The organism is Microbulbifer harenosus, assembly GCF_005771435.1.
In the GTDB taxonomy this organism is placed as follows: Bacteria; Pseudomonadota; Gammaproteobacteria; order Pseudomonadales; family Cellvibrionaceae; genus Microbulbifer; species Microbulbifer harenosus.
On sequence record NZ_VANI01000012.1, the window covers coordinates 1 to 57,671 of the forward strand.

Annotated in this window: 51 protein-coding genes and 1 riboswitch (1 of these 52 running past the window's edge); of the genes, 25 read left to right on the forward strand and 26 right to left on the reverse strand. The window is 59.4% G+C overall.

Going from position 1 to position 57,671, the window contains the following annotated elements; all coding sequences use genetic code 11:
* Positions 1–590: 590 nt before the first annotated feature.
* From FDY93_RS12020 to FDY93_RS12065, 10 genes are all read right to left on the reverse strand, one after another.
* A complete protein-coding gene (locus FDY93_RS12020) occupies positions 591–968 on the reverse strand; it encodes a nuclear transport factor 2 family protein (protein ID WP_138236007.1) in 378 nt (125 codons plus the stop codon).
* A gap of 123 nt (positions 969–1,091) precedes the next feature.
* Positions 1,092–1,460, reverse strand: coding sequence for a hypothetical protein (locus tag FDY93_RS12025; protein ID WP_138236008.1), 369 nt, complete (start codon positions 1,458–1,460; stop codon positions 1,092–1,094).
* 597 nt (positions 1,461–2,057) lie between these two features.
* Positions 2,058–2,567: a DUF2199 domain-containing protein gene (locus FDY93_RS12030; RefSeq protein ID WP_138236009.1), complete on the reverse strand. Its 510-nt coding sequence runs from the start codon at positions 2,565–2,567 to the stop codon at positions 2,058–2,060.
* Positions 2,568–2,717: 150 nt separating this feature from the next.
* A complete protein-coding gene (locus FDY93_RS12035; protein ID WP_138236010.1) occupies positions 2,718–3,023 on the reverse strand; it encodes a hypothetical protein in 306 nt (101 codons plus the stop codon).
* 1,100 nt (positions 3,024–4,123) lie between these two features.
* Positions 4,124–4,669, reverse strand: coding sequence for a hypothetical protein (locus FDY93_RS12040; protein WP_138236011.1), 546 nt, complete (start codon positions 4,667–4,669; stop codon positions 4,124–4,126).
* 182 nt (positions 4,670–4,851) lie between these two features.
* A complete protein-coding gene (locus tag FDY93_RS12045; RefSeq protein WP_138236012.1) occupies positions 4,852–5,199 on the reverse strand; it encodes a hypothetical protein in 348 nt (115 codons plus the stop codon).
* 283 nt (positions 5,200–5,482) lie between these two features.
* A complete protein-coding gene (locus FDY93_RS12050; protein ID WP_138236013.1) occupies positions 5,483–6,460 on the reverse strand; it encodes a hypothetical protein in 978 nt (325 codons plus the stop codon).
* Between the two features lie 64 nt (positions 6,461–6,524).
* A complete protein-coding gene (locus tag FDY93_RS12055; protein WP_220446183.1) occupies positions 6,525–6,719 on the reverse strand; it encodes a GNAT family N-acetyltransferase in 195 nt (64 codons plus the stop codon).
* A gap of 41 nt (positions 6,720–6,760) precedes the next feature.
* Positions 6,761–7,768, reverse strand: a complete 1,008-nt coding sequence (locus FDY93_RS12060; protein ID WP_138236014.1) for an LLM class flavin-dependent oxidoreductase — start codon at positions 7,766–7,768, stop codon at positions 6,761–6,763.
* A 182-nt stretch (positions 7,769–7,950) separates the two neighbouring features.
* Positions 7,951–8,589, reverse strand: coding sequence for an RpiB/LacA/LacB family sugar-phosphate isomerase (locus FDY93_RS12065; protein WP_138236015.1), 639 nt, complete (start codon positions 8,587–8,589; stop codon positions 7,951–7,953).
* Positions 8,590–8,756: 167 nt separating this feature from the next.
* Positions 8,757–8,873: riboswitch (TPP riboswitch) on the forward strand.
* Between the two features lie 65 nt (positions 8,874–8,938).
* Here FDY93_RS12065 and FDY93_RS12070 point away from each other — a divergent pair.
* Genes FDY93_RS12070 through FDY93_RS12085 form a run of 4 tightly spaced genes read left to right on the forward strand, consistent with a single transcriptional unit; the run spans position 8,939 to position 12,878 of the window.
* Positions 8,939–11,080 carry a TonB-dependent receptor gene (locus FDY93_RS12070; protein ID WP_138236016.1) on the forward strand — a complete coding sequence of 714 codons (2,142 nt, stop codon included), beginning with the start codon at positions 8,939–8,941 and terminating at the stop codon, positions 11,078–11,080.
* A gap of 14 nt (positions 11,081–11,094) precedes the next feature.
* Positions 11,095–11,355, forward strand: coding sequence for a YkoF family thiamine/hydroxymethylpyrimidine-binding protein (locus FDY93_RS12075; protein WP_138236017.1), 261 nt, complete (start codon positions 11,095–11,097; stop codon positions 11,353–11,355).
* Positions 11,356–11,359: 4 nt separating this feature from the next.
* Positions 11,360–12,028 (forward strand): nicotinamide riboside transporter PnuC, encoded by a 669-nt coding sequence (gene pnuC / locus FDY93_RS12080; protein WP_138236018.1) that lies wholly within the window; start codon positions 11,360–11,362, stop codon positions 12,026–12,028.
* Positions 12,012–12,878: a choline/ethanolamine kinase family protein gene (locus tag FDY93_RS12085; protein ID WP_171018974.1), complete on the forward strand. Its 867-nt coding sequence runs from the start codon at positions 12,012–12,014 to the stop codon at positions 12,876–12,878. Before pnuC ends, FDY93_RS12085 begins: the two co-directional genes overlap by 17 nt.
* Before the next feature lie 30 nt (positions 12,879–12,908).
* Here FDY93_RS12085 and FDY93_RS12090 read toward each other — a convergent pair whose 3' ends face one another.
* Positions 12,909–14,015 (reverse strand): acyltransferase family protein, encoded by a 1,107-nt coding sequence (locus FDY93_RS12090; RefSeq protein WP_138236020.1) that lies wholly within the window; start codon positions 14,013–14,015, stop codon positions 12,909–12,911.
* Between the two features lie 193 nt (positions 14,016–14,208).
* Between FDY93_RS12090 and FDY93_RS12095 the strand changes: the two genes are divergently transcribed.
* The 3 genes from FDY93_RS12095 (at position 14,209) to FDY93_RS12105 (ending at position 19,450) form a co-directional block, all read left to right on the forward strand.
* Complete coding sequence (locus FDY93_RS12095; protein ID WP_171018975.1) at positions 14,209–15,411, forward strand: helix-turn-helix domain-containing protein; 1,203 nt, start codon at positions 14,209–14,211, stop codon at positions 15,409–15,411.
* A gap of 200 nt (positions 15,412–15,611) precedes the next feature.
* Entirely contained in the window at positions 15,612–17,852 is a 2,241-nt protein-coding gene (locus FDY93_RS12100; RefSeq protein ID WP_138236022.1) for a TonB-dependent receptor, read from the forward strand.
* 89 nt (positions 17,853–17,941) lie between these two features.
* The gene (locus tag FDY93_RS12105; protein ID WP_220446184.1) at positions 17,942–19,450 is read left to right on the forward strand and encodes a M20 family peptidase; all 1,509 of its coding nucleotides are present in this window, start codon (positions 17,942–17,944) and stop codon (positions 19,448–19,450) included.
* A gap of 48 nt (positions 19,451–19,498) precedes the next feature.
* Here the strand turns inward: FDY93_RS12105 and FDY93_RS12110 are convergent, their stop codons facing one another.
* The 3 genes from FDY93_RS12110 to FDY93_RS12120 are packed head-to-tail and all read right to left on the reverse strand — an operon-like array spanning position 19,499 to position 23,563.
* Positions 19,499–20,677 (reverse strand): iron-containing alcohol dehydrogenase, encoded by a 1,179-nt coding sequence (locus FDY93_RS12110; protein ID WP_138236023.1) that lies wholly within the window; start codon positions 20,675–20,677, stop codon positions 19,499–19,501.
* An 8-nt stretch (positions 20,678–20,685) separates the two neighbouring features.
* Complete coding sequence (locus FDY93_RS12115; RefSeq protein ID WP_138236024.1) at positions 20,686–22,083, reverse strand: aldehyde dehydrogenase family protein; 1,398 nt, start codon at positions 22,081–22,083, stop codon at positions 20,686–20,688.
* 28 nt (positions 22,084–22,111) lie between these two features.
* Positions 22,112–23,563, reverse strand: coding sequence for a glutamine synthetase family protein (locus tag FDY93_RS12120; RefSeq protein ID WP_138236025.1), 1,452 nt, complete (start codon positions 23,561–23,563; stop codon positions 22,112–22,114).
* A 264-nt stretch (positions 23,564–23,827) separates the two neighbouring features.
* Between FDY93_RS12120 and ppa the strand changes: the two genes are divergently transcribed.
* From ppa to FDY93_RS12135, 3 genes are all read left to right on the forward strand, one after another.
* Positions 23,828–24,364 (forward strand): inorganic diphosphatase, encoded by a 537-nt coding sequence (ppa, locus tag FDY93_RS12125; RefSeq protein ID WP_138236026.1) that lies wholly within the window; start codon positions 23,828–23,830, stop codon positions 24,362–24,364.
* A gap of 254 nt (positions 24,365–24,618) precedes the next feature.
* On the forward strand, positions 24,619–27,246 hold the full coding sequence (locus FDY93_RS12130; RefSeq protein ID WP_138236027.1) for a TonB-dependent receptor: 2,628 nt from the start codon (positions 24,619–24,621) through the stop codon (positions 27,244–27,246).
* Between the two features lie 216 nt (positions 27,247–27,462).
* The gene (locus FDY93_RS12135; protein WP_138236028.1) at positions 27,463–28,008 is read left to right on the forward strand and encodes a hypothetical protein; all 546 of its coding nucleotides are present in this window, start codon (positions 27,463–27,465) and stop codon (positions 28,006–28,008) included.
* Positions 28,009–28,184: 176 nt separating this feature from the next.
* Here the strand turns inward: FDY93_RS12135 and FDY93_RS12140 are convergent, their stop codons facing one another.
* On the reverse strand, positions 28,185–29,198 hold the full coding sequence (locus tag FDY93_RS12140) for a FecR family protein (RefSeq protein WP_138236029.1): 1,014 nt from the start codon (positions 29,196–29,198) through the stop codon (positions 28,185–28,187).
* Positions 29,195–29,788, reverse strand: a complete 594-nt coding sequence (locus tag FDY93_RS12145; RefSeq protein ID WP_138236030.1) for an RNA polymerase sigma factor — start codon at positions 29,786–29,788, stop codon at positions 29,195–29,197. Before FDY93_RS12145 ends, FDY93_RS12140 begins: the two co-directional genes overlap by 4 nt.
* A 270-nt stretch (positions 29,789–30,058) precedes the next feature.
* Between FDY93_RS12145 and FDY93_RS12150 the strand changes: the two genes are divergently transcribed.
* Entirely contained in the window at positions 30,059–33,001 is a 2,943-nt protein-coding gene (locus tag FDY93_RS12150) for a TonB-dependent receptor (RefSeq protein WP_138236031.1), read from the forward strand.
* A gap of 72 nt (positions 33,002–33,073) precedes the next feature.
* On the opposite strand, the gene FDY93_RS12155 is transcribed toward FDY93_RS12150, so the two are convergent.
* From FDY93_RS12155 to FDY93_RS12165, 3 genes are all read right to left on the reverse strand, one after another.
* Positions 33,074–33,625 carry a hypothetical protein gene (locus tag FDY93_RS12155; RefSeq protein ID WP_138236032.1) on the reverse strand — a complete coding sequence of 184 codons (552 nt, stop codon included), beginning with the start codon at positions 33,623–33,625 and terminating at the stop codon, positions 33,074–33,076.
* Between the two features lie 73 nt (positions 33,626–33,698).
* On the reverse strand, positions 33,699–34,520 hold the full coding sequence (gene cysE, locus FDY93_RS12160) for a serine O-acetyltransferase (RefSeq protein WP_240914113.1): 822 nt from the start codon (positions 34,518–34,520) through the stop codon (positions 33,699–33,701).
* A gap of 26 nt (positions 34,521–34,546) precedes the next feature.
* Positions 34,547–35,284, reverse strand: a complete 738-nt coding sequence (locus FDY93_RS12165; protein WP_138236033.1) for a M15 family metallopeptidase — start codon at positions 35,282–35,284, stop codon at positions 34,547–34,549.
* Between the two features lie 411 nt (positions 35,285–35,695).
* Between FDY93_RS12165 and FDY93_RS12170 the strand changes: the two genes are divergently transcribed.
* From FDY93_RS12170 to FDY93_RS12185, 4 genes are all read left to right on the forward strand, one after another.
* The gene (locus FDY93_RS12170) at positions 35,696–35,980 is read left to right on the forward strand and encodes a TfoX/Sxy family protein (RefSeq protein WP_138236034.1); all 285 of its coding nucleotides are present in this window, start codon (positions 35,696–35,698) and stop codon (positions 35,978–35,980) included.
* A gap of 328 nt (positions 35,981–36,308) precedes the next feature.
* Positions 36,309–37,196: a protease HtpX gene (gene htpX / locus FDY93_RS12175; RefSeq protein WP_138236035.1), complete on the forward strand. Its 888-nt coding sequence runs from the start codon at positions 36,309–36,311 to the stop codon at positions 37,194–37,196.
* A gap of 71 nt (positions 37,197–37,267) precedes the next feature.
* Positions 37,268–38,344 (forward strand): S1C family serine protease, encoded by a 1,077-nt coding sequence (locus FDY93_RS12180; protein WP_138236036.1) that lies wholly within the window; start codon positions 37,268–37,270, stop codon positions 38,342–38,344.
* A 49-nt stretch (positions 38,345–38,393) separates the two neighbouring features.
* Complete coding sequence (locus FDY93_RS12185; RefSeq protein WP_138236037.1) at positions 38,394–38,738, forward strand: Rieske (2Fe-2S) protein; 345 nt, start codon at positions 38,394–38,396, stop codon at positions 38,736–38,738.
* Between the two features lie 47 nt (positions 38,739–38,785).
* Here FDY93_RS12185 and sfsA read toward each other — a convergent pair whose 3' ends face one another.
* Positions 38,786–39,487 carry a DNA/RNA nuclease SfsA gene (gene sfsA, locus FDY93_RS12190; protein WP_138236038.1) on the reverse strand — a complete coding sequence of 234 codons (702 nt, stop codon included), beginning with the start codon at positions 39,485–39,487 and terminating at the stop codon, positions 38,786–38,788.
* 330 nt (positions 39,488–39,817) lie between these two features.
* Here sfsA and dksA point away from each other — a divergent pair, with 330 nt between their 5' ends.
* The 10 genes from dksA (at position 39,818) to FDY93_RS12235 (ending at position 51,660) form a co-directional block, all read left to right on the forward strand.
* On the forward strand, positions 39,818–40,255 hold the full coding sequence (gene dksA / locus FDY93_RS12195; protein WP_138236082.1) for an RNA polymerase-binding protein DksA: 438 nt from the start codon (positions 39,818–39,820) through the stop codon (positions 40,253–40,255).
* Between the two features lie 136 nt (positions 40,256–40,391).
* Positions 40,392–41,303, forward strand: coding sequence for a tRNA glutamyl-Q(34) synthetase GluQRS (gene gluQRS / locus FDY93_RS12200; protein WP_246068568.1), 912 nt, complete (start codon positions 40,392–40,394; stop codon positions 41,301–41,303).
* Positions 41,304–41,415: 112 nt separating this feature from the next.
* Positions 41,416–41,592, forward strand: a complete 177-nt coding sequence (locus tag FDY93_RS19485) for a hypothetical protein (protein ID WP_166220175.1) — start codon at positions 41,416–41,418, stop codon at positions 41,590–41,592.
* Positions 41,582–44,569, forward strand: a complete 2,988-nt coding sequence (locus tag FDY93_RS12205) for an ATP-binding protein (RefSeq protein WP_138236039.1) — start codon at positions 41,582–41,584, stop codon at positions 44,567–44,569. The genes FDY93_RS19485 and FDY93_RS12205 overlap by 11 nt, the downstream gene beginning before the upstream one ends.
* 129 nt (positions 44,570–44,698) lie before the next feature.
* Positions 44,699–46,099 (forward strand): sigma-54-dependent transcriptional regulator, encoded by a 1,401-nt coding sequence (locus FDY93_RS12210; protein ID WP_138236040.1) that lies wholly within the window; start codon positions 44,699–44,701, stop codon positions 46,097–46,099.
* Positions 46,100–47,159: 1,060 nt separating this feature from the next.
* Complete coding sequence (gene pcnB, locus FDY93_RS12215) at positions 47,160–48,665, forward strand: polynucleotide adenylyltransferase PcnB (protein ID WP_138236041.1); 1,506 nt, start codon at positions 47,160–47,162, stop codon at positions 48,663–48,665.
* 13 nt (positions 48,666–48,678) lie between these two features.
* Positions 48,679–49,158 carry a 2-amino-4-hydroxy-6-hydroxymethyldihydropteridine diphosphokinase gene (gene folK, locus FDY93_RS12220; RefSeq protein ID WP_171018976.1) on the forward strand — a complete coding sequence of 160 codons (480 nt, stop codon included), beginning with the start codon at positions 48,679–48,681 and terminating at the stop codon, positions 49,156–49,158.
* Between the two features lie 99 nt (positions 49,159–49,257).
* Positions 49,258–49,920, forward strand: coding sequence for a deoxynucleoside kinase (locus FDY93_RS12225; protein ID WP_240914391.1), 663 nt, complete (start codon positions 49,258–49,260; stop codon positions 49,918–49,920).
* Positions 49,921–50,006: 86 nt separating this feature from the next.
* Positions 50,007–50,822, forward strand: a complete 816-nt coding sequence (panB, locus tag FDY93_RS12230) for a 3-methyl-2-oxobutanoate hydroxymethyltransferase (protein ID WP_138236044.1) — start codon at positions 50,007–50,009, stop codon at positions 50,820–50,822.
* Between the two features lie 25 nt (positions 50,823–50,847).
* A complete protein-coding gene (locus FDY93_RS12235) occupies positions 50,848–51,660 on the forward strand; it encodes an acyl-CoA thioesterase (RefSeq protein WP_138236045.1) in 813 nt (270 codons plus the stop codon).
* Between the two features lie 25 nt (positions 51,661–51,685).
* Here the strand turns inward: FDY93_RS12235 and zntB are convergent, their stop codons facing one another.
* The 6 genes from zntB to lpxL all read right to left on the reverse strand — a co-directional run.
* The gene (gene zntB / locus FDY93_RS12240; protein WP_138236046.1) at positions 51,686–52,654 is read right to left on the reverse strand and encodes a zinc transporter ZntB; all 969 of its coding nucleotides are present in this window, start codon (positions 52,652–52,654) and stop codon (positions 51,686–51,688) included.
* A 37-nt stretch (positions 52,655–52,691) separates the two neighbouring features.
* The gene (locus FDY93_RS12245) at positions 52,692–53,627 is read right to left on the reverse strand and encodes a D-hexose-6-phosphate mutarotase (RefSeq protein ID WP_138236047.1); all 936 of its coding nucleotides are present in this window, start codon (positions 53,625–53,627) and stop codon (positions 52,692–52,694) included.
* A gap of 32 nt (positions 53,628–53,659) precedes the next feature.
* On the reverse strand, positions 53,660–54,433 hold the full coding sequence (locus FDY93_RS12250; protein ID WP_138236048.1) for an MBL fold metallo-hydrolase: 774 nt from the start codon (positions 54,431–54,433) through the stop codon (positions 53,660–53,662).
* 20 nt (positions 54,434–54,453) lie between these two features.
* Positions 54,454–55,629, reverse strand: coding sequence for an outer membrane protein assembly factor BamC (bamC, locus tag FDY93_RS12255; protein ID WP_138236049.1), 1,176 nt, complete (start codon positions 55,627–55,629; stop codon positions 54,454–54,456).
* 127 nt (positions 55,630–55,756) lie between these two features.
* A complete protein-coding gene (gene dapA / locus FDY93_RS12260; protein WP_138236050.1) occupies positions 55,757–56,632 on the reverse strand; it encodes a 4-hydroxy-tetrahydrodipicolinate synthase in 876 nt (291 codons plus the stop codon).
* 136 nt (positions 56,633–56,768) lie between these two features.
* A protein-coding gene (gene lpxL, locus FDY93_RS12265; RefSeq protein ID WP_240914109.1) for an LpxL/LpxP family Kdo(2)-lipid IV(A) lauroyl/palmitoleoyl acyltransferase crosses the window boundary here: on the reverse strand, positions 56,769–57,671 show its 3' portion. Its footprint extends 123 nt past the window's final position; only the last 903 of its 1,026 coding nucleotides appear in the window; the start codon falls outside the window, past its right edge; it ends in the stop codon at positions 56,769–56,771.

Sequence of the window (57,671 nt, forward strand, 5' to 3'; positions counted from 1 at the left end):
GATGGCAGAACATCGGGTTACATCGTTCTGAGAAATAACCTCCTGTGATTTATCAGAGTGTGTAACAGAAATTTATACGACTTCACGTCGCAAATAACGCCGCGCTCAGCCGCAGCTTACTTTGGGCGCTTTGTTGCGCGAAAATAGGAGCGTAGCGACTGCGCAACAAAGTGCTCAAAGTAAGATGTCGGCTGCAGCGCCTGGTTATGGCTGACGCGCTCCGAAGTACCTACGGGCACCGAATGCGCCGAGGCTCCTTAAAAACGAGGAAAGAACTTCAAGCTTCCCCCAACCAATTATTTTCTTATTCGCACTCCGCATTGCTGCAGCGGAGTTGTCGCGATTCCTACGGACTCAAACGAAAGCACTAGGAACGAAACTGCGTGATTTTATCATGGTAAATAGCCAAATACTGCGGACCAGAACAGTGCTTTCAATTACACGCTGGCACACGCCATAAATTTTACGGCCCGGCACCATAACGCCCAGCGCAGGCGCAGCCAGCGCGGAGCGCATTTTGTGTTAATGTTTGAGCGACAGCGAGTAACACAAAATGTGCGTAGCGTTGGCTGTCGCTCTGCCGCTGTTTGTTAAGGTTTGGACTCGAGAAGGCCCACCATGGTGCCTTGATGGTAAACCAGTTTCCACGTATCTACTTCTTTGCGCCAAATTGAAGATCTCTGAGAATGCGCCACTTCTCCGGCTTCACCCCGAACAATTTTCACTCTATACATAAGTTGCGCAACATCATCCGATAGTTGGCGGAACTCCCAGAGATCAGGGATTGCAACCCAATCCGTTTGGCTAGAAATTGACTGTATAACTTCTTTCAAGCCGAAGCATGTTCCACTCGCCCCCACTTCTCTAAAATCCGCCGAAAGAAACTGCCGTACTTTTTTGGCGGACCTGCGGACTTCAGGATCAAGTAACGCCTTTTCCATCTTTATAATTTCTTCTCGGATGTTCACGCTACTGAAACCTTAACGCCCGCAACAGGGGCGACCAATGCTATGCATATTTTGTGCTAAAAAGGGAGCGCAGCGACCAGCACAAAATATGCATAGCGTTGGGCGTCCCTCTGCTTGCGATTGTTATGGTTTTCCCCAGCAGCCTGGGTATTTAGGCAGCACAAAGTTTTTCAATGAACGGCGACCCGGGATCTCTTTTTCTATATTTACTAGCTCGCCATTCTCGTCGATTTTTGCACAAACATAAAGAACGCCAAGTTCATTTGTAGCTTTATATGAAAAAATGGCGCTTACAAACATATGGCCTTTTTTATCGAATACTGGCTGTAATGGCTTTGAAGTAAGCTCAATATCAACGAACTCTGAATACTTGCGATGGATATGTTGTAGCGCTCTTTCTCTTACTTTAGCCTCATCGAAAGAGTAAAGAGTTCCCGCAAACACAGAGCACGAAAAGGCATTTAGAAAAATTAGTATGTATAAATTTTTCACTGTACTCTGACTCCTCAACCATAACGCCGCCAGCAGGGGCAGCTTACCTTGTGCGCGTTTTGCGCAAAAATGGGAGCGAAGCGACCCGCGCAAAATGTGCACAAGGTAAGCTGTCCCGCGGAGGGCCGAAGGCCCGTAGCAAACTGCCTGGCTTTGTTAAGCATGCGATGGTCGAATATATAGCTGCATAATCTTTTTCTGCAGAGTAAGTACGATAAAGACAGCCACAAGTGGCCACCATGAATCAGTGAAGAAACTAAAACCAATAAACATGAATACCAGCGAAAGTACTATGCCAGCGGCCGCCCGTTCTCCTTGAACCCTGTAATCCACTTGGCACCTTGGGCAAACCGTGTAGACCAATTTTACCGCTTTATTCCAGGTACTTTCTTCTGGCACAGGAATTTCAGTCCTAGATTCTTCTAGAGAAATACACTGCTTGCAACTTGGGCAATTTAGTTTTGTCTTGAACATGCTTAACGCCCGGCTCACCAGCGCCCAAGCCGGAGAGTTTTTTGTGGTAAAGTGTAGCGTAGCGAAACCCACAAAAAGCGCGTAGGTTTGGGCGTCTGCGTGGAGCCGTTTGTTACATGCTTACTACTTTCCATGCATGGTCGTTTCGTATATTTCAATTAACCTTTCTTTGGATATGCCTCTATTTTGCTCTACAGCTAAAAGATGTTCTGTTGGCTCTAACTCAATAAAGGGGCGTATACCATTATCACGAAGGTGGACGCGGGTTTTAAGGTTTAGACACTGCTCAGGATATACAATGTAATCACTGCAAAGCCAACCGAAGAACGGACCAACGTGAGAGCGCTTTTCTTTGCCAAAATACTCGACGTACTTTAAGAAACTCTCTTCACTTAAGGAGACCCACGCCCCCCAGACAAAAGGTTCTTCATATCCCTGAACGGGTATTTCTATACAGCCGCGAATATAAAAATCTTTTTCATCGATTACACAGTCGTCACTACCTAAATCAACTCTTTCTTCTCGTTCGCTTTCTGGTATCTGTAAAACCGTGATGGGGTAATCTGCCCCAAACGAAGGGATACCTTCATGGATTTCTCCACAGCAATTACATTTAAACTTGAAATCGCTCATTGCGCTCCTTGCATGTAACGCCCGCAGCAAGGGCGGCTTACCTTATGCACATTTTGCGCGAAAATGGGAGCAAAGCGACCCGCGCAAAATGTGCATAAGGTAAGCCGTCCCGCGGAGGCCCACAGGGCCGGAGCAAATTGCCTGCGATTGTTAGAGGTGTGCCGGATCATAAGCGCCCGTTAAATACACCTCGTAATCAACATTCTCTATTATTGCTTCATCATTAAACTGATAGACACTATGTTTTGCTTTGTCAAGCATATTTAAATCGGGTGGGATCATTTCAAATTGCTCATCCGATCCACCTTCCACCTCAACTAAAAACCCACCTTCATGTACTGAATGTATTACACCCCAATAACCTGAATATTGATCGTCTTGACCAGGAGAAACAAGTTTGAGTGATACGATTACTCTTTTTCCTATCTCTCTCGAAGCTATATCTATGGAGTACATTTTTACCTCTAACGCCCGCAGCAGGGGCGACCAATGCTGTGCACATATTGTGCTAAAAAGGGAGCGCAGCGACCAGCACAAGATGTGCACAGCGTTGGGCGTCCCGTGGAGGCGCGGAGCGCCGGAACAAACTGCCTGCGTTTGTTAAAGCGACTCCTCGCGCGAGAGTTTCAGTAAGCTATTTATCGCTATTGGAATTCCGATAAATCCACTCAAAACGGCCAACAAAAGATACTGCAGATACGCTACTGGCTCTTCACCTAGATACATAAGATCAAAATTTTTCACAAATTCCGCTAGGGATATCACACACATTAGGCTTAGAAAAATACCAATAGTAGGCGGCAATAGTTTTTTATAATTTTGTATCATTTTCATCCACATCTTCGAATTCTATAATCAGGTCGCATACAAATTGTTCATCCACTAAGTATGAAGCCCAAACTCCAGTGAAGATCATTACAAAATAGAAACCAAATAAAGTCTTCTTACTAGCCATATGCTTTAACGCCGCCGGCAGGGGCAGCTTACCTTGTGCGCGTTTTGCGCAAAAATGGGAGCGAAGCGACCGCGTAAAACGTGCATAAGGTAAGCTGTCCCGCGGAGGGCCGAAGGCCCGGAGCCTGGCTGCCCGGCTTTGTTAAGTGATTCAGACTCCATGGTACTTTAGAACCTCAAAGAGCTTTATCTGCTTACATTCATAGGCATTCTTTGGGTTGTATTTTTCACAGTAATTTGACTCATAACCAGATACCCGTACTGCGTTCACCAGCTTGCTACATACTACTGATGCATCCCCTTTTGAAAAATACGTTTGCCCACTCCCGTATTCACCTGTACTAAAGACAACGCCCAATTCTCCTCTAGCCAATGGTCCGCATTCGTATACTTTCAACTGTACGATTTCATTTGCCGAGCAAGAGATAGTCATTAAAAAGAGGTTGAGTGCAACGCAGATTCTCTTCACTTGCATACTCACTTAACGCCGAGCTCTGGGGCAGACTACTTTATGCGGTTTTTATGCAAAAATGTGAGCGAAGCGAGCTGCATAAAAAGTGCATAAAGTAGGCTGTCCCTCAGCAGCGAATTGTTAGATTTTTTTAGTTTGCCGTGGCTTCAGCCATGATAAACCCCGGCTCAACACCCCTGATAACTTGGAACTGAAGTTTTGTATTAAGTTTTCTACGACCTCTCCACAGCCAACTAGGAAACTCGTATTTAACTTTAAGTTCGATTTCAAGTGTGGTCTGACCGCTTAAAATTTCAGCCATGGTTACAGGGCCACCGACTTCGGTGTATTGCCCTATCAACTCCGTTGTTTCTCCCGGCATAAGCAGGCTACTAAATTTTTCAACAGATCCCAGTATTGGTAATTGAGTTGACTGTGAATTTGACTTTAGTTTTGCAACGTTTTTCTCGATTGTAAAAAAGCCAGGGATAGGGCCAACATTTTTTAGGATAACTTTCCATCTCATAGCTCTTGGAGGATTTTCTATGTACTCGAAAGGCACAGCAGATATACCAATGTATGGCCGATGAGAAACGCTATAACTTCGCATAGCGATAATCAGGCTAAAAAAGCTGACTACGAACGCCAAAGATGCAATTACAACGCCGGCAATTTTTATTATTTGTTCAAAATCCATGCTATTTGCTTACCACTTAATGGCGACTCCAGAAATCTAACGCCCGCAGCAGGGGCGGCCAATGCTATGCACATTTTGTGCGAAACTAGGAGCGCAGCGACCGCACAAAATGTGCATAGCGTTGGACGTCCCGCGGAGGCCCGAAGGGCCGGAGCAAACTGCCTGCGATTGTTAGTTGCTTCTTACTTGAACTGTGCTTCATAGGCCGCAACATGATGGGGAAACAGCTGATTGTAAACTTCCCCCTCAATCCCGAGAGCATTGACTTGAGCTGAAAACTCTCCCATTTCTTTTGAGTAATCTTCTATTCCTACCCCGCCTATTGGGTTGAGATTTAGCCCAGATTCTGAGACTACGTTCAATTCCAGATCTGAAATTTTCTCAAAATCATGTTTGCAGAAGTACTCTTGATACTTGAAGTAGTTTTCATTGGGGATTAGCGCGCCAAAAGCCACACCCATTGGAGGATCTCCATTCTCCAACAGTGTTTCTCCAATTACTTCATTTCTTGCGTAGATCTTAAATTTCATGGGCAACTAACATTTTATTCAAAGGCGTGGTCATATATAGACACTCGCGCAGATACACACATAAGTGTCCACATATACACACGGGTGGCTACATATATGCACACGAGCGGCTATATATGCACACCGATGTCCATATATAGCCACAGAACTTTGCCGCGGTCACGCAAATATTTACGCCTTCCATTACACGCAATTACAAACACAGAAAATTCACTGAACACGTAACCATCAGCCGCTCCGTCTTACGACCCGGCCAGCTGTATCCACCACTTGCCGGGGCGCCTCAACCGCTTTCCTCTCGAAATCGCTCCACTCCACCTTCTGTCACCAGCGCTGTGGCAAGCACGCCATTGGGTGTATCGGGGTCAATGGTGCCGGCGAAGGTCGCCTCCCGCTGGATAGCGAATACGTTGCGGGCTTCTCCGGCCTCATTGGAGTCGCGGTGGTAGTTCAGGATGGCGTCACAGTAGTAGGCGTTGCAGGTGTCCGAGCGCAGTTTGCGCGGGAGGCTGCAGCCGGTTGCGGTCTGGTTGATGCACGAGCCTTCGATCGTTTCGGCTGTGACGCTGGAGGTATACCAGGCAACGATGTCGTCGCCGCTCAGTTTCGGGTTGCTGTCCAGGATTCTGCGCAGGATCAGCGGTGACAGGTAGGCGTGATCACCACCGGACGAGCAGCAGGCGCCGCGGCACATGGTGCACAACCGGTCGCTCACGGACTGTAATGCGGAGGAGCGTTGAAAGCAGTTGTTATTGCGATGGGAGTCCGCCGCGTAGTGGAGGTTCTGATCTTCGACAATCTCGGCGGCGGAGACGAAATTCTCCGCTGCCGCCACGATTTTCTGCAGGTGTGCGCGATAGTTCTCCATTCTCTGCGGAGTCACCGGTGCGATACGCTTGCGCCCTGAGGGAATGACTGTCCGATGGATGTCTTGCTCGGCGAGCCCGGGGCGTGTTTTCAGCAGTGCATTGAGCAGTTGCTGATTTTCCTGTTCTTCGGCTTCCACGCGCGCGCGGATTTTTTCTTCCCGCTCCAGCTGCGCGGCTTTCCGTTCGCGATACTGCGCGCTTACGGATTCCAGCTGAGCACGAAACAGGTTTACCGGCAGGTTGCGGCGCTGCTCGATAAAGCGGGAGCAATCAAACGATTGACAATGAGGGAACTCGGACGCCGCCTGCTGCCGTTGCCACAAGGCGGAAATGGGTTCACTGCAAATACAACAGCGCAGCTTCGCGCTGTGCGGCGCTTGGGGATGTGACATCCGTAAATCTCCCTTTTACGGCCTCTCTGCATATACGGGGCGCTTGTATCGGTATCGCTATGTTCTAGTCAGCGAGCCATTTGTACGTCACCAGCGCATCCACATAACCCAGAGATGGATGGTTGAATGCGCGCGGCAGTCGCCCGACGATATCGAATCCTTGTCGCTGCCACAACCGCACCGCGCCGGCGTTGGAGGAGGCCACAACATTGAACTGCATGGCCCGGTAGCTCAGCGCCTTGGCCAGCTGCGGCGACATCTGCGGCCTCGGCTTCGCGAATATGCCGTTCTTCCCGTATATCATTCACGACACGCTTTCACGCGCGTATTTAGCACCTCGGCGGTGATATCAAAGGATTTGAGACGCGCGGCGTGATCGTAAATGGGGCCGGTGACAATCAGTTCATCGACCCGTGTACGCGCGAGGAAGTGGTCGATCCAGCCGGCGACGGAATCCCGGTTCCCCACGGCGGATTCCGCCAATGCCTGCGCCACCTGCATTCGCTCGGAGGCAGAGGCAATGGAAGCAGGATCGTCCACCGGCGGTTTGAGGCGGCCGGGCGTGCCGCGGCGCAGGGCGACGAACTGCTGCTCGATAGAGGTCATCAGCTTGCGCCCCTCCTCATCGGAATCCGCCGCGAATACGTTGATCGCCGCCGCGGCATACGGCGCGTCGAGAAACTGCGAGGGCTGGAACTTGCTGCGGTACAGGTGCAGCGCCTGGTCCAGCATGGCCGGCGCGAAGTGTGAGGCAAAGGCAAATGGCAACCCCAGCGCCGCGGCCAGTTGTGCGGAGTACAGGCTGGAACCCAGCAACCACACCGGTACCTGTAAACCGACCCCGGGTACGGCGCGCACCCGCTGCCCCGGTTTCTCCGGCGCGAAATAGTGCAGCAGTTCCTGAACGTCTTCGGCGAAGTGATCCGCCGCGTGCAGTGGATCGCGGCGCAGTGCGGTCATGGTGGCGCCGTCAGTGCCCGGTGCGCGCCCAAGGCCCAGGTCTACACGGTCCGGGTACAGCGCGGCCAGGGTACCGAACTGTTCCGCCACCACCAGCGGCGCATGATTGGGCAGCATCACGCCGCCAGCGGCGATGCGGATCTTTTGTGTACCGGCGGCGATATGCCCCAGCGCCACCGCCGTCGCGGCGCTGGCCACACCGGTCATGTTGTGGTGCTCCGCCATCCAGAATCGCTTGTAGCCAAGCTTTTCCGCATGCTGCGCGACGTCCAGTGATTGCATCAGCGCCTGGCGCGCATCGCCAACATCGGTGATTAACGAGAGATCCAGCAGGGAAAATGCGCGCACGGTGACTCCTTGACGAATTTCAGGCGGTAAAACTGTGCCAATCCTAGCGCAGAGGGAATGGAATACCTAAGGATGGGCGTTTGTCGAGAAGGCCGCGGAAACGGTAATGACAGAGACGGGCGCTGGAGGAAAGCAGAATCGCTCCGGGGAGCCCCGGAGCGATTGGCGCGGTCAGGGGCGGATCAGGAATCCAGTGCCGCGCGCACGAAATCGGTCAGCGCCTGGTCCTGACTGTTCTCGAAGAAACAGGCCTGGAAGCGCTCGCCACCCACGGCGGTTTTCACCAGTTCCGGGTCGATGGCTTGGAGGCCATCCAGGTAAGACTTGGAGGTCGCTTCCTTGATGTGGTTCAGGATACCGGCATTGGCCACTTGGGACTCCTTGCGCTCCGGCGGGTACCCCTGGCCTTTCACCCCGGTGAAGGCTTTTTCAAACATGTAGCGGATGTTCAGTTCCGCACCCCAGCCGAAACCCTTGGCGAAGGGGATGGACAGCGCGTTGCCGTTATTGATCTGGGCGAACAGGTAGGCGTCGGCGGGGTCGATGCAATAGCCGCAGTTCACACCCGGGTAGGCGTTCAAAGACATCAGAGCGCCCTGGCCGGTGCCGCAGCCGCTCACCACAAAATCCACCGCCTTTGCGTTAAGCAGCAGGCTGCCCATGATGCCCAGGTGGATGTAGGTGAGACGGTGGTCGTTGTCGTCACTCATGCCGGTGTTGTACACGGTGTGGCCCAATGCGCCGGCCACGTCCTGCAGCTCTTTCAGCACCACAGCGTTCTTGGACGCCTGGCTGAATTCGTTCATCAGTGCGATCTTCATGAAAATATCCCCCGTTGGCCCGGCAAGGGCTGACTCTTTGTCGCGGTTAGAAATCGGTCCGGGGATTATAGGTGTTTGGCCAATTAATTAAAGTGGTCAGGCAAAAGCGATTTCTTTCTCACGTCGCGCCGTTTCCGGCCCAGCGCCTATCTGCTACCATCGCGGCCGCAAAACCTAAGGGGTGGCGAAAGCCTGAGATGCCGCCGGGTCCAACCGATCCGGCGCCGCAAACCCTTGAACCTGATCCGGTTAATACCGGCGTAGGAATAGGTCCCCAGTGCGGCTCCCGCACTCCCCTCTCTTCACGTCGCGCACCGGGTCTCTTTCATTCTGACGACGAGAGAGAGCCATGAATTCCAGTACCCGTGTTAATTCCTCTACCAAGCCCCTCGCCTGCGCTATCGGCCTTGCGGCCGCGCTTGCCAGCTCGCTGGCCGCCGCGGAGACCGGACTGGAGGAAGTGGTCGTTACCAGTCAGCTGCGCGAAACCACCCAGCTCGACACCCCCACCAGCGTGAGCGTGCTTGGCGCCGATGCCATCGAGGCCCGCGGAGCCACCAATCTCGAGCAGCTGCTGAATCTGGCACCCAACGTGAATTTCTCCAGTGGCGCCTCCCGCGGGCGCTTTGTGCAGATCCGCGGTATCGGCGAGCGCAGCCAGTTTATCGATCCGGTGAACCCCTCCGTCGGATTGCTTGTGGACGGCATCGACTTTACCGGCCTCGGACTCGCCGCCAGCACCCTGGATATGCAGCAGGTGGAAATCCTGCGCGGCCCGCAGGGCACCCTTTACGGTGCCAACGCGCTGGCGGGACTGATCAACATGACCAGCAATGCGCCCAGCACGGAGAATTTTGCCAAGGTTTCCGCGGAAGCGGCCCAGTACGGTTCCCGCACCCTGTCCGCCGTTACCAGCGGCCCGCTGTCGGAGCAGCTGGCCTACCGTTTCGCGGTGCAGAACCAGCAGTCCGACGGCTATGTGCACAACCGCTTTCTCGGCCGCAAAGACACCAACAATATTGATGAGACCGCGGCGCGCGGCAAGCTGAGCTACCGGGCGAACGACGAACTGCAGCTGGACTTCACCCTGTTCTACCTGAATGCGGACAACGGCTACGACGCCTTCACCCTCGACAACTCCCGCAACACCCTGTCTGACCAGCCCGGCTGGGACCGCCAGGAAACCCTTGCCGGCGCGGTAAGCGGCCTGTGGAGCGGCAGCGACCTGTTCACCGTCAAGTCGGTGCTGAGCGCCGCCAGCTCCGATACCGAGTACGGCTACGACGAAGACTGGGTCCACGTGGGCTTCCACCCGGACGAATACGTCTCCACCGACAACTACCTGCGCGACCGCGACAACCTGAGCGCCGATGTGCGACTGGTCTCCACCGACGCGAGCCGCCTGTTCGGCGGCAGCACCGGCTGGGTGGCGGGGATCTACCTGCGCACCGAGGAAGAGGCACTTGAGCGCAACGCGAGCTTTTCCAGCCACTTCGATACCGACAATGCCGCGCTCTACGGCCAGCTCGATACCGCACTCACCGAGCGCCTGGCGCTGATCACCGGCCTGCGTCTGGAACAGCGTCGCGCGGATTACCGTGATTCATTGCTGGTCGCCGATCGCACCGATGAAAACCTGTGGGGCGGCAACATCACGCTTCAATTTGCGCTGGATGAAAATGCGCTGATTTACGGCACCGTATCCCGCGGCTACAAGGCCGGTGGCGTGAACGGCCGCATCATCTCCGCCTCCGCCAGCAACCCGGCAATCGGCAGCGACACCTTCCTGTTCGATACCGAACACATGCTGAATTACGAGCTGGGGATTAAAGGCGACTGGCTGGAGAACCGCCTGCAGGCACAGCTCGCCGCGTTCTATCAGGACCGCAGCGATGTGCAGGCGAAGCAATCCATTTTTGATTCGGAAGATTTCTCTTTCGACGACTACCTGGCGAACGCCGCCGGTGGCCGCACTACCGGGTTGGAAGCAGAAGTGAACTTCCAGGCCAGCGATGACCTGCGCCTGTTTGCTACCCTTGGCTGGCTGAACGCGGAATTCGAGGACTTCATCAGCAGCGTCCATGTAGACGCGCGCGACGATTACACCGGCGAAGTCACCCCCATCAGTCTGAACGGCCGCGACCTGGCCCACGCCCCCAACTACCAGTACTTCACCGGTGCCGAGTACGCGCTGACCAGCAACCTGACTGCGCGACTGGAACTGGAGGGCAAGGACGATTTCTACTTCTCCAACAGTCACAACGAGAAGTCCACCGCCTACGAGCTGGTCAATGCGCGTCTCACCTACCGCGGCGACAGCTGGGATGTGTCCCTGTGGGGCCGCAACCTGACCGACGAAGTCGTCTACACCCGCGGTTTCTACTTCAGCAACCAGTTCGGCAACAACCCGGCCAACGGCTACGCGCCGGAGGGTTACTACCAGCTGGGTGAGCCGAGAGTGGCCGGCATTTCCGGCAGTTACACCTTCTGAACAGGAATACGTCTATGAAGCTCTCCGTGGAAATCAGCATGTACCCGTTGAAGGACGAGTACATTCCGGCGATCAAGGATTTTATCGAGCGCCTGAACCAGCAGCCTCAATTGCGTGTCATCACCAACACCATGAGCACCCAGGTGTTCGGTGACTACGACCAGCTGATGGATATTCTAAAAACGGAAATGCACAGCTCCTGGGAGCGGTTCGGGCGCGCGATTTTCGTGTGCAAGTTTATCGATGGCGATCTGAGCCCAGTGGAAAATCCCTGATCCCATGTTCAGCCCTGAAATCCGCGAAGCCCTCGTATCTGCCTATTCGTCCATGGCCGCCATGTCCCTGTGGGAAGTGGCGGCGGTGGCGCTGGCGCTCGCCTACCTGCTGCTCGCCATGCGGGAGAATATCCTGTGCTGGTACGCGGCCTTCGCCAGCACCGCGATCTACCTGTTCCTGTTCTGGGACGTGAGCCTGGTGATGGAGTCTGCACTGCAGATTTTTTACCTGCTGATTGCGGTGTACGGCTGGTGGCAGTGGCGCAAAGGCAAAACGGACAGCGAGAAAATGCACATTCACCGCTGGTCCGTAACGACACACCTATACACCTTTGCCGCCGTCGGCCTGCTCACGCTGGTGTTCGGCTATGTACTGGACAACTACACCAGCGCGGCGCTGCCCTATCTCGACTCGTTCACCACCTGGGGTGCGGTGGTGACCACCTACATGGTGACGCGCAAGGTGTTGGAAAACTGGCTCTACTGGATCGTCATCGACGGCGCCGCGATCTATCTGTACATCGACCGCGAGCTGTACCTCACCGCATTGCTGTTCGTGCTCTATGTGATCCTGGTGATCATCGGGTTTTTCCAGTGGTACGCGCTGTACCGGCAGCAAAACCTCACCGCGGATCCGCGCTCGATGGCAAATGCCCATGCGCACGCCGGCTGAGGTCATCCCATCCGACTGGGCGCACTGGAGCCACAGCGCGCCCACCGTGGTCAAACCCCTGAGCGGTGGATTGACCAATCGCAGCTATCTGATCCACGCTGATGGCGAGCTATTGGTATTGCGCCGGAACTCGCCGGCCAGCAGCCAGCTGGATTTGAACCGCATGGCGGAGGCCCAGGCCCTGCGCCTGGCCGACCGCGCAGGGCTCTGCGCCCCTGTCGTTTATTGCGATCCACAACAGCGTTACCTGGTGACCCGGTTTATACAGGGTACGCCGATAGATGCGAACCAATCACCGGATCGGGAGAAACTCGCGGCTCTGGTGCGAGAAATCCACCGGCAACCGACCATCGCGGCCGCACTGGAAATCGAAGAAAAAATTTCCCGTTATCGCCGCGCCATAGCCTCACATGCGACCTTCGCAGGTGCCTTAGACACCCTGCACCGCAAGATCGAGCCACACATGGCGGCGGCGGCGCACTTATCCGACGGAATGGTGCTCTGCCACAACGATCTACAGGAAAACAACCTGATCGCCGGTCTCGACGGGCGCCTGTATGCCATCGACTGGGAGTACGCTGCCAGCGGCGATGCCTATTTCGACCTGGCTGTCATTACTGAAGATTTTGACTGGGACACCTCGGCACGGGAAAACTTTCTCGCGAACTACCTGCAACGTATCCCCGGCGAACGCGAACTGCAGCGGCTCCAGCACTGGCAGCACATCTATCGCTACCTCGCGCTGCTTTGGTACGCGGTGCAAGACTGCCACCGCGACCTGACCGGCGCACCGGATCGAAGCGACAGTATCCACCGCGAAGCCGAGACACTGTTACGGCGGTTGTATTGAAAGGCCAGTCGACGGGCGCACCAGACATATTCAGCCGGCGGTTCTTGCCGCCGCGCGCCGCGCCGCCGCGGGCTGCAGCCGCCCATTGAACAGCAGGGAAGCCACGCGAAACCTCTCCACCACTGCGAAGTGAAACAGCATGCCGGTGGCACAGGCGATAATGCCCGACAGGATCATCCTCGCATCCATGGGCAGCCCCGCGCGCTGCAGAATAAACAGCAGGAAGGCGACAAGAATGAAGTGCACAACGTATACCGTATACGCCGACTGCGCCATGATTCTTACGATATAGAAGTCCTTGTCCAGGTAGCGCGCCGAGAGCGAAAACAGCGCGAAGGAGATGACCATTGCCAGAACGTACTCGTAGGTCATGGCCAGATACTTCAGCCCTCTCCCGACGTTTTCCAGATGGCCGCTGCCCAGTTCAAACCCCAGAGCAGCGCCGATACAGGCCAGCGTCAACCCGACCCACAATGCGGGGTGATTGTTGAACGCCCGATAGAGGTCTTTCCACAGGTACATAAACACCCCCAGCAGGAAGTACGGAAAATGCTGGACGGTAATCAGTACAAAAAGCCCCACAAGATGTATCCAGGGAATATCCCACATGTACTTCGGGAGCAGGAACTGGTGCAGAAAAACACATCCGGCAACCACGCCCACAAACAGCAGCAGTCTCGCCACCCCCAGAGGCATATACGCCGTTAACCCGCGTACGCAGTCTCTTGAATAGCGCAGGATATAGCCAAGTGGAAGCGTGAAGACGAGAAGGGAAAGCAGGAACCAGGCGTGCTGCATCCAGAACATCTTGAAGGATTTCCCGGTGCCCGCCTCGGTGTAATAGGCAAGCATCCACTCCGTAGTGAACGGCGCCAGCAGCAGGACACAGACCAAAGCGGGCACCGCGAGCATGGTCATGCGCCCTTTGAGGAAGGAGAGATCCCCCCGGCGCTCAAGTACCATGGCGGAAAAATAGCCAGAGATGATAAAGAAACAGGCCATCCGGAAGGCGCCGGAAATCCCTCGGACAAAATCGTATTCCCCGGTCCCGGCATCCGCGTGCGCAGAACGGTAAAAAACCCCAATAAACAGCATGACCGCCCGGAGAAAATCCAGGTGGTAAAGTCGACGTTCCATGTCTCCCCCCGTTTCTGTTCAATCGACAGAACGATTCGCGATAAAATGCGCCAATTCCGGCGCGTCGAACAGTTTATACACAACGCACGCCTGAAACAGTGGTGACCGGGCATTTTTTATACCGACGCTAAAAAATTGGCACCGATATTCACGCAACCTGGAAAGTCTGCGCTACCAGAGACTGATGGTCCCTATGCTCGTTTCTCACACCGTAACCCTCCACCTCATCAGCCTCGTGATCCTGTTCGGTATCGCCACCGGCTCTACTCTGGCGCTGCTTCTGTGCATGGCCCCCTGGGGCAACCGCCGGGCCAACCGCTGCCTGGGCATGCTGCTGACTATCTGCAACCTGGTGGCGCTGGCGTATATCGCGCACATCGAGGTGGAGAGGCTGCCGGCGGCGTTCCATGCGGTGTTTGCGTTGCAGCTGCTGTTCGGCCCGTTTCTCTATTTCTATTGCCGGTTGCTGACGGAGCCGGGGTTCCACTGGCGTGCCCGCCATCTGTGGCATATGTTGCCGGCGCTGGCGTCGGCATTGCTGTGGCTGTGGCAATTGCCGGTGGCAGGCGGCGACCTGCTGAGCGCCCCCTGTATCGGTGATGCGACCTGCACGGCCAGTGATATGACCCGCGCGCGCTTTGTGCACCGGGCGGCGGCCATGGTTTCCCCCATCGTATATTCCCTCTGGGTGCTGCGCCTGCTGCGTCCCTACCAGCGCCGGATCAAGGAGAGCTATTCCAATATCGAGTCGGTGAACCTGCGCTGGCTGCGGGTACTGAGCTATGTGTTTCTCGCTACCACCGCGGTGGCGATTCTGGTGGAAATCGCCAATTGGCTAGCGCTGGGCCGCAATTTGACACCGGGCCTGCTACAGGCACTGGTGCCGCTGATGTTGAGCGTGCTGTTGGGTTGGTTTGGCCTGCAACAGCGCAGTATCCGGCTGTCGGTGGCGAGTCCGGGCGACGAACCGACACCGGATGAAACCGAGACGCAGGTGGCCGCAAATTCGTCGCCGACGAGCCGGAAGCCCGCCGTGCGCAATCTCAGCGAGAGCACCGCAGAGGCCCTGTGGCAACGACTGCAGCTCACCATGGAGCAGCAAAAGCCGTATCTTGAGCCGGGTCTGAAAATTGCCCAGCTGGCACGGCAACTGGACGTCCCCCCGCACCACCTGTCGGAAACCATCAACGGCATTGCCGGCCAATCGTTTTACGACTTTATCAATCAGTACCGGGTGGAAGAGGCCGCGCGGCTTCTTACCGCCCCCTCGAATGCGCATCTGTCGGTGACGGATATCGGCCTGCAGGCCGGATTCAACTCCAACTCGACGTTTTTCTCCCAGTTCAAGAGGCGCCTTGGCGTGTCTCCCAGCCGCTACCGCAGCCGCGAAGCCTGACCGCCAAGCAATTGATTTAAAAGGGAAAATAATTCCGGATTTGCAAGTTCGGACTTTCCTCGGCAGGGTCCCGGCAACAAAGTTGTCCGAATTCGCGAGACCGGACGCCACGCCCGCACGGAACCGATATAACCCTGATGAGCCCCGGCCGATGCCAGAGTTGGGGCGCAACAAAATAAGAACCCAGTCAGGAGAACACCATGCACGCCCGCCCTTTCCCCGGCGCCAATAGGCCCAATGTACTGGCCGCCGCCGTCGCCACCGCGATCGCCGTCCAGCTGTCGCCCACCGCACTGGCCGCGGAACTCGAAGAAATCACAGTGACCGCGCAGAAGCGCACCGAGCGCATTACCGAGGTGCCCATCGCCATTACCAACGTGGGTGCGGAAGCGATCAAGCAGACCGGCGTGCGCCAGGTCAGGGAGGTCGCCCAGTTCGTGCCCAACCTGAACATCAGTTCGGGTACCGATTTCACCACCACGGTGACCATGCGCGGAGTTGGTTCCGACAGCCGCAACATCGGCTTCGACACCCGCGTCGGGGTCTACTTGGACGGCGTTTACCTGGGGCAGTCCCCGGCGATCAACCAGGATCTGGTGGATCTCGAGCGCATCGAGGTATTGCGTGGCCCCCAGGGCACCCTGTTCGGCAAGAACACCGTGGCCGGCGCTATCAACCTGATCTCCCAGAAGCCAAGCGATGAATTCTCCGGCAGCGTCGGCGTCGAGTACGGCAGCATGAATTCCCGCCAGCTGTCGGCGACCCTCAATGCACCGTTATCCAAGAGCCTGTTCAGCAAGATCTCGGTGAACCGCCAGCAGCGCGACGGCTATATAAGGAACCTGACCACCGGCAATCTGTTGAACGAGCAGGACGGCAGCGCCTACCGCGCCCAGTTGATGTACGACGCCGGCGGCGCGTTCAATGCGATCCTGGCGGTGGATGGCATGGAGAGTGATCGTCTCTCCACCACTGGCGAGGCCGTCACCAATCCATTCGGCACCGGCCCCGACACGGCGGCACCGGAAATGCACCAAGTGGCCATGAATGTGGACCCGCGCGAGGAGCGGGAAATCCGCGGCGCGGCGCTGACCATGGAGTGGAGCCTGCCCAGCGACTTCACCCTGCGCTCCATCACCTCCTCCCGCGACACGGAGATGACCTACAACAACGACACCGATTACTCCCCCTACCCGCTGGTGGAAATTACCTACACGGACAGCTACGCACAGCAGACCCAGGAATTCCAGCTGGTGTCGCCCGGCGCGGACGATTTCAACTATGTCGCGGGTCTCTATCTGTACCAGCAGGAGGGCGACAGTTACCGCGAGGTGACCTCGTCGAAGTTCTTTGAAGACCTGTTGCAGGCCCAGTACGGCGCGCCCGGGCTGGTCAATCCGGACAGCCCGGTCGTCTCTGCCGGAATCGTGGATACCAGCAGTATCGCCGCCTATATCAACGGCTCCTACCAGCTGACCGACGCCTGGAAACTCGGCTTCGGCCTGCGCTACTCCGAGGAACAGAAGGAAGTGGACTGGGCCATCGACGGCAGCGGTGCCCCGCTGTTCGGTACCGCCACCGGCACGGTGCGGGACGACCGCACCGATTCGCACCTGTCGCCCACCGTCAGTATCAACTACGCCCTGAGCGAGGAGGCAAACGTCTACGGTAAATACAGCGGCGGCTTCAAGAGCGGTGGCTATAACCTCGACTTCGTCGCCGCCGGCGACCTGGTCGCGGGTACCGACTTCGACAAGGAAACGGTGGACGCGTTTGAAATAGGCCTCAAAGGCACTGCCTTCAGCCGTCAGTTCAGCTACAGCCTGGCGCTGTTCCAGTCCAACTACGAGGACTACCAGGTCAACCAGTTCGTGGATCTGGGCCAGGGCGCCACGTCTATTTCCATTCGCAACGCGGCGGAAGTGGAAACCCGTGGCCTGGAAGCAGAGATCACCTGGCTCGCCAGTGACAACCTCACCATCAACGCCTCGATGGGCCTGTTGGATGCGGAATTTGCCAGCTATCCCAACGCGGATGCCAACGGCTCGGATCTCTCCGGCAACCAGCTGCCCAACGCGCCGGAAACGTCGTTCAACCTGGGTGGCCAGTACTACCTGCCCATCAACAGCATCGGCGCCGATCTGCTGCTGCGCCTCGACTATATTTTCCGCGACAGCTTCTACAATACCGCGGAGAACGAAAGCAAGCGCACTCTCGCCAATGGCGACACCGTCCAATTCGGCCAGGTGGACGCCTACCATCTGGTGAATGCGCGTATAGGTCTGGAAAGCCACGCGGACTCATGGAATGCGGCACTGTTTGTGCACAACCTCACCGATGAGGAGTACATGGTGAACACCAGTCGCGACTTCCTCGGCACCCTGCGCCATTTCTACGGCCTGGAGCGCACCGCCGGGATTGAACTGGAATACCGTTTCTGATTCGCAATCCGGGTAACATCCACTGACCATCGCGGCCCGGGAGCCATCGCCACCGGGCCGCCACTTAATCAACAAAACTACCGTCGACCATGAAAAACAACTTGATCAACCGCTGCCTGATCGGCGTTGGCATCGCGACCCTGACCCTCGCGTCGGTGATTGTGATCCGCACCCTCGGTTTCACGGCGCCACCGCTGGCCAATGTCACCCCCGAATCGCCGGATCTCGACGGCCGCGCCATCGCCGCGCACCTGTCTGAGGCAATACGCTTCCGCACTGTGTCGGCGCAGCTGAACCAGCACGAAACCCAACAGGAATTCCGCAATTTCATCACTTGGCTGGCGGCAACCTATCCGGAAGTGCACGCGGCTATACCGCCGCAAAAACTGGGCACAAAGGACGGCCAGGAATTCTCCCTGCTATTCACCTGGCCCGGCAGGAACAGCGCGCTCCCCCCCATTCTGCTCTCCGCCCACTACGACGTGGTGCCGGTCATCCCCGGTACCGAGGATGAATGGCAACATCCGCCTTACGCCGGTGCGGTGGACGACACACATATCTGGGGCCGCGGCACACTGGACGACAAGGGCGCCGCCATCGCCCTGATGGAGGCGGCCACCGGATTGCTGAAACAGGGCTATCAGCCCGAGCGCACGGTGTACATCAGCCTCACCAGCGACGAAGAAACAGGCGGTGAAAGCGGCACGGCTGCGGTGGTGAAAAAACTGAAAAGTGACGGTGTTCAGCTGGACTGGAGCCTGGATGAAGGCTCATTCCTGTTGCACGGATTCATTCCCGGAGTGGAGTCCCCGATCGCCAGCATCAATGTGGCGGAAAAGGGTTACCTCACGGTGGATCTGGTGGCATCGGGCCAGGGCGGCCATTCTTCCATGCCGCCGCCGGAAACCGCAGTGGATGTTCTCGCGCGCGCCCTGGTGCGACTGAATCAGCATCCAATGCCCGGGGGGCTGGAGGGTCTCAGCCAGAAACTGTTCGACGCCGCCGCGCGCCACATGCCCTTTGAAAAACGCCTGATGTTCGCCAACCAATGGTTGTTTGGACGCGGCATTGAAGCGGCGCTGGAAAAGCAGAACAGCACCGCAGCCATGCTGCGCACCACCACGGCACCCACTATGCTTTCCGCCAGCGTGAAGGAAAATGTGCTACCCATCGAGGCCATCGCGACGGTGAACTTCCGCCTGCACCCGCGGGACAGTATCGACGATGTACTGCAGCACCTGGAACAGGTCATTGACGACGAGCGCGTAAAAATCGAAGTCCGCCGGGGCGATGCCGCTTCCCGGGTATCCAGCGATGAAGCGCACGGATTTCATTTGGTGGCGGATACCACCCGCGCGCTGTTCGGCCCGGTGATTACCGCTCCCGGCCTGACCATTGCGGGCACCGACAGCCAGCGCTACCAGGAAATTGCCGACAACAATTACCGCTTCAACCCCATGCTGGTGACCCGCGAGGACGTGCACGGTTTCCACGGCACCAACGAGCGTATCAGTATCGACAACATGGTGAAGGCCACAGGTTTTTATCAGCGGCTGATACAGAACGCGAACACACCGTCGCAGATATCGGACAAGTAATTCCTGCGCGCCGGCGATGACGACCTGAACACAAAACCGGGGGTTACTCTATGCCTCGCAGAGGACCCCTCGGCAGGCGTTCAGGAATATTTCCCGATAGGCATCCGCGCTGAAAGGCAGCGGATTGCCCGGCGCGGATGGATCGGCGGCGGCCATCTGCGCAACCAGATCCGCGTCCCCGTCGCCGATGCCGATGTCCGCCAACCCGTGTGGAATGCCGAAGTCCCGTCGCAGAAACAACACCCAGTCCAACACGCCGGAAAAACCCGCCGAGGGCAGCGACAGGTAGCGCGACAGCCGGCTCATGGGCTCTTCAATGGCTGTGCGGTTGGCGCACAATACATAGGGCATCAAAATCGCATTCAGCAGACCGTGGTGCTTGTCGTAAAGGGCTCCGAGGGGATGCGCCAGCGCGTGCATGGCGCCGAGCCCACGCTGGAATGCGGTGGCCCCCATACTGGACGCCGCCAGCATCTGCATCCTCGCTTCCAGGTCATTGCCATCGGCCACGGCGCGGGGCAGGTACACACTGATCAGACGCATGGCCTCAAGTGCGATCCCCTCCGCCATGGGGTGGAAGTTTGGCGCACAGTAGGCTTCCAGATTGTGTGACAGTGCATCCATGCCCGTGGCGGCGGTAATCGGTGCCGGCAAGCCGAGAGTAAGTTCCGGATCCAGCAGTACGATGTCCGGCAGCATGCGCGGGTGGAAAATAATTTTTTTCAGCTTGGCACTTTCATCGGTGATCACCGACGAGCGCCCTACTTCCGAGCCGGTGCCGGCAGTGGTGGGCACGGCAATCACCGGCACCATGCCGTGGGTGTTCACCTTGAGGTAATTGTCCCCCACATCTTCGAAATCCCAGAGAGAATGGGTCTGCCCCACCATCAGCGCAATGGCCTTGCCCGCATCCAGCGCCGAGCCACCGCCCATGGCAATCACCCCGTCGCAACCGTGCGCCTTCAACACCGCGACACCATCGCTCACGTTCTTGCCGGTGGGGTTGCCTTTTATCTCGCTGAACACCGTCAGTGGCACACCCGCTACCAGGCATCGCTCCACCACCGCCTGTACCATCGGCAGCGCCACCAGCCCCGGGTCGGTGACCAGCATGGGCGTGGCCATGCCCATTTCCCGGCACAGCTGCGGCAGTTCGGCAATGCGCCCGGGCCCCACGCGCATGGCGGTGGGATAATTCCAGTTGGTGAAAAAAGGGCTTTTCGACATGGTGACCTTCAGGGTCTGAGCTTGAAGTGGAAGGATTTCGGGCGCGTGAGATGCTCGAAGCCGACACCGGACAAGGTGCAGCCACGCCCGGAATTTTTCACTCCGGTCCACGCGAGCGCCGGGTCGAGATAGTCACAGCGATTCAAAAACACCGTGCCGGTTTGCAACTGATCGCCCATGGCCAGTGCGGCTTGCTCGTCGGCGGAATAGATCGCTGCGGTGAGGCCGTATTCCGAGTCGTTCATCAGTGCCAGCGCTTCCGCGTCGTCCGCCACCGGCATCACGCCCAGCACTGGGCCGAAGGATTCCTCACTCATCACCCGCATGGAGTGATTGACGTTAGTGAGCAGCTGGGGCGCCATGTACGCACTGCCGCGCCGGTCCAATGCGAATTCACTGCCGTCGATATGGGCCTGCGCGCCCTGAGCTAGCGCTTCGTCGATCTGGTCGCGCACAAAGTCCGCGGCACTGGCCCGCACCAGCGGGCCGAGGGTCGTCTCCGTTTCGTCCGGGCGGCCGAGGCGGTATTTGTAGATCAGCGCCACCGCCCTTTGCACAAATTCGCTGTACAGATCCCGATGCACATACAGCCGCTCGATACCGCAGCAGGACTGGCCAGAGTTGAAAAAAGCTCCGTCCACCACCGACGCAACGGCGTATTCCAGATCCGCGTCGGCGCGCACATAGGCCGGATCCTTGCCGCCAAGTTCGAGCCCCACGGAGAGAAAGCGCCCGGCAGCCGCTGTTTCCACCGCCGCGCCACCGGCCACTGAACCGGTAAAGGCCACATGCTGCACACCGCCATTGATCACCATCTGCTCGGCGTCGCGATGATCCAGATGCAGGTATTGGAATACCCCCGGTGACACTCCCGCCTCTGCGAAGGCTTCCACCAGCCGCTCGGCACACAGCGGCGTCTGCGCTGAGTGTTTGAGAATGACGCTGTTGCCGGCCAGCAGTGCCGGCACCACCGCGTTGATGGCGGTGAGGTAGGGGTAATTCCACGGCGCGATGACGAAAGCCGTGCCCAGTGGTTCGCGGCGGATAAACCGCCTGAAGTCGGGTTTTTCCGGCAATTGGATGTCGCTCAGTGGACCTTCAAGGGATTCCGCAAGCACTGCCATATAGAGCGCGCGCTCCGCCAGGCCGTCTATCTCACCACCGGCGTAGGCGATGGGCCGGCCCATCTGCCAGCAGATTTCCCTGGCAAGCTCGGCTTTTTTCCGCTGCAGAATATTCACCGCCGCACGCACCAGCGCCGCGCGCTCGGCCACCGGTACCTGTTTCCAGCCCAGCTGTGCGCGCTGCGCATTGTTCAGGGCGTTTTGGATTTCATAGTCCGTGGCCAGCGGGCGCTCGACATAAACGCTGTTGTCGATGGGGGAAATACATTGGAGTTTTTGCATGGAATTATTGGGTTGTTGGAAATTCGCTTTAAATGATCTCGAAGTAGCGTTGCAACTCCCAGTCGCCGATATGTTTGCGGAATTCGCGCTCCTCCCACTCGCGGCTCGCGGCGAAGTGATCCACAAAGGCATCCCCGAACAGTTCCCGCGCGGCTTGAGACTGCTTCAGGCGTTGCGCGGCATCCCACAGGGTGCGCGGCAGTGCGAGCTCTTCCGGCTGCTCTACCGCGTAGGCATTCCCCTCCACCGGTTCTCCCGGCTCCCAACCCTGCTCCACCCCGTAGAGACCGGAGCCGAGTGCCACGGCGAGTGCGAGGTAGGGATTGGCATCGGCCGCGCCCAGGCGGTATTCCTGGCGCTGGGATTTATCCCCGCCGGGAATTACCCGCAGTGCGGCCGTACGGTTTTCCACCCCCCAGGTGGCGTGGGTGGGCGCCCAGAAACCGGGAATCATGCGCCGGTAACTGTTGATCGTGGGGGCAACCATGCACAGCAGTTCCGGCATCAGCCGCTGCTGGCCGGCGAGAAAATGTCGCTGGGTATCGCTCATGGAATGCGGCTGGCCCTCGGCAAAAAACGCCGACGTGTTGTCACTCTTATTGCGCAGGGAGAGATGGATGTGCCCGCTCTGGCCGGGGTAGTCGTTGGACCACTTGGCCATAAACGTCGCCATCAGCCCGCGCCGCTCCGCCAGCACCTTGATAAACGTCTTGAACAGCGCCGCCTTGTCCGCCGCCGCTGCCGCTTCGTCCACGGCGATGGCCGCTTCCAGTACCCCGGGGCCGGTTTCCGTATGCAGCCCCTCGATGGGGAAGTCCATGCGCTCTGCCAGCGCGAGAATTTCGTGGTACAGATCCGCGTGCACCGAATTGCGGATCATCGAGTAACCGAACCAGCCGGGGGTAAAGGGTTTGAGGTTGCGGTAACCCTTGGCGCGGGCCGTGTCCGGGGTTTCGTCGAACACAAAAAATTCGTACTCGAGCGCCGCGTAGGGGGCAAAGCCCGCCTGCTCGCAGCGCGCGATCACCCGCCGCAACAATGCGCGCGGACACACCGACTCCGCCGCGCCCTCGAACTCCGCCAGAAACAGCAGCATGCCGTCTTCAAACGGCACCTCGCGACAGGTGTGGGGCAGAATGCGCACCGGCGCATCCGGGTATCCCGTATGCCAGCCGGTGTAGCGGGTATTGTCGTACTGCTGGTCCTGAACATCCCAGCCCAACACCACATCGCAGAACGCAAAGCCCTTGTCGAGGGCGGAGAAGAACTTCTCGCGGCTCATGTACTTGCCGCGCATCACGCCGTCGTTATCGAACAACCCCACCTTCACGTGGCTGAGGCCGCGGGCCTCAACAATGCGTCGCGCATCGGCAACGGACTGCACCTGGCGCGGGCTGAGGGTAGAACCGGCCTGAGACACCGGGGAACTGGAGGCAAAAGCGGCCGGCGGCGACGACGGCAGTTCGGTGGACTCGTCCATGAGGGGCTCCATTATTGTGACCGGACCGTCGCCTGCGTGCGGCGGGCGGAATCCTGCCTTGAGCTTAGTCGACACACGCAAAAGTTGTGGGTGAAGGCGCCGATATCGGGGTCGGTCCTGGGATTGACACCGCCACAAAATTTCCCAAATGGCGCGTTCATTAGTCATAAATCGCGCCGGCTATGTTAGCGCCCGCTCAGGGTATATAATCCGCGCTCCAAATTTTCACCCATCAACTTGTTCACTATTTAGCCAGGACCAGCAATGAGCTTCGATAAGGTTTCCCCGGGCAAAGACCTGCCCAACGACATCAACGTCATCATCGAGATCCCCGCCAACCACGCGCCGATCAAGTATGAAATCGACAAGGACGCCGACGCGGTATTCGTAGACCGTTTCGTAGCCACCCCCATGTTCTACCCGGCCAACTACGGCTACGTACCCCAGACCCTGTCTGAAGACGGCGACCCCCTGGACGTGCTGGTAGTAGCGCCCTATCCGGTAATGGTTGGCTCCGTGATCCGCTCCCGCGTGGTTGGTGTACTGAACATGACCGACGAATCCGGCGTAGACGCCAAACTGCTGGCGGTACCCCACACCAAGCTGACCAAACTGTACGACCACGTGCAGGAAATCAGCGATCTGCCGGAGCTGCTGATCAAGCAGATCGAGCACTACTTCGAAAACTACAAGAAGCTGGAAGCCGGTAAGTGGGTGAAGGTAGACGGCTGGGCCAACGCCGACGCCGCGCGCGCCGAGGTTATGGCTTCCCGCGAGCGTTACCTGAAAGAAGAGGGCTGATCACAGCCTTCCTCTCCCGAAAGCCGGCTTTACGCCGGCTTTTTTGTGCCTTGACATCGTGTCCGCCATAACCACAGCACTCGCGGCTAAGGTGCCGCCACCGACTCTCATCTCCCTCCGTAAACCTAATTGAAAATTCCTGTCGGGATATTTCCATCACTGGCGTTTACCCAATTACGGCTCCCATAAATAACGGCCGTGCTTTGACATAACAAAAATTCGAAATGCCAAATAACAAAAGAATGGAGAAACCCATGCAAAGATCGCGTGCTCACACTGCGCTGTTTCACAAGACACTGCTCGCCGGCACTATTGCGGTGATTTCCGCAGGGGCCGCTGCCCAAGAGCAACAACAGGAACAGGCGGCCGATGGCAAGACCGTGGAGGAAGTTGTGGTGACCGGCATTCGCGGCGCACTGCAACAGTCGCTGGACGTCAAGCGCGATGCCACATCCATCGTGGACGCGATCAGCTCAGAAGACATCGGAAAATTCCCGGATAAAAACGTCGCCGATTCCCTGCAGCGCGTACCTGGCGTGTCTGTGGACCGTATCTGGGGCGAAGGCCGCGATATTTTTGTACGCGGCACCGACAGCACCCTCAACCGCACCCTGATGAACGGCCAGAATGTGGCTTCCGCCTACTGGTGGGCCAATGACAATCCGAGCCGCGGTTTCAACTACTCCATCCTCGCGTCGGAGCTGGTATCCGCGCTGGAAGTCTACAAGAGCCCGGAAGCCCGCCACGACGAGGGCAGCATCGGCGGTATGGTGAATGTGCGCACACGCAATCCCCTGGACCTCGACCCGATGACGGTGAACTTCTCCACCGAGGGAACCTACAGCGAACTGCCGGACCAGTGGGACCCGCAGATATCCGGTCTGCTGAGCTGGAAAAATAATACCGAGACCTTTGGTGTACTGGCCTCGTTCAACAGCCAGCAGCGCACCATGCGCCGCGATGGCCTTGAAGTGTTTCCTACCAATGACCTGTACAACGTTACCGACCAGAACGGCAACGTGACCGAGAACGTGTATGTGCCCTGGGGCGGCGGCTCCGCAATTTTCCAACAGGACCGCCAGCGGGATACCGCGAATATTACCGTGCAGTTCCGCCCCTCGGATCGCTGGGACCTGGCTATGAACTACGTCGCCTCCGATATGGAAATGGACAACAGCAACCAGAACTACCTGTTCGTGGCGGGCGGTTACAAGATCCCGAACGGGGATGTGGTCACCAACCCGGTGTTCATTCCCACCAGCGATGGCAACCAGGCCCTCGTCGGCGGTGTGATCGAAAATCGGAACAGTATCGGTGTTGCGGATGAACCTATTGTGCGCGACTCGTTTGTGGAATCCGAAGTACTGGACTTCGCCGCAGACTATGACGGCGACGGCTGGCAGTTACACCTGCAGGCAGGCAACACCAACGCCAAAGGCGGCAGTACCAAGGATCGCAACTACTGGTTTGAAGGCAATGCCGCGGAAGATCTCAATTTCGACAAGAACACCAATGAATTCAGTTTCCCCGGCGTAGATCCACTGGATGGCAGCGCCCTGCATCTGAATGCAGCCAACCTGCGCGACTGGGTTCGCATCATGGAAGACGAGGAAACCTATTTCCAGGCGGACGCCAACATCGATGTAGAACTCGGCTTCATCACCGCCATCAAGACCGGCCTGAAACTGCGCGATCACACCATCGAGAACAACCGCCAGAACGGCTCGGTAGACGTGAACAATCCGGACATTGCCGAGCAGGTGGCCGCGCTGAACGCCATTACGCTGGCCGATGTGTCCAGCGGCCCCAGCCCGGTACTGCACGGCGAAGGTGCCACCTCGGGTTCCCTGACCCGCTACGCATTTCTGGATGCCGGTCTCGCGCAGCAAAAAGTCGACAGCATTCTGGATGCCGGTGTCATGACCTATGCGAAAGACCAGCGCGCCTACTACAAAATCAACGAAGAAATTACCGCGGCCTATGCCCAGGCGGAGTTTGAAAGCGGACAGCTGCACGGTAATTTCGGCGTGCGTCTGGTGGAAACCGACCAGACCTCTCACGCGTATATCGACGGCGAGCGCGGCGCGGTCGGTCGCAGTTACCGCGAGGCGCTGCCGAGCGTCAACGTGATTTACGATCTCTCGGAGGAAATCATCCTGCGCGCCGCCGCCTCCCGCGCCATGGCCCGCCCGACGTTCCAGAATCTGAGTTCCAACATCGTGATCAATGCCACCAGTGGCACCGCCACCGCCGGCAACCCGATGCTGGACCCGATTTTTGCCGACCAGTTTGAGATCGGTGCGGAGTGGTACTTCAACGATGCCAGCCTGCTGGCCGCCACCTACTTCAACAAGGATCTGAGTACGTTTGTTTTCCAGGATACCCAGGTTGAAAATATTGACGGCCAGAACATCAACGTCACCCGCCCGTATAACGCCGACAAGGGCGCGGATATCCAGGGTATCGAACTGCAGGTACAGCACGACTTCGGCAGTGGTTTCGGTGCACTGGCCAACTACACCTGGACCGATGCGAAGGTTCCGGTAAATGAAGACGGCACGCGGCTGGAACTGCCGGGCAATTCCCGCGATCAGTTCAATGCGTCCGCCTACTATGAAGATGACGCAATCAGCCTGCGCCTTTCCTACAACCTGCGTTCGGAATCCTACGGCGGCCTGACCTCCGGCTCCCAGCTGGTAACCGACCAGTACGATCAGTGGGATGCCACCGCCAATTGGATGGTGAACGACAATGTGGATATTTTCCTGACCGCAGTGAATCTCACCAACGAGATTATCTATATGCGCACCGCAGACGGCATTCCGGTGGGTTTTTACGAAAATGGTGCGCGCTTCAGCCTGGGCGCACGACTCAGTTACTGACCAACGGCGCGCTGAACAATCCACTTTCCAACAGGCATCACCTTGTCACCTTTTAGGGCGCCCATCGGGCGCCATTTTTCATTCGCCTTTAGCCGTTTACCCCAAAACAATTTCACACTTTAGTGAATTTCCAAACGGAAGCGCACAGATTCATACCCAACTTATGCGCTCCCACAGTAAAGTGACCATATATTCAATTCATTCAATGGCTCCGAAATGCATTGGCTCTATCGCTACGCGTCCTGGAAAAAGGCGGGATTTTTTCTCGCGCTCAACTTTACCCTGCAGGCAATCATCCTGCTGGTCTTTTATCCGGAGATCAGCGCAACACTGGAGCCTCTGGATATCCGGGTGGGGCTGACCGCCGATGCTATTGAAGACTTTCTCGGCGCGATCGGCAGCGATGGCAGGGCGCTGTATTTTTTTAACGAGAGCGTACCGGACATGCTGTTCCCCGTCGCCTACGCCTTTGCCTACGCACTGTTGATGGTGCAGCTCATCAAGGCCTGCGGCCAGGTGCATACGCCACTCAAATACCTTGCGTTACTGCCCTTTGCCATCGCCCTGTCTGACATACTGGAAAACCTGCAGATGCTTGTCGCCATCCACAGCTATCCCACCATCGCCCCCGCGCTGGTGCGCGGTCTGGCCGCGGCCAATCTGGCAAAGCATATTTTCACCACGCTGGTAGTGAGCGCCCTGGGTGTGCTGTTCGTCTGGCTGCTGTGCAACCGCCTCTGCCAGGTGCGAATTCCCGACTGAATTTCCGGCCATATCTGGGCCCGTTGACTCACCGGCGTATAGCCGGGTTTTCGCAATCGGGAAGCAGAGCCATGAGTAAAGCGGTGAATGCGCTGCGGCTGGTGTGCCGCAGCGCGGCTGAAGGTGCTGGTGTTAGCGTCGCCACAGAAGCTGGATGCGAGTTTTAACACTAACCGCTAGCGCGGTTCGAGCACCAGAACGCGCTGGTTATTTTTATTGATGCGGGCACCAAAACCCTGCTCCAGCGCAAAGGCGAGACCGTCGGCATCGCCTATATTGAATACGCCGCTGATGCGCTGATCCGCCAGGGCATCGCCCACCAGCACCATTTTGCGCGTGGTGTAGCGGTTGTATTCGGCAATGGCATCTTCCAGACGTTCGTTGTCAAAATAGATCCGTCGGGTCTGCCAGGCAGTGACCTGCTCCAGGTTTACCGGCATTACGCCGCTGTTGTCACCCGGGCGCGCAGCGGTGTAACGAACCCCCTGCCCCGGCAACATTTTTGCCAGCTGCCGCGGCTCGCCGCCGGCATCCTGCGCGCGCACCTCCACCACGCCCTGTGTCACCGCCACGCGCACATTGCCCGCCTGCAGCGCAACATTGAATGCGGTTCCCAGAGCGCGCACTTCGGACCCCTGCACATTGACGACAAAGGGACGTGAGGGATTTTTTGCCACCATGAAAAACGCTTCGCCGCGTTCGAGAAACAGGGCGCGCTGGGCGCGCCGGTAGCGTACGCCCACACGGCTGTCGGTGTTCAGCATCAGCGTAGAGCCATCCTCGAGATGCACTACACGCTGATCGCCAATACCCGTCTGGTAGTAATCAATCGCGTAATAATCCCGCACCAACAGGGCGGCCACAGCGACCAGTACCACCGCGGCAATACCGCTCACCCAGCGCCACTGGCTGTAGAACCGGGAGCGCCGGCGTACCGCCTTGCGGATTTCCGGCAGACCGGCATTCAGCTCTGGGTCGTCTTTCAGGAACGCGGTCATCAGGCCCAGCTGCTGGCATTGGGCAAACGCCTGCCGGTGCCGGCCATCCACCTGCAGCCAATGCTCCAGCGCGTCCGACTCGGCGGCACTCATGGTGCCGCTCTGCTGCCTGGCAAGCCAGTCTGCGGCCTGTTCGCGAATGGTGCCATCCAGTTTGCGCGGGGCTTTATCCGTCGTGTGCGTTGGGCTCATAACAACTCGTTCAATTCTTGCTGCAGGTGCTTCAGGGCAGTGCTCATGTGGCGCTCGACACTGCGGGTGCTGATGGACAGTGCCGCCGCCACTTCCGGATAGGTCATTTCTTCAAAACGGCTCAGCAGGAATACCTTGCGGGTAACCGGCTTGAGCCTGAGCAGGGACTGTTTCAGTTGCTGCAGACTCTGTTGCCATTCGGCACTGCCCTGGGGTGATACCTGCGAACTCGCGTGGTCTTGCTCATCAAAACTCTCGTGCTGGTCTGCCCTCCGGCGCAGTTGGCGCCGCAGGCTGTCGCGCACCAGATTGGTGGCCACGGTATACAGATAGGCCCTGGGGTTTTCCCGCAGGGGTTGCAGATCCTGCAGGCGCAACAGTTTGATATAGGTTTCCTGCAGGATGGTTTCCGCCTCCTCGCGCCCGCCGGGCAACATACGGGTGACATAGTGACCGAGTGCGGAGTGATATTCACTGTACAGTGCTTCGATAAAGGCGCTGTTCTCGCGACACGCGTCCGCGACCGGCGACGGCTCGACCAGCCGCAGCGCTGCGCCGGACCTGAAGTTCCGCAACTTGAAACTACGCACGCCGGCCCCCCGAGGTCACGCAACCGCTCTTTAACTGTTTTGTTCGCAAACGTTTACCCATAACTTCTGTAAACGACAGGCGGAGCGAAACCCCGACACATTTATCCAGTTTTTGTTTGTTTTTTTGTGCGGACGAAGCGCCAGTCCCAGCTTTCCCACATCCGGCCCGTACCAGCAGTTCCCTTGCGGCGTCCGGCGATTATCAGGTATTTTGCCGATCTGCGGTAACGACCCCGAATCGCCACGACTGGTTTCCGCCCAACGATAATAATGACCAAAACAGCTATCGCCGCCGAACTGAGGCGCATTGGTCCTGCACTGGTTCTGCTGCAGGCACTGCTGCCAGTGCTTCCCGCCCGCGCCCTGCCGGCGGCGCTTCCGCACACGACAACAGCGGAAACGAGCGATCCCGCGTGGTTTGCCCGCGACACCATCCCGTTTGATCTGCCCGCTCAACCCCTGCATCAGGCGCTCACCCGGTACGCCGAACAGGCCGGGGTCCAGCTGTTCTACCGCAGGGAGCAGCTGCCGACGCAAGTTTCTCCATTGATCCGCGGGCAAGGCAGCCCGCGAGCGGTCATCGCACAGTTACTGGCCGACACCGGCCTCGACTTCCGTCTGGGCAACAATCGCACCCTGGTGATCAGCGCACCTCTGCCGGGCACCGCGGACTCCGCAAGTGCGATAGCGCCGCAGGAGACGGCCAACCCAATGCGCCCTCTGGAGGAAACCTATGTAACCGGCGTTCGCACCAGCCTGCGCCAGAGTCTCGCCACCAAATACGCCAGTGAGAATCTGGTGGAAATCACCACCGCGGAAGATATCGGCAAGTTTCCCGATCACAATGTGGCGGATGCCCTGCAGCGGATTGCCGGGGTTTCCGTGGACCGGGTATGGGGCGAAGGGCGGGACGTGAACATCCGCGGCACCGACAAGGATATCAATCGCACACTGTTGAATGGCCAGCATGTGGCCTCGGCCTACTGGTGGGCAAACGACAACCTGAGCCGCGGTTTCAACTACGCCACCCTCGCCTCGCAACTGGTGCAGTCTCTCGAGGTACACAAAACCCCGCGCGCAGATCTCGACGAGGGCAGTATCGGCGGCACGGTGATCGTGCGCACACGCAAACCGCTGGACATGGAAAGCCGCGCCCTGCACCTGTCTGCCGGACAGCAGTACAGCGCGCTGGCGGGTGACTGGGCGCCCCAGGGCTCGGCCCTCGGCAGCTGGAAAAACGACGCTCAGACCTTCGGCCTGCTGGCGTCACTGAACTGGCAGCGCCGGGGCAGTCGTCGCGACGGTCTGGAAACCTTTGCCGACAACAATCTCTACACGATTACCGATGACCAGGGCACCGTCACCGACAAGGTCTACGCGGTCTGGGGCGGCGGTTCCGCAATGCTCGAGCAGGAGCGCCGTCACACCACGAGCAACCTCACCGCCCAGTGGGCACCGGATGCCCGCTGGGATCTGGCGCTCAACCTGCTGCGCTCGCAGATGGACATCGACAATCGCAACCACAATTTTCTGTTCTCGCCCGGAGGCTACAAGCTCAGCGAGACACCGGCAGTGACGGTGACCGATCCTGAATACCTGACCAGTGACGACGGCCACAAAATTCTCGCCGGCGGCACCCTCGGCAATCCCGACAGCGTCGGTGCGATTCTCGACAGCATCCAGCGTCAGGCGTATATCGATACCGCGGTCAACGATATGGATATCCGCCACCGCGGCGAGCGGTGGGAGAACCATGTGCAGTTCGGCCACACCAGTGCCCGCGGAGGTACCAGCCACGATCGCCTGTACCGCTTCACCGGCAATAGCCGGGTGCGCTTTCATCTGGACCGCAATATCCTGGAAGCCGAATACCTCGACCTGGACCCGCAAAATCCCGCAGCGCTGGACCATCTGTCGCCGCTGTCTCGGGACTGGGTGCGCGCCATGGACAGCCGCGAGCATTACGCGCAGTGGGATCTGGAGCGGGATTTCGGAGACGGCTGGTTGCAGCACGCCCGGTTCGGCCTCAAGTACCGCAACCACCGCGTGGAAAACAATCTCACCGTGGGGGAAATCGACACCGAGAGCGCCGCCTGGCAAACCCTGCAGAACATCGGACTGGACCAGGTGAGCGGCGGCCTCAGTCCATCACTCAGCGACCAGAGTGCCAGCGCCGACACGCTGGTGCGCTATGCGCTCACCGACGCCGCACTGTTGCAGTCGGTCATCAACCCGCTGTTCGACGATGGGGCCATGCGCTATCGCTACGATCGCAGCGCGTATTTCAGTATTCGCGAACAGAGCCTCGCCGCCTACGCCAGTATCGATTTCGAAGCCGGGGCCTGGGCGGGCAATGCCGGTGTGCGCGGCGTCGGCACCCGGCAGCGCGCCAGTGCCTACGATCGCGATCAGCTGCACCATGCCGACAACCGCTACAGGGACCTGCTGCCGAGTGTCAATCTGCAGTACCGGATGGATGAGGGCCTGCTCGCGCGCGTCGGCATCGCCCAGGTTATGGCGCGGCCGAATTTCAAGGATCTGACACCCAATATCATCGTCGAGCCCACCAGCGGTTACGGCGCCGCGGGCAATCCGCAACTGGAGCCCTATCGCGCGGATCAACTGGATCTCGCCTTGGAATGGTATTTCGCCGACGCCTCGCTGCTTTCCGCCACAGCGTTTTACAAAGACATTTCCACGTTTGTGTACCCGCACGTGAACCCGGAAATGATCGACGGCGAATTGCACTACATCACCCGGCCGCAGAACGGCCCGGGTGCGACCATTCGCGGGCTGGAACTGCAGTGGCAACAGGGATTCAGCGGCAACGTGGGGATACTCAGCAATTACACTTACACCGACGCCAGCGTGCCCTCCGCTGACGGCAGCCGCACACTGGAACTGCCGGGCAATTCGCGCAGCCAGTTCAACGCATCGCTGTATTTCGAAAACCCGCGCCTGGACGCGCGCCTGAGCTACAACTACCGCTCGCGCTCCTACGGGGAGATCATCGCCGGCTCCCAGAGTGAGACCGCGGCGTACCAGCAGTGGGATGCCACCGCGCAGTGGCGCTGGTCGGAAACGCTGGCGTTTTCCGCCGAGGCGATCAATCTGACCGACGAGGTGATACGGATACACAGCGCCGCGGGCATACCCCAGGGCCTTTACGAAAATGGCCGCCGCTTCGCCGTGGGCGTGAAGATGGAATTCTGATCTCGCCGGCAACTCGCTGTGCCGGCAAAATCTATGGCAGAAAATCGGTCGACCGGGAGCGCCGCTGGAGAATCAGTCCTGTACTTTGAATATCGCCTTGCCGGTGATGTGATTGGCCAGTTTCCAATCGGGTACTGCCACCGGCGGCGGGGTCTCCTGCTTGCGCTCTGAGGATTCCACCAGATTGCCCTCTGCCGGCTTAAGGCTCAGATGGCTGACCGGCACCTGCACAGGTTCCTGCCGGGCACGCTCATGCTCCCGCAGCAGATAGCCCTCCATCGGTGCCAGGGAGAGACCCGATTCCGCAGAAGGCTGCGCGGCGACCGGTCTGTCGCCAGATTCGGGTTTGAGTACAGACTCGGGCTCAGGCCTTGCAACCACCGCGGGCTCCGCTTCCGCCTTGAGCGAGGACTGGGCACCGAGCTTTGCCAGGGTCGCCACAAGCTGTTCCGCCTGCGCCTGTCGCAACCCTTTCTTGATCGCCAGCGGGCGGCCGCTAAACAGTTTGTCCACCGCTGCGGGGCCAAGTCTGAACAGACGCGCAAAATTGGCTTTGACGTCGGCGACGGTGTATCCGGGCTGCAGATCGCCACGGAAGATCACACTGTAGGTGGAATCAGACATGCAAGAATCTCGCTCGAGAGTGGTGCCGCTGCGATCGGCTTGTCATTGTTTGCTGCGGTCTATTCAAGCGGATTCAGTCTTCGGAATCCAGTGTCTGGTCCATGGTGAACGCGGGCGCGGCGACACTTTTTGCCGCAACAACACGCGCCGGCACCCCGGCCACGGTGGCGTGCGCGGGAACATCGCGCAGCACCAGGCTGCCGGCGGCGATCTTGACCCCTTCACCGATAGCGACCGGGCCCAGGATCTTGGCGCCGGCGCCGATCATTACACCCCGCCCAATTTTCGGGTGGCGATCTCCGCCGCCACAGCCACTGCCGCCAAGAGTGACCGAGTGCAGGATGGAGACATCGTCGCCAACAACACTGGTCTCCCCCACCACGAGGCCTGTGGCGTGGTCGATCATGATGCCGCAGCCAAACGTGGCAGCGGGGTGGATATCCACAGCAAACTGCTCCGACACGCGGCTCTGAAAGTACAGCGCCAGTGTGTGCCGACCTTTTTTCCACAGCCAGTGGGCAATGCGGTGAGACTGCAGGGCGTGAAAGCCCTTGAAGTAGAGAAACGGGGTGAGATATTGGTCGCATGCGGGATCGCGGTCGTACCAGGCGCATATGTCCGCCTGCATACAGCGGGAAATTTCCGGTTCGTCTGTCAACGCCGCGGCGATCACTTCCTGCAGGGCAGTGGCGGTGAGCGCGGCGTGATCCAGCACCGACGCCAGCTGGTATGCCAGCGCGCGGTCGAGACTGCGGTGGCGCAGCACGGTATTGTGGAAATAACTGGCCAGAACCGGCTCGCCGGCAGCGGCCGCCGCCGCCTCCGCGCGCATGGTGGACCAGATTTCGCGATGGTTCAGCTCACTGACGTTGATGGCATCTACTCCCGTATTCAACCTTCTGCGGGCGGTGAAAACACCCCTTAGAGGCGCTGCAAATTGGCCGGGTAGGCATCGTCCGGCACCGCAATAAAGCGCGCAAAGATTTCGTCGATGGCGCCGCAGGCGATTGCCGACAACATTACTTCCGCACCCGCCCCGGCCTGCTGGCAGCGCTGAAGCTGCTCACACAGCAACTCACCGGTCAGCAGTTGCTGGAACTCCCGTGCCCGAGGTGCGTAACTCAGATGCCAGCGCTCGGGGGCCACGCCGCCGCGATCTTCGGCATAGGGACGGAACAGCCCGTAGCTCCGCCCCTCGGCAATGCGCTGATCAAGCCAAACGTGGAAGGGACCGAAAACCCCCTCGTCCGCAACCTCCTCTGGCGTCAACTGCACGTGGTAATCCTCCGCCACCGCGGCGGCGTCGATCACATCGAAGTCCGTACCCCAGTGATGACGCGATCCGCCGGGCAGCGCGGACCAGCGCAATATAGCGAATACGATCTCCTCTGGCGACATACAGGTCACGTCCAGCTCACGGCACGCGCTGTCGAGTAGCGGCCGCTGGCCACTGACTTTGGCATTCCAGATAGTGCGCTGGCGTTCGAAACTGCGAAACCCCGAAACCACTTTCGGATGGAAGCCCGCGTCGCGGGCGTCGCGCCGCAACTGGTCAAACGCGGTGAGCGCCTCCGGGTGCATCAGCTGCCCGGAGACCGGCTCAAGAATTACATGCGCATCACTGAGTCCGAACAGCATGTCACGCAGGAGACTGTGCATGGTCGAAATACCTCTGGAAAATTTCCTTGGGAAAAGCTCACAGCAAAACCTGAGAAATAGGACTAGGCTTTTCTGCAGATGTGACTAAATAGCACAAATGTGCCAATCAAAGACCGCTGCGTCGATATACACCGCGGCCGCGCCACCCGGGCACTATAACGCTTCGGGCGCCCTGGCAGCACTGCCGCGCGGGCGCCGCGGGCTGACAAAGCAACATTTTCTCCGGAGATGATCGCGGTTTGGCCTTTTATTTTTTTGTGCTATGTTGCACGCCTGTTGTGTTTGGCCCCGAAGAGGGTCAAACGGAAAAGGATTCAGGTTGTGTTCGCCGGCGGTATTTTCCGTCGAGCGGAAACGGGATGCGGTTGCGATTGGCAACCAGAGAGTCTCAACAGTTCAGGGAAGAAATTTATGCACCCAAGTCAATCAGAGTTGTTGAAACTGAAAAACCTGGGACTTGCCTCTGTGAATATTCTCCACTCCATCGGTATACGTTCCCTGGAAGATCTGCACAGGGTAGGCCCGGTGGAAGCGTTCGCCAGCATCCGGCGTCGCGGCATCAACGTCTCCCGGGTGTTGCTCTACGCGCTACAGGGCGCACTGCTCGACATACACTGGAACGATCTCGACCCGGACCTCAAGGCCAACCTGGTGAGCGAAGCGGAACAGTTACTCTCGCGAAAAGACAGCGCCTGACCCCAAAACCCTTTCATTCCGCTTACGGCGCACCCGCCGCCGCGCCACTTTTTATTTGCAACACCGGCAACGCCCGATTCATTTTTCGGGTGCCGTCAGGTGCCTGTAAAAAATGTCATGTACACGCGGTGGAAATCCTCGCGGGGCCCTTGCAATCAGCGCCGCCCGACCTTATTAAAATCCGGAATACAGGTGCCCCGGTCACGCGCGGATACCCGCTCGGACACGGCACTGGATTCCCAACCATTCGTTTTTTTACTCGGACTAAAATGGTTCCGGATTTCTCACCGACACCAACACTTACAACCACCTTTTCTGGAGAAGGCTGATGCTGCGAATAGGGCTTTTCCTGCTGACCAACCTGGCCGTCATGCTGCTGGTCGGTATTATTTTCAACCTGCTGGGTATTCAGGGGATTCTCGATGCCAACGGCGTCAATCTGAACCTTCCGGGCCTGCTGTTGATGTGCGCGATTTTTGGTATTGGCGGCGCGTTGATTTCGCTGTTGATGTCGAAAACCATCGCACGCATGTCCACCCGCACCCAGATTATCGAGCAACCGCAAACGGCGGATGAGCGCTGGCTGGTGGAGACGGTGCGCGAGCTGTCGCAGAAGGCCGGTATCGGCATGCCGGACGTGGGTATTTTCCCCATGCCCCAGGCCAACGCCTTTGCCACCGGCTGGAACCGCAACAATGCGCTGGTCGCGGTCAGCGCCGGGTTGCTGCAACGTTTCAATCGCGACGAAGCGCGCGCGGTGATCGGCCACGAAATTGGCCATGTGGCCAACGGGGATATGGTGACGCTGGCGCTGATTCAGGGCGTGGTAAATACCTTTGTGATGTTCTTCGCCCGCCTCGTGGGTTTCTTCGTCGATCGGGTACTGCTGCGCAATGAACAGGGGCTCGGCATCGGCTACTACATCACGTCCATCGTCATGGACATGGTGTTCGGTGTATTTGCCATGGTCATCGTCGCCTGGTTCAGCCGCCGCCGCGAATACCGCGCGGATGCCGCCGGTGCCCACCTCGCCAGCCCCAACGCCATGATCGCCGCACTCGCGCGCATCAAGGCGGAATCGGAAGCAGGCCGCGAAGAGCCGCTGCCCGCCAACATGAAGGCATTCGGTATCTACGGCAACAGCATGGCTGCGCTGCTGGCCAGCCATCCGCCCCTTGAGGATCGGATTCTGGCGCTGCAAAATTCTGCCCGTTAACGCTTTCGCGAGCGCAGCCGGTCCCAGTTTCAGACCGGCTGTCGAACGATAAACCGGATCAGAAATCACCCATGGCTATGTCATTCCGCTCTGCTACCCGCAAGTTTTCCTCCCTCACGCTCCTGCTTGTGCTGCTTACGCCGGCGTTCTCAGCGCTGGCCGAATCGCGTACCCCCCAGTTCGCCACCGACGACGAAGTGAACACCATGCAGGTATTCAACTTCGCCAGCCCGTCCGTGGTCTATGTGACCAACGAAACCCTGGTGCGGGACCGCTGGAGCCTGCGCCTGCACACTGTGCCCAAGGGCGCGGGGAGCGGCTTTATCTGGGATGACCAGGGGCATGTGGTGACCAATTACCATGTGATCGAAAAGGCGCGAAAAATTACTATCACCCTGCAGGACCGCAGCGAGTGGCCCGCCGAACTGGTGGGGTCGGCCCCGGAAAAGGATCTGGCGGTGGTCAGGATCAGCGCACCACGGGAGTTACTGAAACCTCTGGTACCGGGTAACTCAGCGGGGCTCGCGGTAGGCCGCAAGGTGCTCGCCATCGGCAATCCCTTTGGCCTCGACACCACCCTCACCACCGGCGTGGTCAGCGCACTGGGCCGCGAGATTGAGGCAGCCGGCAATCGCACCATCCGCAATGTGATCCAGACGGACGCGGCCATCAATCCCGGCAACTCCGGCGGCCCGCTACTGGACAGCAGCGGGCGCCTGATCGGCGTAAATACCGCCATCTACAGCCCGAGTGGCGCCAGCGTCGGGATCGGCTTTGCTATCCCGGTGGACACGGTGAAAAAGATCGTGCCGGAGCTGATTGCCCACGGCCGCCTGGTGCGCCCGATCCTCGGCATCGAATCCGCGCCCGATCAGTGGGCGAGCCAGTACGACTTCAAGGGCGTGGCGGTATTGCGCACCGCGCCGGGCCTGCCCGCGGAGCAAGCCGGGTTGCGCGGGGTTTACCGCGGCGATCGCGGCGGCTGGCAGCTGGGGGATGTGATCGTGGGTATTGACGGCCACCCCATCGGCAATTACGACGACCTGATGAATGTGCTGGAAAACCACCGCCCCGGCGACCGGGTGCGGGTCGATTATCTGCGCGACGGCGAGGCGCTACAGACCTCGCTGGTGCTCGCCGCGCCGTGATCCGATACACTCGCCCGCCCACTCGACGACAACATATAAAAGACAGCCGATGCAAAAACACTTTCTCTGCCGCTACGAAGACATTAACGAAGGCGACGCCAAGGGCTTCTCCGTCGGCGACGCCAGTGCCGGCCTGGACAATGTATTTGCCGTGAAAAAGGACGGTGAAATCTTCGCCTACAAGAACATCTGCCCGCATCGGGGTATCAATCTGGAGTGGCAGCCAGATCAGTTTCTGGATTCAGAGAAGGCCTTGATCCAGTGTGCATCCCACGGCGCGTTGTTTGAAATCAGCACCGGTGAGTGCATCGCCGGCCCCTGCGCCGGAGATGCGCTGACGCCAGTGCCGGTGGAATACGCCCAGGACGGGCTGTATGTGATTCTGGCGGACTGATCCGGCGGTTTCTGTTGGGCACAGCTTCGCTTTGCCCAACAATACGATCAGGCGATGAACGGCAGGCGCTCGGCGAGGCGGATTTCACCCGCGGCCAACGCGGCCCGGTAAGCAATCACCTCCACACCGGCCTCGACCGCCTGCACCAGTGCCGCCGCATACGCGGGGTCAATTTCCCCAGCCGCCTCCACCGTCTCAATGCCCGAGTGCTGCACACAGTAGAACAACACGGCGCGCACCCCGGCTTCCGCCAGTTTCTGCAGTTCACGCAGATGCTTGGCTCCCCGCACACTCACCGCATCAGGAAACATTCCGCGCGCGCCCTCCGCCAGGGTGACATTTTTCACTTCCACGTAGCAGTCGCCATCGCCGCGGCTCAGCAACAGGTCTATACGACTGTTCTCCTCCCCGTATTTCACTTCCCGGCGCAGGCTGTCGTAGCCCTGTAGTTCGCGGATCACACCGCTATGTATCGCCTCCTCCACCAGCGCGTTGGCGCGCCCGGTGTTCACCCCGGCGAGCGCGCCCTCCGGCGTGGTGGTAATTTCGAGGGTGTGGCGGTATTTGCGTTTGGCGTTGCCGGAATCGGAAAACCAGCACGGCGTGTTTTCCAGCCAGCAGTTCTTCATGGAGCCGGTATTCGGACAGTGAATGGTTATAATTTCACCAGACGAAAGTTGGATGTCGGCGAGAAAACGTTTGTAGCGGCGCAGTAACAGCCCTTCGCCCAGAGCCGGATCAAATTTCACGAAGTATCCTGTGAATGGTTAGGCGTGAGTATTTCTTGAAAGAGACTCACAAAAAGTCAGCGTTGGCCGGCACAAGCGCCAGCCTGATGAAAAAAGCGTCGTCAGAATACACCAATCGGTGCGACTCTGGCCGGAGGATCGTCGCCGCAGATCTGCTCGGGCAACATTTTGTGGCGCCGCCCACGGAGATTTGGTAGTTTCCTCGCCTTGGTCGCCGCGGCGGCCTGAGGATACAGCCTGCGGTCGCTTAGGCTTTGAGCCTGCAAGGCTTGAATTTGGTTGTAGTGCCCCTATAAAACAGGGCCCCGTATTACGAGAGAGGCAATGACTATGCCCAATACTGCTGCGAAATCCGATTCTCTGCACGGCTTCGAGCCCTATCAGGAAACAAAGGGCGAGGAGTACATGAATGAGAAGCAGCAGGAGCACTTCCGCAAGCTGCTGCTCGCCTGGAAGGCCGAACTCATGGCAGAGGTGGATCGCACCGTATCGCACATGAAGGACGAAGCTGCGAACTTCCCCGACCCGGCAGATCGCGCCAGCCAGGAAGAGGAATTCAGTCTGGAACTGCGCACCCGCGATCGCGAGCGCAAATTGATCAAAAAGATCGACGCCACCATTGAGCTGATCGATCAGGACGACTACGGCTTCTGCGAAGCCTGCGGCGTCGAAATCGGCATCCGCCGTCTGGAAGCGCGGCCCACCGCTACCCTGTGTGTGGACTGCAAAACCCTGGCGGAAATCAAAGAGAAGCAGATTTCGGGGTGAAGCCGTGCGCTGAGCGGGCATTGCTCGCTGCGCGAATTCACGCCCGGCCGTTCCGGGCGCGGTGAGTGCCCGGAACGGCCGCAGTGGTCGGACCGGGCCAAGCGCCTGAGACGGAAACTCGCAACGAGCCCAGCTGGTGAACACCCGCGGCAACGTTTGCCCGACACCCTATCCCATGACCTCCCCAAGCTACATCGGCCGCTTTGCGCCCTCTCCCACCGGCCCCCTGCACTTCGGCTCGCTGGTCTGTGCCGTCGGCAGCTATCTGGATGCCGTGGCCCACGGCGGCACCTGGCTGATCCGTATGGAAGACCTGGACCCACCGCGGGAAATGCCAGGCGCCGCTGAGCGGATACTGCACTCACTGGACACCCACGAGCTACACAGCCAGCGCCCAATCGAGTGGCAGAGCCGGCGCCACCATCTCTACCAAAACGCGCTGGAGCAGCTGCGCGAAAAAGGCTTGGTCTATCCCTGCGGATGCACCCGCGAGCAGATCCGCCGCTCCGGCGGCCATCGTCGCGCGACATGCCGGCAATACACGCCAGGCAGCGACGCACTCACCGCTCTGCGCTTCTGCTGCGAAGGCGAGGAAGAACGCTTCGACGATCTCTGGCACGGCGCCCAGATCCAGCACACGGTCGAAGACCCTATCCTGAAACGCAAAGATGGACTCTATGCCTACCAGTTGGCAGTGGTAGTGGACGATATCGCTCAGGGTGTGACCTGCGTAGTGCGCGGCGCCGATCTGCTGGACTGCACCGGGGTCCAGCGCCGCCTTTTTCGGGCCCTCGGGGCCGAGCCACCCGGCTTTGGCCACATGCCACTGGTGATGAATGAAAGCGGGCAGAAACTCAGCAAACAGAACCAAGCCGCCGCGCTGGACGACGCCCGTCCCGCCGAAAACCTGCTGCAGGCGCTGCGTTTTCTCGGCTTTCACCCGCCCGCAGAACTGATATTGGAACAACCCCGCCATATTCTCGCCTGGGCCGCGGCCCGCTGGCAGCGCCGGCAGATTGACCCCCGCAACCGCCTGCTGCATCAATAGGCGCAAGTTTGCGCAATAGGCCACGGAGTGTTGAACTGCCCCCCAACGGCGCATTACCATTTTGCGCCATATTTTCTCTGCCTTACCGCAGGACGACCCCAACAGGTCCTTAATGAGCAACCGTACCCTGTTAATCCTGCTGGTACTGGTGGGCTATGTATTCAGCCCCACCGTATTCACCTGGATGATCAATCCCACCGGCGCCTGGTATCGCCCGTTTATTCTGTGGTTCGTCCTGATCCTGCTGGCGATCTTCATTCAACGGAGGCGCCGCCCGGATGACCTTTGAAATCGTCAATATCGCACTGATTGGCGTTGCCTATATCTTCGCGCTGTTTTTCGTCGCCTTTGCCACCTCCAAAGGCTGGCTGCCGAGCAACTGGGTGCGGCATCCGTTTTTCTACGTGCTGTCGCTGGGGGTTTCCCTGAGCGCCTGGACCTATTACGGCATCATCGATCTGGCGTGGCAGCACGGCTATGGGGTGCTGGCCTATTATCTCGGCACCGGTGCCATGTTTCTGTTCGCGCCAGTGGCGCTCGAGCCACTGGCGCGCCTGGCCCAGCGTTATCAGCTCACGTCCCCCGCCGACCTGCTGGTGTTCCGCTACCACAGCCGCGAGGCGGGCACCCTTGCCACCTTGTTCATGCTGCTGGGGCTGCTGCCGCTGATCGCACTGCAAATCCAGGCGGTAGCGGAGACTCTGGCACTGCTGTCGCGCGACAATGTAGCGGCGCTGGCACTGCCGGACAGCGGCGTCACCAGCAAGGATCTGATTGCCTTCTTCTACTGTGTGCTGCTGGCGCTGTTTACCACCACCTACGGCGCATCGCGCAAGCGCCGGGCGGGCCTCGCCAGTGCCATGGCGCTGGAATCCCTGGTGAAGCTGTTGGCGCTACTGGCGGTGGGGCTCTACGCCGTGTATGGCGTTTTCGGCGGCTTGGGCGGGCTCGACAAGTGGCTGGCGCAAAACAGTGACATGCAGCAGCTTCTATATTCGCCGATCAAACAGGGTTCCTCGCACACCCTGCTGCTGGTATTCATCGCCACCGCCGTGGCCATGCCGCATATTTTCTATCTGAGCATTGCCGAGCGGCCCGCGGCCCTGGGCCTGCGCACCGCAAGCTGGGGGTTCCCGCTGTTCCTGCTTTTGATGGCACTGCCGATCTTCCCCATCATGTGGGCGGGTTTTGCACTGGATGTGGCGGAGCCAGTGCAGTACTTCACTCTCGCAGTACCGCGCGCCAGCGGGTCCGCGCTGCTGACGATTGTGGCGTTTATCGGCGGCCTGTCCGCCGCCACCGGCGCACTGATCATGATCACCCTGGCGCTCTCCACCATGGTGATGAACCATTGGTTGCTGCCCGGCACCCGCTGGCAATCCGACGACAATATGTACCGCCAGTTGCTGTGGCTGCGCCGTTCGCTGGTGGCGGCGCTGTTCCTGGCGGGATTCGGCTTCTATCTACTTTTGAACAACCGCCTGTCGCTGTCCGACCTGGCCATTATCGCGTTCATTGCCTCTCTGCAGTTCCTGCCGGGAATCTTTGCGGTGATCCACTGGCCTCAGGGCAACCGCCGCGGCTTTATCGGTGGCCTGCTCGCCGGCATGCTGATCTGGGCCGCCGGCCTGCTGTTACCGGCCATGGTGGGCAATAGCGGCATTACTTTCGGCGACTATCGCCTGCCGCTGGGCATGGAAATCTGGCCGCAGATCACCACCCTGTCACTGTCCGTAAACGTGCTGCTGTTTGTTGGCCTGTCGCTGTTCACCCCGACCTCCAGCCTGGAGCGCTATGCCGCCGACCTGTGCAGCGACGACTCCATCAGCCAGGCCCTGCGCCTTGAGCTGGATGTGCAATCCGCCGCGGATTTCCGCCTGCGCCTGTCGGAAAGCCTCGGCGCCGCCACCGCCAGCCAGGAAGTGAACCGCGCTTTGCGCCAGCTCAACCTGACGGAAAATGAGCGCCGCCCCTACGCGTTGCGCCAGTTGCGCGACCGACTGGAGGCCAACCTGTCGGGCCTGCTGGGAAGGGTGCTGGCCGGCCAGATCGTGGACCGTCACCTGCCGTTCGTAACCAGCGATCAGCCGGCGAACAAAGACATCCACCTGATCGAGACGCGCCTCAGCCGCTACAAAAACCAGCTCACCGGTCTCGCCGCGGAACTGAACAATCTGCGGCTTTACCACCGGCAGATGCTGGAAGAGCTGCCCATGGCCGCCTGCTCCCTCGGCCGCGATGGCGAAATCCTGCTGTGGAACTACGCCATGGCGGAGGTCACCGGTATTACCGCCAGTGAGGTAATCGGCTCGAAACTGGAGTACCTGCCGGAGCCCTGGCGGACCCTGCTGACGGAGTTCGCGCAGTCGGAAGACGCCAGCCGCTTCAAGCAGCAGATAGAAATGAACGGTAACAACCACTGGCTCAATCTGCACAAGACCCGCCTGAAGCAGAAAAAATACGGGCGCGACAGCACCAGAGTCAAAGACAGCCGCGGCGACGGCCAGATGCTGCTGGTGGAGGACATCACCGAGACCCAGGTGCTGGAGCAGGAATTGATGCACAGCGAGCGCCTGGCCTCTGTGGGCCGCCTCGCCGCCGGGGTGGCGCACGAGGTGGGCAACCCGGTAACAGGCATCGCCTGCCTCGCGCAGAACCTGCAGTTCGAGTCGGACAACCCGGAAGTACTGGAGACCGCAGACCAGATCCTGAGCCAGACCCAGCGCATCAGCCGAATCGTGCACTCCCTGGTGAGTTTCTCCCACAGCGGCACTCACGACCGCGAGAAGGCACCGGTAGACCTGCGCGCCTGTGTGGAGGAGGCGGTACAGCTGCTGTCTCTGCAGCGGGACAAAACCCAGGTCACCTTCGCCAACAGCGTCCCCGCAGATCTGGTCGCGCTGGGCGACAACCAGCGCCTGATCCAGGTCTTTATCAACCTGCTGAGCAACGCCCGCGACGCCAGCCCCGATGGCGGTCATATCGACGTGGAAGGCTATGTCCGCGCGGGGCTTGCGTGTATCGCGGTGACCGACAATGGCCCGGGGATTTCACCGGCACACCGCGACCGGATTCTGGAACCCTTCTTCACCACCAAAGAACCCGGTGAAGGTACCGGTCTCGGTCTCGCCATGGTGTACAGCATTGTGGAAGAACACGGAGGACAGCTGGAACTGGTGAGTCCGGCCCACACCGAAACCGGCCGCGGGGCGCGGTTTGTGGTGCAATTACCGCTGGAGAGCGCGGCGCACGGCCTGGAAATATGACAGGCCTGTTACGGGCAGATGAAAAATAATTGGATAAATTTTAGCCTTCAACTGGCAACTGGGTTGCATCGAAACGCCCAACAGGTAAAACTTAGGCCCCTCTGAACATTTTGTAACCAGGCGTAACACATGAGCCACATCCTGATCGTAGAAGATGAAGCCATTATCCGCACGGCCCTGCGCAAGCTGCTGGAGAGGCACCGCTACAAGATCAGTGAAGCCGGCTCGGTACGTGAGGCGACCACCAAATATCGCCTCACGGATGTAGACCTGATCATTTCGGACCTGCGCCTCCCGGGCGCGCCCGGCACCGACCTGCTGAAGCTGGCAGGTGACGTGCCGGTGCTGATCATGACCAGTTACGCCAGCCTGCGCTCGGCAGTGGACTCCATGCGCATGGGCGCTGCTGACTACATCGCCAAACCCTTCGATCACGACGAAATGATCGCCACCGTGCGCCGGGTGATCGGCAAGGCGGAGCAGAACCGCGCCGCCGGCGCCGCCGCTGCCGACAGCAAGGCCGAGGGCCGCGCCATAGCCGGCATGATCGGCGACAGCCCGGTGATGCGCGATCTCTACGCGCGAATCCACAAGGTAGCGCCCACCGATGCCACGGTGCTGGTGCACGGCGAAACCGGCACCGGTAAAGAGCTGGTGGCTCGCGCCATTCACGAGGAGAGCAAGCGCAGCGGCAAACCGCTGATCTCGGTGAACTGCGCGGCGATTCCGGAAACATTGATCGAAGCGGAGCTGTTCGGTCACGAAAAAGGCGCGTTTACCGGCGCCCAGACCGCCCGCGAGGGTCTGGTAGCGGCGGCCGACGGCGGCACCCTGTTCCTCGACGAGATTGGTGAGCTTCCCCTCGAGGCCCAGGCGCGCCTGCTGCGGGTACTGCAGGAGGGCGAGGTGCGCCCCATCGGCGCAATCGAGTCCCGCAAGGTCAACGTGCGGCTGGTTGCGGCAACCCACCGCAATCTGCGCCAGCTGGCGGCGGAGCGGCGCTTCCGCGAGGACCTTTATTACCGCATCAATGTGGTCCAGCTGACGCTGCCACCGCTGCGCGAGCGCGGCAAAGATGTGCTGTCCATTGCCGAGAACCTGATTGAGAAGTTCTGCGCCAAGATCAGTCGCCCCATCCTCAAGTTGTCACCGGAGGCGATCCAGGCGGTAACGACCTACACCTGGCCAGGTAACGTGCGCGAGCTGGAGAATGCGATCCAGCGCGCAGTGATCCTTACGGAGGATGCCAGTGAGATCGATTACGAGACGCTGGATATCGATCTGGACCTGGTTCCCATCGATGAGGCGGACCCGGAGCGCCGTCCGCGCAACAGTCTGCATTCGGACCCGCGGGAGGATCTATCACTGGAGGATTACTTCGCGCGTTTCGTTCTGGAACACCAGGACACAATGAGCGAGACGGATCTGGCGAAGAAGCTGGGTGTGAGCCGCAAGTGCCTGTGGGAGCGCCGGCAGAAGCTCGGCATTCCGCGCAAGAAGTCCAAGCGTACGGCGGAAGAAGAGGCCTGAGTATCAAACTCCGAGATACCTAACACCCTCCCGAACACCTTTTGTGGCGGTGTCGCTACCGGGGATGGTCTTGCGAGACACGCCGTGAACCCATCCCTGGGGGCTCTGCACCGCCATCCATGGCGGTGAAGGTCTCGCAAGACCATCCCCGGCATCGCCACCTTCTCCCAACCCCCTGCGTCCGCCCTGCTATCACTACTGTCTAATTTCGCTAATTCGCTTCAGTTAATTCCTTGAAAATCAACAAGTTGCGCAACCAAAGGTTTGCGGGCGTCTGTGTGCGCGGGATTCGTGTCGGGGGAAAAATTGGTAACAAGTGAAAGTGTTACCCCCTCTCCCAGGTGAGTAACAGTTGCCGTACCTTGCGTAACGGAAAGCTGTGTTCCCGCAGCGCAAAAAAGTTCCCAAATTTTTTAACTTATTGATTTATAAAGAAATTTTAAAGTTGGCACGCTATCTGCTTTGTATAGGTCAAACAACAAGAACAGCCAAGAATAAAAATAAATGACTGTTTAAGCCCTAATAACAACTGACAATAAGTGGGCGCAACAAAAAAACAATAAAAACGGGCAGATCGATAATAAAAGCCAAAGTGATCGATGACCGGAGCAAAAACTGAGCAATAACAACAATAAGGCTCAACACAACAATAAAAATAAACAAAAAGTAATAAGAACTAAAACAACAATAAACAATAAGAATAAAGCGTAATAACAAAAACAATAACTTGTAGAAGACAACAAAAATAACGACAAGCACGTGACAAACTGACTGATTGTGCCTGGGAGAGGGTTTGCTGAAAAGCAAATTGATAGCGCAAGGAAGCCGCTGCCTTCATACCGAATAAGAATAATTCCCTTCTTTTCTTTTCCAATGAATGCACACATTTGCTGGTACCCGCAGGGAGCGGGACCGGCAGCTGTGCGTTGCGCTGTGTGTGATAGAATCCGCCCCCATACGAGTCAGGAACACCGCCATCCCGGTACCAGCTCGCTATGAGCCACCAGGATCAACCGTAGAGCCGCCCATGCACTGGGCTGCGGATAACACAGTAAGCCGTATGTTCAATTCCCTGATCAGCAGTATCAAACGCTGGCACAACAAATCAAAAACCACCGACGCCAACGGCGACACCCCGCTCATGTCCAGCGAGGGTGGTCGCGGTAAACCGCCGCGCAAGAAGTCCCCAGGCAAGTCAACCAGGCCTAAAGCCAGCGACACGGGCGTATCCCGTGTGATCATCCCCCGCAGTGATCACAGCCTGTCCCGCCGGGACGTGAGCCGCGCGGCGCTTACGGTAATGAAGCGGCTGCAGGAGGGCGGTTTTGAGGCTTATATCGTCGGCGGCGGTGTGCGCGATTTACTGCTGGGCGGCCACCCCAAGGACTTTGACGTCGCGACCGATGCCACCCCCGAGCAGGCGCGGCAGCTGTTTCGCGGTTCGCGCATTGTCGGCCGCCGCTTCCGCATCCTGCACGCGCGTATCGGCCGCGAGGTAATTGAGGTCACCACCTTCCGCGGCCACCACAGCGATGGCGAAGAGCATGAGGCACAGCAGTCCGAACACGGCATGCTGCTGCGCGACAATGTCTACGGTGACCTTGAGAGTGATGCGATCCGGCGGGATTTCACGGTCAACGCGCTCTACTACACCACCAACGGTTTCGAAATCCACGACTATACCGGTGGCATTCGGGATATCGAGCAGCGCCTGATCCGCATGATTGGCGATCCGGAAACCCGCTATAAGGAAGACCCGGTACGCATGCTGCGCGCGGTGCGCTTTGCAGCGAAGCTCGATTTTGATATCGAACCGGCCACCGCCGCTCCCCTGAAAGAACTGGCACCACTGCTGCGCAACATCGCGCCTGCGCGCATGTTCGACGAGGTGCTGAAGCTGCTGATGAGCGGCCACGGCGAGCGCACGTTCGAGCTGCTGCGCCAGTACCAGTTGTGGCAGCATCTGTTTCCGGACAATGCGCGCCTGCTGGACAACCCCGAGGCCCTGGCCCTTACCCGCCAGGCCCTGCGCAATACCGATACCCGTATTCGCGAAGACCTGCGGGTAACGCCGGCGTTCCTGTACGCGGCACTGCTGTGGCCCGGGGTTAATGCCGAACAGCAATACCTCGAAAGCAAGGGCGTTCCCCCGGTGCCGGCACTGGCGCAGGCCGCGCAGAAAATTACCAGCAACCAGCTGGTGCACACGGCGATTCCCAAACGCTTCACCATCCCCATGCGCGAGATCTGGGACATGCAATCCCGCCTGCCCCGCCGCAGTGGGGAGCGCGCCTTCCGCCTGATGGAGCTTCCCAAATTCCGAGCGGCTTACGATTTCCTGTTGCTGCGCGAAGACAGTGGCGAGATTCCCGCGGGCCTCGGCCAGTGGTGGACGGCGTTCCAGCAGGCAGATGAGGAACAGCGGCTGCAGATGGTGCGCGACCTGCCGCGCAACGGCGCGCAGGGCAGTGGCAAAGGCCGTGGCCGGCGCAACCGCGGTGGCCGCAACCGTGGCCGCCAGGGTGGCAATCGGCAGGGCGGCGGCGCGGAACATCCGTCGAATTGAGCGGAAATCACAAGTGACACGCTGTTATATTGGCCTCGGCAGCAATCTTGCGGACCCGGCGGCCCAGCTGCGCAGTGCGCTCGCGCACATGGAAGAAATTCCACAGACGCAGGTTCTGAGTTGCTCCGGCTTTTACGCCAGTGCGCCCATCGGCCCCGGTGAGCAACCGGATTACGTCAATGCAGTGGCCAGTGTCGAAACGTCATTGGCGGCGGAAGCGCTGCTGGATGCGCTGCAGGCTATCGAGCACCTTCACGGCCGCGAGCGCACCCTGCGCTGGGGCGCGCGCACGCTGGACCTGGATATTCTGCTGTTCGGTGATAAAACGCTGGGTACCGCACGACTGACCGTGCCGCACCCGCGCATGGCGGAACGCAATTTCGTGCTGGAACCGCTGGCAGAGCTGGCACCAGACCTGTGTATGCCCGACGGTACACCGTTGCAGACACTGCTGGCCCGGTGTCCACCCAACCGCTTGCATCGACTGAAATAACCGGTACCGACGGAAATCAGGGAACAAGAAGGAGCAACCCCGGTGACAAAATCCTCCGTATCCGACAACACACCTTCCGAAGACTACAGCGCAGAGAATCTGGCCCTGGAACTGAACCTGCAGGAGCGCAAACTGCCCCGCTTTATCGCAGTTGAAGGCAATATCGGCGTAGGCAAAACCACCTTGGCGAAAAAGCTGGCCGCCACCTTCAATTACGATACATTGCTCGAACTGCCGGAAGAAAATCCCTTCCTCGAGCGCTTCTACCGCGACCCGAAAAACGCCGCGCTCCCCACGCAACTGCACTTCCTGCTGCAGCGTTCGCAACAGATTCAGGCCCTGCGCCAGGACGATCTGTTCAAGCCGGTGCGGGTGGCGGACTTCCTGATTGAAAAAGATCACCTGTTCGCGGAAGTTACCCTGGACAGCGACGAACTGCAGCTCTACCGCCAGGTCTACCAGCACCTGACACTGGAAGCGCCGAAGCCGGATCTCGTAATTTACCTGCAGGCGCCCCTCGAAGTACTGCAGCAGCGCATCCACAAACGCGGTATCGCCGCTGAGCGCAGTATCAGCAACGAGTACCTGGCGACCCTCAACGAGGCCTATACCAACTTCTTTCACTATTACGACCAAGCGCCCCTGCTGATCGTGAACTGTGCCGAGATCGACATCGTCGACCAGCAGCGGGATTATCTGCAACTGGTGGAATACCTACTGGAGATCAAGAGCGGCCGCCACTATTACAATCCCGGCAGATAGGCACCGCCTTCCTGCCGCTTGAGTATCCCGGTGTCACGCCGCGGATGTACCACGGGCCCCGCGCCCCAGATTAGCGAGTAATCACCATGCCCTACGCCCCCAGTGAGCTGACAAAGCCTGTTACTGTCCAGACCCTGCGCAAGATGAAGGCGGATGGAGAGAAGTTTATCTGTGTCGCCCTCTACGACGCCCCCATGGCCGCAATGGCGCAGAGAACCGGGGTGGAAACCGTGTTGATCGGCGATTCCCTCGGCATGACCGTGCTCGGCTACGACAGCACCATTCCTGTCACCATGGAACAGATGATCTACCACGTGGAAGCGGTGGCCCGCGGCAACAAAAAATCCCTGATCATGGGCGACCTGCCATTCATGACATACGCCACACCGGAGCAAGCGCTTACCAATGCCACCCGCATCATGCAGGCGGGCGCGCACATGGTGAAAATTGAGGGCGGCGCCTGGCTCGCGCCCACCGTAAAAATGCTGACCGAGCGCGGCATTCCGGTGTGTGCGCACTTGGGGCTGACGCCACAGTCGGTACACAAATTGGGCGGCTACCGGGTGCAGGGGCGCGACGACGACCACGCCGGAGAAATTTTGAACGACGCCGTACAGCTGGATGAGGCCGGCGCAGATCTGCTGGTGCTGGAGTGCGTGCCTTCGGAGTTGGGTAAGCGCATCACTGAAGCGGTCTCCATGCCGACCATCGGTATCGGCGCCGGCCCTCATACCGACGCCCAGGTACTGGTCATCAATGACATCCTCGGCCTCACGGAAAAACCGCCGAAGTTCTCCAAGAACTTCCTCGCGGAAGCGGGCAACATTCCCGGCGCTCTGCGCAAATACGCCGAAGACGTAAAAAACGGCACCTTCCCCGGCACCGACCACAGCTTTAATTGAGCCGCCGCAGGCCGGAGACTACTCAATGGAATTTACTGCCATTCTCGACGGTGCCGGCAGTGGCGGCACCACGAATATTCCCAGCGGATGGGCCCAGGGCCGCGCTACCTTTGGCGGTCTCGTCGCCGCGATGCTGTACCGACACGTCGAGGCGACACTGGAACAGGCCTCTGAGGCGCCGGTAGCGAATACTCCCCTGCGCTCCCTCACGGTCTCGTTCGTGGCCCCGGCGGAAGCCGGTGAACTGCAGGCGAGCGCCCGGATACTGCGCGCCGGCCGTTCCGCAGTGCAGATCGAAGCCCACGCCAGCCAGGGCGACCAGGTCGTGACCGCTGCCCTGGCGAGTTTTGGCAAACCGCGCACTTCGGCAATCGCCGTGGCGACCGACGCCGCTCCGGAGTTTCCCAAACCGGAGTCCTGCGAGGCGCTCCCCTATATCGAGGGACTAGTGCCGGAGTTCACCCGCCACTTTGACTACCGGATCTGTGCTGGCGCCCTGCCCTTCAGTGGCCACCGCGAAGGCCGTATTGGTGGCTGGGTCCGCTTCCGCGAATCCGCGGGCCCCGCCACCACCGCGCACCTGCTTGCGCTGATCGACGCCTGGCCACCGGCGGTGCTGCCGATGTTGAAGACCGTCGCCCCCGCCAGCTCGCTGACATGGACCGTGGAACTAATGCCCGCCGCCATGACCGCTGACTGTGACAGCGGCGACTGGTGGCAGTATCTGGCAGAGGTGGAACAGGCGGAAGATGGTTACGCGGTGATCCAGGCGCGACTGTGGAACAGCCGCGGTGTGCTGATGGCGCTGACACGGCAGACGGTAACGGTGTTCGCCTGACGGCGGTCCCGCAACACGATGGACGCTACAACCACCGTTTCCAGCGGAATACCACTAGCTGGATCGCCACTGTCACCACCAGTAACACACTGAAAATCAGAAAAGCGCGGGGATTCTCGGAACCGGGGATACCGCCGACATTGATGCCCAGCAGACCGGTGAAAAAACCCAGCGGCAGGAAGATGGCGGCGATAATGGAGAGCACATACATGCGGCTGTTGAGCTGCTCGGAAATGCGGCTCATCAACTCTTCCTGGGTGACCGCCGCGCGCTCGCGCACCGCGTCGATATCCTCAATATGCCGCAACAGGCGGTCACTCACCTCGCGCAACTGCAGGCGGTCCGCCTCGCTGATCCACGCCAGTTTCTCCCCCAGAAAGCGCGCCAGTGCCTCCCGCTGCGGCGACAGGTAGCGGCGCAGTGTGATGGTCTGCTTGCGCAGCATCGCCAGATCCAGGCGCAGATTGGCGCTGGCGCCACCCACCACCCGGTCTTCGAGCTCGTCGATCACCTCCTCGAAGTTGTCCACCGTGTCGCTCATGCGCCATACCAGCAGATCCGCGATCTCCACCACCAGCCCGGCCGTTGAGGTTGGTCCGCGCCCGCCATCCAACTGAGTACAGAGATCGTCGATGGACAGCAGGCGGCGCCGGCGTGTGCTGATAACCCGCGTCTCCTCCGCCCACAGGCGGATGGACACCATGTCCTCCGGCTGGGATTCCGGGTTGAGGTTGACCCCGCGCAGCGCAATCAGCAGGCCGCTGCCGATACCCGTGGTGCGGGGGCGGGTTTCCTCTGTCAGCAGCGCATCGGCCACCAGCGGATCCAGGTTGGCCGCACCGCTGATCCAGGTGCGGGCGTCCTGGTCGGTGTAGTCGAAGTGCAGCCACAGACGCCCCTGGTCCGGCGTCCACTGCTGTACCTCCGGCCACTGTATACGGCGTCCACCGCCGCGGCCGTCGAGGAGATAGGCGTGAATCAGTCCGGTTTGCATGGGGCCTCCTGCCTCGGGATGGTTTGCCGACAGTAACTTAACGGCCGAGCGTCAGACGGGCGCGGGCGGACTCCCCGGGCTGCAGTCGCCAGCTGTCGGCAAACGCATTACCGTGCTCCACGCAGACAAAACCGCGGTAGTGCGGGCCTATGTCACTTATGGTGGCGGCGAGCTCAGCACCCGGGTTCCAGGTGATGACCGTGTGGCAGTTTTCGCTCTCGGCAGTGATCGAATTGGGCGTGTGGATAACCTGGTGGGCGGGAGCCCGCTCAAATACGCGATCCACTTCACCGGCAAAGGTCTGCATGCCATCGAGGCGGTCGCGAACGAAAGCGCGGGTCTTGTCGAGGAACTCACCGCCGTCCAGTCCCTCCACCTCCACCGCATTCACATCTTCCACCGCAAAATAGCTGTGCAGGGCCCAGCTGTATTCCGCGGGGCTGTCGGCGCTGTTGGTAAGCTCAAGCTCAAAGATGAGACTCTTGCCCAGGACGATTTTCAGGGTGCAGGTAAAGCTCGCGGGAAACAGTTCATCCCCTGGATGCTGGAAGCGGAGCGTCAGCTCCACCGCGCCGTCGGACAGCATTTCACTATCGGCGAGTTCCCACAATTGCGTGCGCACCAGCCCGTGCTTGGGTTTTGAGGGGTCTTCCCGGTTTTCCCCGAACCAGGGCAAGCACAGCGGCACACCGCCCCGCACGGCGGTACCCGCCGCAAAGGGGGTTGCGGGGCTTAACCACAGCAGCGGCGCGCGGCCGCTGGCGGCAAACTCCAGTACCTGAGCCCCCTGCAGGGAGATCACTGCGCGGCACAGGCCGGTTTCCACCAGCAGCAGGTCCAGGCCAGGGTTGCCGTACAGGGCACCGCTGTCGGTGCGGGTGAGGTAGCTGTGGGCGGGATCGTCGAATGCGGCCACTGCGGGAGACTCCGTTTTCTTGTTCTTCGAGGGAAATGGCGCCGGTAGCGGATACATGTGAAGGTATCCTGTGGCGCCGGAATCAAGGTCTACTCTGCCTTTTCGATCTGCAGCCAGTCAAACCCTTCCTGCTGACAGGCAAAAATGCAGTTGGCGGCCTGGGCGGCGGCGTCGCCCAGTGCCGCGCGCGCCAGCTCCAGGCTGTTGTTTTTCTCACTGATATGAGCGACCACCAGATGCTGCAAGCGCTGGCTGCCGATACGCTGCAGAAAACCTGCCGCCTGCTGATTGCTGAGGTGCCCGTAGGCGCCGCCGACGCGCCGCTTCAATGACGGTGGATAAGGTCCCTGCGCCAGCATCATGGGGTCGTGATTGGCCTCCAGCACCAGCGCGTCGCAATCGCCGTAGTGGGATTCCACATGGGGTGTGATGGTCCCGAGGTCGGTCAGCAGCCCGAGACTGCTGCCCCGGCTGCGGAAGACAAACTGCGCGGCCTCGCGGGCGTCATGGGGTACCGCCACCGGAGTGACCTGGATATCCCCCACGGCGAAGGGCTGGTGGCCCTCGATCAACTGCACCGCAGGCAGCGCGCCGAAATCCCGCGCGCGCAAGGTGCCGGGGGTGAGATACACCGGCAGCTGGTACTTGCGCGCCAGCGGACCGACACCGGCCATATGATCGCTGTGTTCATGGGTGACGAGAATGGCGGAGAGCTCCGCGGGGGAAAGACCGAGCCGCGCCATGCGCCGTTCGGTCTCCTTGATGGTGAAGCCGCAATCCACCAACAGACAGTGGTCGCCGGAGGCGACCAGAGTGCCATTGCCCTTGCTGCCACTACCCAGGGAGGCAAATCTGATCGCCATGTGCGTGTCCCAGCCGGAGGTCAGATCAGGTTCTGGCGAATGGCCATCAGCAGCTCTGATGCTTTGTTGCGACCGAGTGGCTGGCCGCGGGTATTGCGGATGCGCACTTCGATGGTGTCGTTTTCACTGCGCAATACCACCAGATAGCCGGGGATATTGCTGTTGGGGGAACCGCCGAGTCCCTGGAGGTTGGCAAACAGCCGCGGCTCGGCGGTGGAGCTGGTGTCAATATTCGCCAGCACCTGCTGCAGGCTGTATGCGTCGGCCGCTTTTGCCTGCTTGTCGTCGTCTTCGCCGGAGCCCCAGCTGGAGAACCAGCCGGTTTCCTCTTCCGAAAGTTCCCGGTCGGTGTCGTAGGTTACGTAAAAGACGCCGATATCCGCGTCTTCCTTGTGCAAGCGGTAGGCACCGGTATTGAGGGCGTGGGCCACGGTTGCCCAGGCGCGGTTCATGGCCAGGTCGAGCGCGATGTACGGCTCTTTGCCCGCCGGTTCCATCACCTGCACCTTCACCTTGCCTCCACCGATAGCCTGAGCCACCAGCGAAGCCGCGGCGCCGCTGTCATCGGCCGCCAGCGCGTTGGACATTTCGTCGATCATCCAGCCCTCGCGTTCGGGGTTGGTGGACTGCGCCGGCCAATCCACCGGGCCGTTGGCCGGTGCGTCCAGGGCCGCAGAATAGTGGCGCACATGAACTTCGGTGGTATCGGGTTGCACCCCGGACTCCACCTGCAGGCGGTATTTGTCTTTGGTTTGCGGGCTTTCACCAAATGTAAGCCAAGTGGTTTCCATGGTGCCGGCACCGGCGTCAGACATCGCCAACTGCAAACCGGCGGTGCGCAGGAAATAGTGCAGCTGCGGCCACACCTCATCCGGTGGCTGGTTCACCAGCACCCAGCGGCGGTTGCCCAACTTCTGGATTTTCACCCGGTCGAGCCCTACGTTGACCGACAGCGCCTGCGGGCGCGGCACTTCGAAGGAGCCGCGCTCCACCTCGCCGCTGATCTGCGGCACTTCGTAGAGTTCCTCCTGGTGCTTGGCAGTAACGCCCTCCGGCATCTGCAACGGAGGCAGGCTGTCGGCCAGCTGGTAGTCGTCACCGCGGTCGCGGAAGTAACCGTCCTGGCCGAAAATGCCACAGCCACCGAGGGTGGTAACCGCAGCGCACAGTAGGGCTCCGGCGGTAAATTTTGTCATTATTGGTACCTTGTCGAATCAGTCCCGATCGCAATTGTTCTGAAGCGGTATAGACCATGAGGCCGGGAAAATTGTTTCCTGCAGCCTCAGTACGTTCTCGCCGTCAGTCTACCGTGAGCGCTGCCTGTCAGAGCACACCCGCACTGCGCAGCGCCTCGCGCACCACGCCGTGGTGCTCAGCAGACAGACCGGTAAGCGGCAGGCGGATTCCGCTGTCGATGCGACCCATTTCCTTTAGCGCCCATTTCACCGGTATGGGGTTGGACTCCACAAACAGTGTTTTGTGCAATATTTCTATGCGTTGATTGATGGCGCGCGCGGTCACGGCGTCGCCAGACAGGGCCGCTTCGCACATCTGCGCCACCGCCGCTGGCGCCACGTTCGCGGTCACGCTGATGTTGCCGTGGCCGCCAAGCAGCATCAGCTCTACTGCGGTGGCGTCGTCACCGGAGTAGACGGCGAAATCTTCCGGCACCAGATCCAGGATCTGGCGCGCGCGCTCCAAATCGCCAGTGGCTTCTTTGATGCCGACGATGTTGGCAACGGAAGACAGGCGGCGCACCGTGTCGGGCAGCATGTCCACCGCCGTGCGCCCCGGCACATTGTAGAGGATCTGCGGAATAGCAACGGCCTTGGCCACGGCCTTGTAGTGTTGGTACAGGCCCTCTTGTGTGGGCTTGTTGTAGTAAGGAGTCACCAGCAGGCAGGCGTCCGCGCCGCACTTGGCCGCAGTCGCGGTGAGTTCAATGGCTTCGGTGGTGGAGTTGGCGCCGGTACCGGCGATCACCGGAATGCGCCCGGCAACCTGGTCCACCACGCGGCGGATGACTTCCAGGTGTTCGTGCACATCGAGGGTGGCGGATTCACCGGTGGTGCCCACCGCAACCAGCGCGCGGGTGCCCTGCTCGATGTGCCATTCCACCAGTTCGTGCAGTTTGTCCCAATCCAGGCTGCCGTCTGCATACATGGGTGTGGCCAGCGCCACCATACTGCCGGAAATCATTGCAACTCCTTCTCCAACCGGCCTGCAGCCGGCCTGTACCGCCAAAAAAATGAATGCGGTATGTTACTGACCGTGCCAGTTCGATGCCAGCGCAAAATTTATCCCACTGCGCGGCAGGGAGTCCGGCGGATATTGATCAAATTTTGCGCTTTTTGCGCCGCCGTTTCCGTTTCGGGTAATACGGCTCCTCACCTTCAGGGCGAGTCTTGAAGCGACGGTGCACCCACATGTACTGCGCAGCATTCTCACGCATGCGCGCTTCTACAAACTGGTTGACCAGCGCCGCGTCTTTCAATTCATCGCCGGAGGGGATCTCGGTGATCGGCGGGAACACCCGGACCTGGTAAAACCCCTTTCCCTCCAGGCGCGTTACCGTATAGGGCACCACCTGGGCGCGACCAACCCGCGCAAAGCGCGAAGTACCGGTAACGGTGGCGGCAGGGATCCCAAACAACGGGGCGAATACCCCCTGTTTGATGCCGTAGTCCTGATCCGGCGCATACCAGACCGCACGCCCCTTCTGCAGCGCCCGCAACATGCCGCGTACGTCCTTACGCTGGTACACCTCGGAATCCTCCCCGAGGCGCTCGCGCCCCTTGCGCTGCATGTAGTCATACACTGGATTCTTATGCGGGCGGTACATGCCGTCCACCGGGTGGCTCAGGGACATAAACTGGGCGCCGATTTCCAGTGTGGTGAAGTGCATCGCCAGCATCACCACACCCTGGCCGCGGCTGTGGGGCTCCTGCAGATATTCCAGCCCCTCGATGGTAAAGCGCCGGCGCAGCCAGCGGCTGGAGCGGAACCACGCCATGCCGGTCTCCATCAGCGCGATACCGTTGGAAGCGAAGTTGCGGCGCAGCAGTTGCTCGCGCTCCATGGCGGAAAGCTCGGGAAAGCACAGCGCCAGATTGCGCTCGGCGATCTGGCGCCGATCGCTGGCAAAGCGCAGCATCAGCCGGCCCAGCATGCGACCGATCGCCATTTGCCAGTTGTACGGCAGCTGCGCCACCGCAAACCATACGCCGAACAGAAGCCA

Bases quoted from the DNA above. Each gene is read 5' to 3' on its own strand.
- FDY93_RS12140 (WP_138236029.1), bottom strand. From the start codon at position 29,198: ATGAGCCCAACGCACACGACGGATAAAGCCCCGCGCAAACTGGATGGC.
- FDY93_RS12075 (WP_138236017.1), top strand. From the start codon at position 11,095: ATGAAGCTCTCCGTGGAAATCAGCATGTACCCGTTGAAGGACGAGTAC.
- FDY93_RS12205 (WP_138236039.1), top strand. From the start codon at position 41,582: ATGACCTTTGAAATCGTCAATATCGCACTGATTGGCGTTGCCTATATC.
- FDY93_RS12050 (WP_138236013.1), bottom strand. From the start codon at position 6,460: ATGTCACATCCCCAAGCGCCGCACAGCGCGAAGCTGCGCTGTTGTATT.
- FDY93_RS12110 (WP_138236023.1), bottom strand. From the start codon at position 20,677: ATGTCGAAAAGCCCTTTTTTCACCAACTGGAATTATCCCACCGCCATG.
- FDY93_RS12170 (WP_138236034.1), top strand. From the start codon at position 35,696: ATGCACCCAAGTCAATCAGAGTTGTTGAAACTGAAAAACCTGGGACTT.
- FDY93_RS12040 (WP_138236011.1), bottom strand. From the start codon at position 4,669: ATGGATTTTGAACAAATAATAAAAATTGCCGGCGTTGTAATTGCATCT.
- FDY93_RS12100 (WP_138236022.1), top strand. From the start codon at position 15,612: ATGCACGCCCGCCCTTTCCCCGGCGCCAATAGGCCCAATGTACTGGCC.
- FDY93_RS12235 (WP_138236045.1), top strand. From the start codon at position 50,848: ATGGAATTTACTGCCATTCTCGACGGTGCCGGCAGTGGCGGCACCACG.
- FDY93_RS12250 (WP_138236048.1), bottom strand. From the start codon at position 54,433: ATGGCGATCAGATTTGCCTCCCTGGGTAGTGGCAGCAAGGGCAATGGC.
- FDY93_RS12115 (WP_138236024.1), bottom strand. From the start codon at position 22,083: ATGCAAAAACTCCAATGTATTTCCCCCATCGACAACAGCGTTTATGTC.
- FDY93_RS12045 (WP_138236012.1), bottom strand. From the start codon at position 5,199: ATGAAATTTAAGATCTACGCAAGAAATGAAGTAATTGGAGAAACACTG.
- FDY93_RS12185 (WP_138236037.1), top strand. From the start codon at position 38,394: ATGCAAAAACACTTTCTCTGCCGCTACGAAGACATTAACGAAGGCGAC.
- FDY93_RS12210 (WP_138236040.1), top strand. From the start codon at position 44,699: ATGAGCCACATCCTGATCGTAGAAGATGAAGCCATTATCCGCACGGCC.
- FDY93_RS12095 (WP_171018975.1), top strand. From the start codon at position 14,209: ATGCTCGTTTCTCACACCGTAACCCTCCACCTCATCAGCCTCGTGATC.
- FDY93_RS12155 (WP_138236032.1), bottom strand. From the start codon at position 33,625: ATGTCTGATTCCACCTACAGTGTGATCTTCCGTGGCGATCTGCAGCCC.
- FDY93_RS19485 (WP_166220175.1), top strand. From the start codon at position 41,416: ATGAGCAACCGTACCCTGTTAATCCTGCTGGTACTGGTGGGCTATGTA.
- FDY93_RS12090 (WP_138236020.1), bottom strand. From the start codon at position 14,015: ATGGAACGTCGACTTTACCACCTGGATTTTCTCCGGGCGGTCATGCTG.
- bamC (WP_138236049.1), bottom strand. From the start codon at position 55,629: ATGACAAAATTTACCGCCGGAGCCCTACTGTGCGCTGCGGTTACCACC.
- FDY93_RS12065 (WP_138236015.1), bottom strand. From the start codon at position 8,589: ATGAAGATCGCACTGATGAACGAATTCAGCCAGGCGTCCAAGAACGCT.
- FDY93_RS12070 (WP_138236016.1), top strand. From the start codon at position 8,939: ATGAATTCCAGTACCCGTGTTAATTCCTCTACCAAGCCCCTCGCCTGC.
- FDY93_RS12055 (WP_220446183.1), bottom strand. From the start codon at position 6,719: ATGTCGCCGCAGCTGGCCAAGGCGCTGAGCTACCGGGCCATGCAGTTC.
- FDY93_RS12135 (WP_138236028.1), top strand. From the start codon at position 27,463: ATGCATTGGCTCTATCGCTACGCGTCCTGGAAAAAGGCGGGATTTTTT.
- pnuC (WP_138236018.1), top strand. From the start codon at position 11,360: ATGTTCAGCCCTGAAATCCGCGAAGCCCTCGTATCTGCCTATTCGTCC.
- pcnB (WP_138236041.1), top strand. From the start codon at position 47,160: ATGTTCAATTCCCTGATCAGCAGTATCAAACGCTGGCACAACAAATCA.
- FDY93_RS12030 (WP_138236009.1), bottom strand. From the start codon at position 2,567: ATGAGCGATTTCAAGTTTAAATGTAATTGCTGTGGAGAAATCCATGAA.
- zntB (WP_138236046.1), bottom strand. From the start codon at position 52,654: ATGCAAACCGGACTGATTCACGCCTATCTCCTCGACGGCCGCGGCGGT.
- dapA (WP_138236050.1), bottom strand. From the start codon at position 56,632: ATGATTTCCGGCAGTATGGTGGCGCTGGCCACACCCATGTATGCAGAC.
- dksA (WP_138236082.1), top strand. From the start codon at position 39,818: ATGCCCAATACTGCTGCGAAATCCGATTCTCTGCACGGCTTCGAGCCC.
- ppa (WP_138236026.1), top strand. From the start codon at position 23,828: ATGAGCTTCGATAAGGTTTCCCCGGGCAAAGACCTGCCCAACGACATC.
- FDY93_RS12130 (WP_138236027.1), top strand. From the start codon at position 24,619: ATGCAAAGATCGCGTGCTCACACTGCGCTGTTTCACAAGACACTGCTC.
- FDY93_RS12165 (WP_138236033.1), bottom strand. From the start codon at position 35,284: ATGCACAGTCTCCTGCGTGACATGCTGTTCGGACTCAGTGATGCGCAT.
- FDY93_RS12120 (WP_138236025.1), bottom strand. From the start codon at position 23,563: ATGGACGAGTCCACCGAACTGCCGTCGTCGCCGCCGGCCGCTTTTGCC.
- panB (WP_138236044.1), top strand. From the start codon at position 50,007: ATGCCCTACGCCCCCAGTGAGCTGACAAAGCCTGTTACTGTCCAGACC.
- htpX (WP_138236035.1), top strand. From the start codon at position 36,309: ATGCTGCGAATAGGGCTTTTCCTGCTGACCAACCTGGCCGTCATGCTG.
- FDY93_RS12180 (WP_138236036.1), top strand. From the start codon at position 37,268: ATGGCTATGTCATTCCGCTCTGCTACCCGCAAGTTTTCCTCCCTCACG.
- FDY93_RS12245 (WP_138236047.1), bottom strand. From the start codon at position 53,627: ATGTATCCGCTACCGGCGCCATTTCCCTCGAAGAACAAGAAAACGGAG.
- FDY93_RS12085 (WP_171018974.1), top strand. From the start codon at position 12,012: ATGCGCACGCCGGCTGAGGTCATCCCATCCGACTGGGCGCACTGGAGC.
- FDY93_RS12150 (WP_138236031.1), top strand. From the start codon at position 30,059: ATGACCAAAACAGCTATCGCCGCCGAACTGAGGCGCATTGGTCCTGCA.
- FDY93_RS12105 (WP_220446184.1), top strand. From the start codon at position 17,942: ATGAAAAACAACTTGATCAACCGCTGCCTGATCGGCGTTGGCATCGCG.
- FDY93_RS12035 (WP_138236010.1), bottom strand. From the start codon at position 3,023: ATGTACTCCATAGATATAGCTTCGAGAGAGATAGGAAAAAGAGTAATC.